This is a genomic window from Roseimaritima sediminicola, from assembly GCF_009618275.1.
Lineage (GTDB): Bacteria > Planctomycetota > Planctomycetia > Pirellulales > Pirellulaceae > Roseimaritima > Roseimaritima sediminicola.
This window is the reverse complement of the sequence record NZ_WIAD01000006.1, coordinates 1-57,671: the sequence shown is the minus strand read 5'-3', so window position 1 is coordinate 57,671 and position 57,671 is coordinate 1. Positions and strand designations below refer to the sequence as shown.

Sequence of the window (57,671 nt, the reverse complement as noted above, 5' to 3'; positions counted from 1 at the left end):
TTCGGCCCAGCAGACTATCGTCGCGGGTGTCGCGGTGCCGCGAGAACAGCAACGGTGCCAGCGAACGCAGGCAGGTGTAATCGGGCAGGTGTCGCCACAACACCGCGCCGGAAAACAAGACCTGCGATTTGAAGATCTTGCCCGCCATCGTGACTTCGTGGACGCCGTGCTGGCGGAAGAACCGCATGTGTCCGCCAAACTTGGCCACGCCCATCCAGCGGACATGGTCGCAAACACGATGCAGCTGTGGATCGGCGTGGTCGCGAATCGCCACACAGGCGACCCGCAGGCCTCGCCGCTGTGCCGCTTCGGCGACCAGCACGGGAAACCGCCCCCAGCCGGCGATCAGGCCGATGGTCTGACCGGCCGCCGTAACCGTCGTGGTACCGCTCATGCTTTGCAATCCCCTCGTGTTCCTAAGCGGCCTGAGCGTCGGCAGCCTCGTCCGGGCCACCCCGTCCGCTTGGCCCGTCCTGTTCGCTTGGCCCGACCCGTTCGGCTGCGGCGGCCTGTTCGGCTGCGGCGGCCTGTTCGGCTGCGGCGGCCTGCTCGGCGGCTTCCAGCCGAGCGGTCAAGGTTTCGACTTGGCGAACCAGCCGCTGCAGGTTCTTACGCATCTCGGGCAAGCGGCGTTGGACGGCCATGATCTGCATTTGATCGCGTTGGCTGGTCGCCGGGCTGCCCAAATAAACTTGATTTCCAGCCAGGTCTTCCATCACGCCGGCTTGAGCCCCGACGATGGCTCCGTCGCCCAGATGAACATGGTCTTTCAGCCCGACCTGACCGGCCATCACGACGTAGTCTCCGGTGGAACAACTGCCGGCGACGCCGACCTGCGAACAGATCAGATTGTGGCGACCGATTTGACAGTTATGCGCGATCATCACCTGGTTGTCGATTTTGGTGCCGGTGCCGATCCGTGTGGACCCGTAGGTTCCCCGGTCGATCGTGACTCCCGCGCCCAGTTCGACGTCGCTTTCGATATGAACGTATCCCAGCTGGGCCGTGCGAACATGGCGGCCGTCCTGCTGGCGGTACCCAAATCCGTAGGCACCGATCACCGAACCGACGTGAATCGTGACCCGGTCTTCCAGCACGCTGTAGGGATACAGCACGACGCCGGGGAACAACTGACAATCCTTTCCGATCCGGCAGTGCGGCATGACCACCACGCCGGGCATCAGGGTGGTCCCGTCGCCGATGACGGCCCCGGAGCCGACGTGCACGCCGGGATGGATCGTGCAGCCCGTGCCGACTTCGGCATCCAGACTGATGTGAGCGGCCGCGCTGACGCCCTGAAAGTCCTGGGAGGTATCGGGGCGGAACTGACGGATGATGGTTACAAACGCCGCATGGATATCGGCAACGACCAATTGGGGGATGTCGGCATGTTCGACGGCGCGGTCGACGACCACCGCCGAGGCGCCGCTGCGAAGCACCTGATCGATTCGCTTGCAATCGTCCAACAGGGTGATGTGGCCGGCGGCGGCCTCCTGCAGCGGGCGGGCGTCACAGCACTGGGTCGCTGCGTCGCCGAGCACCTGGGCATCGACGAGCTTCGCCAACGTTTCCAGGGAAAAGGTATTCGTTCTATTCACCAGAGCCCTCCTTGGCTGGTAGGGGCGAGCGGTGCGTGGGGGGTGAGCAAACGCAAAAACTCAGTCCCGCGTTCCGATTCGCCGCTTGGATCTTCCCGCACAGGTGTACCGCAAGGGGATCGCCGAAAACAAGAGAGAAAAAGCCGCGGATTGAGGGGCAATTGCCGTTACGCAATTGCCCCACGCTCGCTACACTGTCGCCGACAGCCCTTGACAGGGGACTGTCAGGGGCGATACTTGCCCGCTTACGTTTTGCATGTCAAACCAGCCTAGTGCCCCAACGGCTGGACGCGTTCAGTCGCAATTCAACGAAATTAGCCGATGCCCACTATCAACCAACTGGTTCGTAAATCCCGTAAACGCCAGCGAAAAATGACCAAATCGCCGGTGTTGGAGAAATGTCCGCAGAAGCAAGGCGTGTGCTTGCAGGTGCGTACGATGACGCCCAAAAAGCCGAACTCGGCACTGCGAAAAATTACGCGTGTTCGGTTGAGCAACGGCAAAGAAGTCACCGTGTACATCCCCGGCGAAGGCCACAACCTGCAGGAACACTCGATCGTGCTGGTTCGCGGCGGTCGTGTCCGTGACCTTCCGGGTGTGCGTTACCAGGTCGTCCGCGGTTCGCGTGACACGCTGGGCGTGGACAACCGCAAGCAGGCTCGCAGCCGCTACGGTGCCAAGAAGGGCTAAGCAGCCGCTTCGAGAATTCGAACAACACTTCAACACAATACAATTTTCGCGTTAGAGACCGCTCTATGGGACGTATCACTGCCAGCCGTTCGCACTTCAAGCCCGACCCGCGGTTCAATTCCGCGCTGGCTAGCAAGTTCATCAACTGCCTGATGCAGGACGGCAAGAAAACCGTCGCGCAAAACGTGTTCTACGACGCCCTGGAAGAGATCGGACGTCGGCTGCCCGATGCCGAACCGATCGAAGTGTTCGAAGAGGCGATCGAGAACGTCAAACCGTTCGTCGAAGTTCGCAGCAAACGCGTCGGCGGTGCCAGCTACCAGGTCCCGATGCAGGTCAACCGCACGCGTCAGCAAAGCTTGGCCATCCGCTGGGTGCTCGGCGCGATCCGCGACAAAAAGGGCCGCCCGACCCACCTGAAATTAGCCGACGAAGTCCTGGCCGCCTACAAGAAGGAAGGCGTCGCCTACACCAAGCGGGAAAACACCCACCGCATGGCGGACGCCAACAAAGCGTTCTCGCACTTCGCCTGGTAACACGCAATCGACTGGCAACCGCCGGTCGGAAGCGTCCCATCAAAACGACGAAAAAACCCTGGCTGCACAGCCAGGGTTTTTTTGTGGTTTTTCACGGCTGATCAAATGAACCGCGGGGCGCGGGGACGGCGGTTGGGGGTTTCCGGATCCTGCGGTGCGAAAATGCGCGGCTCGCGGCCGTCGATCTATTCAGCCGCCCAAGGCGAACGGCCTCGGTTTGGTCACCCAAAAAACCGGGGCTATCGCCCAAACGGCTCACATAAGCCGCGAAACGCGCGGCTGGGGCTACGCTACCGGGAAGGGGATCGTCGCGGGCATGACCGCTCGCGGGGTGGCGGGCCGCTCCTGAGCCTCTTCGACCAGCCGGCGATCGGCTTCGATCGTGCTGCGGTGCGCGTGCGGACTGTCGCTGGCATAACCGCCGGCGATCAAGATCGTGTCTTCGGGGGCCGCGTGGGCCACGGCCCACTCGATCGCGCGTTGGCGGTCGGCGATCAGACGCGGTTCGGCCGGCCGACGGACTCCGTCCAACATCGCGTGCGAGGTGGCCAAGAAGGCTTCCTTACCGCCGGCTCCGCTGGTGTAGATGGCTCGATCGGCAAAGCGTTCGGCCGCCGCGCCGAGGTTCGCATGCTGCACGTCCTCGGCTCGCTCGTCGGCGGCGACGACGCACCACAGTCGTCCGCCCTGGCGTTCCCGCCGCAACGTCCGCAACGTTTCGCTCAATCGCCCTGGGGTATCGGCTGAATCCAGTACCACCGCGGCGGTGTCGTAACCGGTAATACGATCCATGCGCCCCGGAATCTGCTTGACCGATACGACCGCTTCGATCGCTCGTGGCAGGTCCAGCTCGGCCAGCATCCCCACGGCGACGGCGGCCAATTGGTTGGAGGCCATGGCCGGACCGGTCAACTGGGTTTCCATCGCGGCCGTGGTATCGCCGGCGGTGATCAGCAGGGTCGTCTGACCGGCCACCTGCTCGAACACCTTGGCGCTGATGTCGGCCTGCTTGCGCAGTCCGTAAGTCAATCGCCGCACCCCGGCATCGGTCACCATCCGCACCGCTTGCGGACTGTCGGCCGAAACCACGACCATGCCCTCGGGGTTCAAATGATCCAAGGCCGTTTGCAACTGATGCGGTCCGAATTCGCCGGTGCGTCCGGGGTTACCGGTGATGACCAACAGATCCAACTGCAGCGGTTCCAGGCAGTGGTTGGCCAGCATCCGCTCGTTCAATTCCAGAACGGCCGTTTCGCAGCCGCAGTCGCGGGTATCAGCCAACCACTGCGATTGTCCGATAGGATCGTTGACCGCATGGCCGGGCGTCACTTGCAGGACGCCATCGCAGGTCCCCAGGTCCGTGTTGTAAGCGGTGCGGATTCCAGCGGCTCGCAAGGCCGCGGCGACCAACAACGCGGTCGTCGTCTTTCCGGCTGGTCCGATCACGCCCACGGTGTAGACGTCGCGGGTCGGGCGTCCGGCCAACGCATCGGCCACCAAAGCCGTCGCGGCCAGGGCGTCCGGCACCACGCACTGGGGCAGGGGACAGGGCAATAGTTGCTCGCACAGGATGCCCGCCGCGCCACGAGCCAAAGCTTCGGCGATCGCTTGCTGGGGGTCCGCCGTGGCACAGTCGACGACGATTAAATCACCACGCCGACAAGCGGCGGAATCAACCGCCAAGCGAGAGACTTGGATGTCCTGGGCACCGATGAATCGGGCTTCAGGAAACAATTCTCGAAGACTTGCGGGACGCAGCTCGCTTGCATCGATTCCAACCATGTCCGGCCTCCTTGCCGCAGATGTGGTAGGGCTATCCTGGGAAAAAGACTCGCGTTGCACAGCGTGGATTCGTCCTGAATCCGCTGGCCTGGGTGGCGAGCGAGAACGATTGTCACCGTTCCCAAGATTTGGTCAAGTCGAAAAAGCCGCCGACCGGGAAAGTCCAGAGGGTGCTAGCAAAAGTGTCCCCGCCGGGGTGAACCCTGGACAGCTGCCAGAGAGCGTGCCACGATGCGGTTTATTCGTTGACGAAGCGGGCTTTTGCGAGCCCTGCTAGCATCCTCCTTACCGAGCTTCAAAAGAGTTTTTCGATGGACGATTTTGACGTCGGACATTTGGCCGCGTTCCTGCGATTGACGCCCGACCAAGTGATCAAACTGGCTGAACGCGGCAAATTACCCGGTCGTCGGGTCCAGAACGAATGGCGTTTTTCCGAAGCGGAGATCCATCATTACATGGAACAACGCATCGGCCGCAGCGACGAAGAACAACTGGGCGACGTCGAAGAGATGCTGTGGGAAACCAAAACGGTCCAGGAACCGATCGGCCGGATCGTGGACCTGTGTCCGCTGGAAGCCATCGCGGTGCCCCTGAACGCCCGGACCCGCGGCTCGGTGATCCGTTCGATGGCCGATTTGGCGGCGACCACGGGGTTGCTGTGGGATGCCCCGGCCATGGCCGAAGCGGTCCGGCAACGTGAAGAATTGCATCCCACGGCCCTGGACTGTGGGGTGGCGCTGTTGCACCCGCGGCGGCCGCAAACCTCGATCCTGGCGCAATCCTTGATGGCCGTGGGGGTGTGCCCGGCGCCGATCCCGTTCTCCGATCGCGGCCATTTGACCGACGTCTTCTTCTTGCTGTGCAGCTACGACGACCGGGCGCACCTGAAGATCCTGGCCAGGCTCAGCCGGCTGCTGTCCGGCGGCGAGATGGTAACGAACATCCGCGAGGCCGGTTCGCCGGCCGAAGTCCGCGAGGCACTGGAACGCGCCGAAACCGAACTCGAGGATGCGGAACTCGAGGACGAAGCATGAGCGACCATCGGCCGCGGACGGTGCTGTGGATCGGCAGACCTACCGAGCCCGAGATGCGTGAAGCGTTTGCCTACTGCCAGCGTCACGCGGCCCAGGTGGCCCTGCGCGAGGACCTTCCAGCCGCCTTGGACCATCCGGCCGAGGCGGTCACGCACGTGATCCTCGCCCGCGACCGCCGCCGGTTGGTTCCCCAGACGCTGCTGGACACGTTCGCCCAGCGGTATCCCGATGCGCAGCGGATCTTGATCGAGGGCAGCGGTGCCCAAGGCGAACAGCGGACCGGCCAACCGTGGCCGGATTGGCAGCGCACCGCCTGGCACGCTTGGAATCAGATCCTTCCCGAATCCTTCCAGCCGCTGCCGCAAGCAATCGCGGCGGTGAGTGGTTTGACGCTCGTCGTGGCGGCGACCGAATCCCAGGCGGCCGCGCTGCTGGATGTGCTGGACGGCTGCGGCGCCGCGGCGTTGTGGCAGCCCACCGCTTCGGCCCGGCGTCTGCGACAGGTCGGCCGGGTGCTGTGGGATGATTCGGCCGCGCCGGCCTGTTCCCCGCGGTGTTGGCGCGAGCGGCTGGACGGCTTGGCCACAGCCGAACCGCATCGACACGCTTGGTTGGTGAATTACCCGCGTCTGGAACAGATCGACGCGGCGCATCGGGGCGGCCTGGATGTGGTGCTGAGCAAACCCTATCGTCGCGACGCCATTTTGCGTTTTCTGTGCGACCAGAGCGTCCCGTCCAGCTCAACCTTCCTTTCCGTTTAACCTTGCAAGAGCAGCCTCATGATTCTCGTCATCAGTTCCAGTTTGCACCCCAACAGCCGCAGTCGATTGTTGGCGTTCGCGGCGTGCGAGCGACTGAAAAAGATGGACCGTCCTTTTGAACTGCTGGATCTGGTGGAACGTCCCTTGCCGTTTTGCGATGGCCACTCGGCCTATGGGCAACCGGGCGTTGCCGAGGCGATCGATCAAGTCCAACGCGCCTCGGCCGTGCTGTTGGCGTCGCCGGTCTATAATTTCGACGTCAACGCCGCGGCGAAGAACCTGGTCGAGCTGACCGGACGCGCCTGGAACGATAAGGTTGTGGGCATGTTGTTGGCCGCCGGTGGGCGGGGCAGTTACATGTCGGCGATGGGGCTGGCCAACAGCCTGATGTTGGATTTTCGTTGCCTGGTGGTGCCGCGTTTCGTGTACGCTGTGGGCGACGCTTTCGACGACGGTCAAATCACCGACGAGACGGCGTTGGTTCGCGTGGACCAATTGGTCGAAGAGACGCTTCGCATCAGCGACGCGGTGCGACCGGCCGATACGAACCCCGCCTCCTGAACCCCCGCCTCCTGAACTCGCGCCTTCTTGAAATCCCGACTCGTCCTGCACGGCCGCTTCCTACCGCCCTGCCCAGGACGTCTTCCCCGACGCACCCCCTTGCCGAATCCATGAGCGACGTCGATCCCCAATTGCTGGAGCAGTTTCAATCCTTTCGCGGCGACTTCCGACGTCTGCAGGAGGAGGTCGGCCGGGTGATCGTCGGACAACGTGAAACGGTCGACAGCGTCCTGATCGCCCTCGTCGCCGGCGGCCACGTCCTGCTCGAAGGCGTTCCCGGCCTGGGCAAGACGTTGTTGGTTCGCACTCTGTCTGACGCCTTGGATTCGCGGTTCTCGCGCATCCAGTTCACGCCGGACCTGATGCCGGCGGACCTGTTGGGCACGAACGTCTTGGCCGAAGCGGCCGATGGATCGAAAAAGTTCCAGTTCGAACGCGGGCCGATTTTCGCAAACGTCGTGCTGGCCGATGAGATCAACCGGGCCACGCCCAAGACGCAGTCCGCGCTGCTCGAAGCGATGCAGGAACACAGCGTCACCGTGGGCGGTATCTCGCATGCCTTGGACGGATTGTTTTTCGTGTTGGCCACGCAGAACCCGCTGGAAATGGAGGGCACCTATCCGTTGCCCGAAGCCCAGTTGGACCGTTTTCTGTTTAAGTTGATCGTGCCTTTTCCGACGACCGACGAGATGGAAACGATCATGGATCGCACGACCGAGAGCGATTCGGTAGCGGCCAAGAAGATTTTGCCGCAGGCCCGCGTGTTGGAAATGAATCGGTTGGCTCGCAAGATCCCGATCGCCGATTCGATCCGCCGCTATGCGATCGAGGTCGTGATGGGATCCCACCCCGAGCATGCGTTGGCGACGCCGATGGTCCAGCGTTTTGTCCGCTACGGCAGCAGTCCGCGCGGCGCTCAGGCGGTGATCCTGGCCGCCAAGATCCACGCCGCCCTCGACGGACGTTTCCATGTGGCTCGCGAAGACATCCGCACCGTGGCCCATCAAGCCCTGCGGCACCGGATCATGTTGAACTTCGAAGGCCAGGCCGAAGGCGTTTCCACCGACGCCGTCATCGACGAGTTGCTGGCCAGAGAAGCCTAGCCGCCCCCTTCCTCTCGGCGTCTCAGCCCCACCCCAACACCGATCAGGACCAACAGCACGCTCGTCAGAACCAGCGTCACCACGGCACTCGAAGCATGGGGCAGGACCAGCAGCGGCAGGGCGATCGTCAACATACCGCCGCCGATGAACGGGGCCGACAGCGGGGCGGCCAACGCATACACCTCGCCGGCGCCGCTGCGGAGGTTCGGATCCACGACGCGCAGCAGCACGAAGCCGGTCGCCGTGGTGCCGGTGGACATCCCGTAATTAATTAATCCCAACGGAAACCACAGGCCGCTCGGCAGGATCAGGCGCGACAGTCCCAGCAGACAGAACGACGCCCACACCGCGCCGCCGAGGAACAAACAGGTAAACGGCACCCACAACGCGGCGACGGCCGTCAGGTTCAGCGTCGCCACGGCGGCGACCACCAACACATCCATGGCGGCCGCGACCAACCGAGCGATGGTGTGGGGATCGATGCGACGACCCTGCCCGCTCCACTGCAGAACGGACCGCACGATCGCGCCGCCAAACAAGGTGTAGATGAACAGCGGAAAACTGCCCAGCACCCCGCCCACGCTCATCCGCTCGCGCAGCGCCGACCTACCGACGTCCTGTTCTGCAGTCGCCGCATCGAAGCCGGCGCCGCGCCACTCGTCCAGCTGTAGGCCGCCCAGACGCACCCCTTCCTGCAGCGCCAGGCCGATCCCAAATGCCAACATCAGCCACATGGCTTGCAAGAGCAGCGGATCCAGAACGTTGCCGTCCAGGCGAGCGGTTCCCAGTGGCGGGCCGGTTGCCGGCGGGGAACTGGCATCGGATTCGGTATCGGATTTGGCTGCGGCAAGCGGTCGATCCTCCGGCGTGTACCACCCCATCCAGATTGCCAGGTTGATCCAGACGATGCCCGAAACCAACCCAAACGCCAGCCCGGCAGTGGCCATCAACAGCCCCAGATCCAGCCCGGCATCCAAGTCGATACTGGGATGTTCGAACACGATCCCCATCGCCGCGGCCGTACCATGACCGCCGGCAAAGCCGGTTTCGATCAGCATCCCGGTGGCGCTGGGCAGGTTATACAACGGTTGAATGATCAACCAAGTGATCCACATGCCCACGGTGGTCTGGCCCAGCACGATGATCCACACCATCAAACCTTCGCGGCCCACGCGTTTCAATTCGCCGCGGTCCCGCCCGCCGCCGGCCGTTCGCGGGGGACGTGCCAGCAGCAGGCCGGCGAACACGACCGCGATCAGGACGCCCGGCCAGGCCTGCAGCGTGTCGCTCCAGCGCGTCGTGGTTTCCATCCAGCGAGCCGCCGCGGGCCACAGCCCAGGCCGCGGGGCCGTGCCTCCCAGCCAAGCGGGCAACTGCAACACCACCAAGCCGATCCCGCCGGCCAGCAGCGAAGCGGGTATCCGGACGGCAGCGAACAGCGGCACCGCTGCGCGCAGCAACAGCGCCAGCAGCAACCACACGGCAACCAGCAGGATGGCGGCGATCATGACAGCAAGCAGCCTTCTGAAGAGGGGGAAGGGACAGTTCGTACGCGTGTTTCAAAATGCGTCAAACGCTGCGTCGCAGATCAAATTGCTCTAGCGACCCGAACGCACAGTCGATAATTAGAGATTGGAGACAGTCGGGCCTTGCCCCGTACAACCCGGGCCAGCCCGGCCGTCCAATGGTTTGCATCCCGCCACGCCCCCGCGGCGCGGCTCACCCCAATCAGGGAGGGAAGGCAATGATTCGACGACCGCGGCTGAGCGTCTTGCTCCGCGTCGCCATTATTGCAGGTGTTGGTGTCGGTCTTAACCCGGTCGCAGCGGAGCCCCCGCCCGAGACCCGCGCGACGGCGGCCGGCGTGCCTGCGACCCACACGCCCGAGGGTTTGCTTCAACAGTCCGGACTGGCTCGCTTTCGCCTGATCCTCGGACGCCTGCAGCTGGATCCGGCGCGGCACCGCAAAGGGACCAAGGAAGCCACTCGGTCCCAGCCGTACCCGTTGACCGAAACCCTGACCGTCAGCAGCCAGTCGGGGATCGCGTCGCTGCACTACACCTTCCATAGCGACCGCCAGCACGCCGTCGTCGATGTCGTCGACATCCTGCAGGTGCGGATCGTCTCGGAACGAAAGGATCTGCGCCAGCGGCTGACGCTCGAGCAACCACCGGAAGGCCCGCTGCGGATCCGAGTGGAATCGATGGCGTCGTCGGCAACAATCGATGACCCGCCCTCGCTGCTAACGCCCTCGTTCCTGACGCCCCGGTCTTCGTTCTCGACGGCTCGGTCTTCGTTCTCGACGGCCCCGCCAGCGGCGGCCCCGGCCTCGCTGTCCACGCCCAGTCTGCTTCATCTGCAGAGCAGCCACCCGCGGCTCTTCGCCGGCCATCTCGGCGAACTGCTGCCGTACTTGCTCAGCACACCGACGGTCAGCGAATTGAATCGAGCGGCGCAGCGGCAACTGTTAGCGACCGCCGACCGGGAACCGCTGCCGACGCTCGGCGAAGTCGAAGCGTGTGTCGAGCGGTTGGCCGCCCCGCAGCGACGGATCCGTGTGGCGGCCGAGCGAGAGCTGCTCGCTTGGGGCCTACCCGTGCTCCGGCACCTGGACCGCCTGGACGAGACGCTGTGGGATTCCGAACAGCGCAGCCGCATCCGCCGCGTTCGCTGGACGCTGCAGCCGCGCCGAGCCGATACGCCGCAGAGTCTTGTGCATTGGCTGGCCACCGACCCCGAGTACTGGAACCTGGTCGCCGCCGACTGGTCGCACGAGAAGCGTCACCGCGGCGACATCGTTCTGCGGCGGGTGTGCGGCACCGGACTGGACGTCGACGTGCTGGCCGCGGCCGAACCGATCCGCGTGGCCGAAGCCGCCGCGACGCGTTCGCGGTAACCGTCCCGCTCCAGCGCCAGCAGCCACTGCTTGGTGTCCAGACCGCCGGGAGCGCTATAGCCGCGCAGCCCCGACCGGCTGACCACGCGGTGGCAGGGGATGATCACGGGCACGCGGTTGCGGGCCATCGCGCTGCCGACGGCCCGCATCGCTTTGGCTCGTCCCGCCGCCGCAGCCAATTCACCGTAGGTGACGGTCTGGCCGCAGGGTATGGCTCGGCAGGCGGCGTAGACCGAAGCCAGAAAAGGTGTCCAGCCGGCGGGATCGATCACGATGGCATCCAGCGGACCGCTATCGCCATCGGTGAAGTAGGACTGCAAGGCCTCGTCCAGCCGCTTGGCTTCGTCGGTCCCGGGGCGGTCTGCCGCCCCTTGGGCTTCCTCCCGTGGCTGCCAGTTCAATTGCCAAAGGCCGTCGGGCGTCCAGACCGAGTACAGCGGACCGAGCGGGCTGGTGTGAACGCTTTGGTCAACAATCGGAGGCTGGACGCTTGGCATGTGGATCGATCGGGGGCTAGAACAAACGGGACCGGGCGACCGCACCCCCTGATGGAGCCGTACAATCCATCCGGCTGGTTGGCCGCCCAAGCGCCTCCGACTTATACTGAATCCGGGGACGCCACGGCATGCGGACCACCACCTACAGGGTATCCATCCGGAGATTGTGAATGGAAGGCTACGGCGCCTTTAGCGACGATTTTTATTTGAACATGAACCTGGGCACCGAGATGGATCTGCCCCAGAATCGCGAGACGGTTCTGCATCACTTCGAACAGCTCAAGCGGCGGTTTGCGAACATGCAGAACTTTTATTCTCGCGAAGCGAACGAGTTCGTGTTGGAAGAGGAGAAGGAGCACGGGGCGTACCGGTGGACTTCGATCGAGCAGCGTCGGGTGAACAGCGGGGCGGTCAACCCAGCCAACTTCGACGCCGCTCTGGAGCTGCACCGCAGCGTCCTGGAACTGGTTCCCTACACGCTGTCGATCAGCCCGCTGGACTGCGAATCGCTCAGCGTGATGATGGGCTTTGACTTTAATTTTCGCGGCGACCAAAACGCCGTGATGACCGAAGCTCTGGGAGTGATTCCCGGTTTCGAGAAGATGCTGGAAATTCCCAACAGCCGCGTGCTGTGCAACGAACCGTCGTTGCAGTTCGCGCTGGACGACGATTGCCGAACACAGTGCCGCATCGGTTTCGAGACTCGCACGACGGCCTACCACGTGCGGACGCAGGAGTTCCCCGACGACCAGTTGAGCGTCTACCTGACGGTGCGGCGATTCGATTCTTTGTCGTCGGACGAGAACTACGCCGCCGAGTTCGAACGTCTGGCGGGCTTGTGTCGCGAGATCGCCGACGGGTACCTGGTCACCAATATCCTCCGTCCCCTGCAGCAAGCCATCGCGCTGAAATAAACGAGCCGGAGAAGGTTTTTAAATTTGAGATCTGAGATTTGAGATCTGAGATTTGCTGACTCTAACGGATTCTATGTATGGCTCAGAGCGGTACAAGGCAATGTTTTCTCCCCTCTCCCCCGCTGCGCCGCGAGCGTCAGCGAGTGAAGCAGTGGTGGGAGAGGGGTCGGGGGTGAGGGGGCTCGGGTGCAACGCAATGACTGTTTGCGTACGCCTTTCCGAGTCCCGCACCGCATCGAGGTACGGCCATGGTGCTGCTGCGCTGCATTCCCCCTCACCCCCAACCCCTCTCCCCCGAAGCCTGACTCGCTTAGGCTCGCCAGGCTTCGGGGGAGAGGGGAGAAAGCGATTCTTCTCATACATAGATTCCGTTAGAGTCAGGAGATTTGAGATTTGAGATTCGCTGACTCTTTTGGCGGAGCTGGACTCGAGCGAATCGTCGTGCTGGGACCACTAAGCACGTCGCAACATTTCATTCGGCTTTACCCTCCCGCTGCGCGGGAGGGTGTTGTCGCGGGGTTTCACCGAAAAATTCATGCCGACGTGCTTAATCAGCACTGATCGAACACTAATCTCAGCGGGTTTCAGCAGAGAATTCTGATTCGTGTTCGATTAGCGGAGATTAGTGGTTAAACATTCTGTTCGGCGTTTGCTGCTCTACCCCGGCGGCCACTGCATCGCACGGCCGCCCAGCAGATGGAAATGCAGGTGATCGACGGCTTGGCCGCCCTCCTTGCCGCAATTGGTGACCAATCGATAACCGCTGTCCAGCCCCAGGTCCGCAGCCACTTTGGCGGCCGTCAGCAACAGATGGCCAGCCAACGCCTGGTGCTCCTCTTCCAGCTCCGACAGCGAGCGGATCGGCTCCTTGGGTATAATCAGCACGTGCGTGGGCGCCTGGGGATCGATGTCGCGGAACGCTAGACACTGGTCGTCCTCGTAAACGATCTCGGCGGGCACCTCACGGCGGATGATCTTACTGAAAATGGTTTCGGACATCGGCTGCAATCGTGGTTGATGGAAAGGAAGCGGAATGAGCAATCTCCAGCGCCGTGGCTGCGGCTTCTCGGCCAGCAGCGCCACCGGCCTCCGGCGCTACGGCTGGTGGCTGCGGATCGCGATCGGTTGCACCGTGATTTTAACGGCTGGCGTCGCTTCGAGTCAGGCACCGCCATCAACGCCTCAGGCATCGCCGCCATCGGAGGCCTTTACGGCGTACCGCGTGGAGATCGTCGATGCGGAAAACGGTTGGCCGGTGCCACTGGTGGAATTAAAAACCACTTCGAGCGTTCGCTTTGTCAGCGACAACGCGGGCGTGATCGCCGTGGACGATCCCTCGCTGCTGAACCAGCCCGTGTGGTTTTCTGTTTCCAGTCACGGCTACGAGGTACCGGCCGACGGGTTTGGGTTTCGCGGCGTGCGTTTGACTCCTCGAGCCGGCGAGTCGCATACCCTAGAAGTTCAGCGGACGAGCATCGCCAAACGCGTGGGCCGACTGACCGGCAGCGGCCTATTTGCTGAGAGCCAGAAACTGGGTGAGCAGACCGAGTGGCGCGATGCCCCGCTGGTTGGCTGTGACAGCGTCCAAAACGCGGTGTTTCGGAACCGGCTGTTCTGGCTGTGGGGCGATACGACGTTGGCCCGGTACCCGCTGGGCGTGTTCGACATGACCGCGGCGACGACCACACTCGAACCGTTTGCTACCGACGAACCGCCGCTGCGTCCGCGTTTCGACCACTTCCTCGACGCCGCAGGTCGCCCGCGCGGTGTGGCCGACATGCCGGGCGACGGCCCCACGTGGTTGACCGGCGTCGTCGCGTTGTCCACCCGCGACGGCGACGAAAAGCTGGTAGCCTGCTACCGCAAGATCGCTGGACACCTGGAGGTTTACGAAGCCGGACAGTGCGTTTGGAACGAGTCCGAGCAGCGTTTCGAACACCTGCAAACACTGTGGCGGCGAGAGGACGACGAGCCGCTGCCTGCGGCGCTACGAGAAGGCCATCCGGTACGGTGGACCGATCCCGAAGGCCAGCGGTGGATTCTCGTCGGCAACCCGCTGCCGCACGCCCGCGTCCCGGATCAATTCCAAGCCTGGAAAGAGCTCGACCAGTGGCAGGCGTTGAAACCGCAGGCATCCCTGCCAGCGGCCGGAGAAGATCGCCGCATCGTCCCCCACTCGGGATCCATTGCCTGGAACGCGTACCGGAAACGTTGGGTCACCGTCTTCATGGAAAAATTCGGCAGCCCGTCGGCCTTCGGCACGCTGTGGTACGCCGAAGCCGACCAGCCCACCGGACCTTGGGGGCCGGCCGTGGAAATCCTTTCGCACGACAACTACACCTTCTACAACCCGCGAATCCACAGCGAACTGGCTCGGCAAGACAGTCCCATTTTGCTGTTCGAGGGAACGTACACGGCCGAGTTCACCGATCACGCGATTCCCACACCGCGTTACAACTACAACCAGATCCTGTATCGCCTAGACCTGGACGACCCGGCGCTGGCCGCAGCGGTGGATGCTCTAGAGTCGCGGTAAATCCTGCGCAAAAAATAAACCAACTTTTTTCTTGCCCCCCCCCTTTCTCTTCCGGTACACTCCGTTGGTTTTGGTCATGTAATCGACCCACCAATTTCACAGTAACATTGCCGACCGATAATGCATATTGCTCGGAGCAATGATTCGAAAGGGAGGATCATCGTGGCATCCAGGAATCTTGTCGTTTCGGCCACCATTCTGGCATTTCTACTTCCTCCCTTCATCTTTCTTAGGGGGTCTGTCACTTGGGCCGAAGACGTCGTGAACGCAGGAGAAGTCGTTCTAGTCGAACGCCGGCCGATGGAGTTTTTCGGTCGCCTGCACATTCCTCCCCAAACCGATGGAGCGAGCAAGAACGTCGCGTTCCGATTAATCAATTCCGAAAACAACCGCGAATTAAAACTTGGAAAACCAAACGCCACTTGTGGTTGCGTTCGGGTTGAAGTCTCAGCCGTTGAGATTCCTCCCGGCAGGTCCGTAGACGCATTGCTTTCCGTAAATATCCAAGCCCAGGGGGCCCAGCCAGTTTGGAGGCAAAAGTTATTCTTCGAAGGCGAAGGGCCCAGCCAGGCTTACGTTGAGATTGAAGTGGTTTCGGAAATGGCGGGATTTCTTGCGTTTCAGGAGCCAGATTTCTTGGTGGAAATTGCTGGTGAGTCAGCCCGCAGCTCCAATCGCAACACATCAAATATTACCAAGACGCTAGCTTTTACCGCGACCCGCCCAATTGCCACCGAAAAACTGACTTTAAGAGTGGAACCTTCACACATCGGGATCAAGACTCTGCTGCGACGAACATCCGATACTGGCGGCGAGGCAATGCTTCGCCTGACCCCCAACGAGTTCGGAGACGAACCACTGAATGTATCCTGCACGCTGGAGGACGAATCAAGCGGAAAATCGACCATCATCCGAGGCGTCATAGCACGTCGACCTGCAATCAGCGTATTTCCGTCCACGATTCGTTTCATCCGAGAAAAAAACGGAAAGCTGGCAGGCAATGCTGTGGTCACGAAGTTCGAAGACAACAAAAAAGAAAGCACACCAAACACATCTCCGGCTTTTATTCAGGCCCAAATTTCTGGCCTGCCATTAAAAGTCGACGTGACGCAAGCGGGCGGCACGCTTGCTCGAGTTAAACTGGAAATCCCAGAGGATCACGAAAAGAGTTTCGATGATGAAAACAAAAAATCGATAAAATGGGACATCGTCTGGGGAGACGAGCGTGGGGCCCCGCGATCAAGAATACTGATCAGCGATAGCGACCTAAACTGGATCGGTGAGCAGTGATTCCGAGACCCGTCAACGTTGGAACGTGCAGATGTTGTCTTTAACTACATGGAGATCGAGTAATGCGAAGACTTTCGTTAGGTGTCATGGCTTTTACTGTGATCACGTTCGTCCTGTCCTGCGACGTCAAGGCTCAGCAATGCTGGGACATCGAGCAAGAGGCGACTCCATACAGCGTCAATCTCGGCGACAGCAACGGGGGCCCATACGAGGGAACAACGCGAGCACCCCCTGAGTCGTCCGTCTATTGCCTAATCCAGCGTGATTGCGACAGCGGCTGTGCCGTCTATCCTGGAGTGAATCGATGCCAAAATGGTGCGTCGGACATCTTTCTTGACCCAGACTCAAGGGATGCAGCGAAACGATACGACGAGGTTGGCACTGGGGTCTGCTACTATTCTTTCTGAATAGTGAATTGGGGGCCACCGGACCGACTAACTACCGTCCAAAGTCTCATTCCACAGCAGTCGATGCTGTCCAACCATCGTGGGGCGTACGTATGTTTCGACGCTTGATTTGCGGTACGACAAACCGGTTTCCAAATCACGTAATCGCTGCCACTTCAGCCCTACTCATTGGTCATTTTTTTCCGACTGTCGGCGGACGGTTGTGGGCACAAGACCTTAGCGTTGCTGCGGCGGAAGAAGACAGTGGATCACGCTCAAATCTAGGCGCTTCATTGCTACAGGCTCTATTAGCGAATAACCAAGCCATCCGGAGCTACGATGTCACTGTTAACTTCGAAGCCTACACGCTAAGCCCCACGCAAGAAGCAAGAGATTATGTTTCGCACTTCAGAATTTTAACGGCCGTCGATCCGCAAGCTCGGCTTGGAGTGTGGGCCCATCGACTGGAGAGATGGAGTAACAATCAAGAACTTGCGGAGTCCAGCAAACGTATTGCGTCCCTACTGGTGACGCCTGAGGGTGACATGCACGTTAAAGATGTCCGTGGAATACGACAACTAAAGGACATTCCTTGGGAAAGGCTGTCGAGAACGTTCAGATGGCCATCCTTTCGGACGATTGGCCTAGAAAGCTTTCCCGATCCCATTGGAAACGATGGATTCTGGAAAACCGTCGCGGCCAGTAGACGTGGCCTGTCGGCGACTCCTCTAGCTAACGGAGACTTTGCTGTCAGTTTAAAGGTCGAAAACAGTGGTTCCGATACGGTCGCTTACCAATGGATTTTTGATGCTAGCACAATGCTTCCCCGGAGCCGAATGGTGTCGGTGATCGTAACCAGCACTGGAGAAAGGTTGACCAAAGAGCGGACATTGTTCGAGTGGAAAGAGTTTTCGGGCGTGTTTGTGCCACACAGCATTCACAAAACGATTGTAAAGAGAATGGCTGACGAGAAGACGGGCAACATCGTGCCTTTCGAACTATATGAAGACGTGGAATTTTCCTGGAAGCATTTGGACAATCCGATGGGGGAAGTATTTACCCTTACTGAACTTGCAAGCTTGGATCTTGCGGGATTTCTGTCCGCGGAGAGAACGAAAGAGAAGGAGAAGGGTAGCGTGGGAGCTCCTTAACCGCGAATGTCGCCGGGGCTCTGTCTGACACCCTCGTTGGGTTGAGATGAACAGGTGAGCTAGCCGAATAGGCCCGTGATCGCGTGTCCTTTGACGATTTCTCGCGGCTGATTCAGGTGGTTGTAGACCATGGTTTCGGGACTGATCCCAAAGGCGTGATAGATGGTCGCCAGCAGATCGCCCGGGTGCACCGGATCCTCCAGCGGTGCACTGGCCGTCTTGTCGCTCTTGCCATACACCAGACCGCGCCGGATCCCCGCCCCGGCCATCACGCCGGTGTAACAGTAGGGCCAGTGATCGCGTCCGTCGTCCGAATTATTATTGCCGCTGGTGCTGACGCCGCGTTGGGGACTGCGTCCGAACTCGCCCACGGCCACGACCAGGGTTTCGTCCAGCATGCCGCGATCGTCCAGGTCTTCGATCAACGCGGACAAACCGTCGTCGAGCATCGGTGCCGACTGGTTCTTCATCCGTTTGCTCAGATCGACGTGGTGATCCCAGGAGTGATTGTCGCTGTTGGCTACCTTGGGCCAGATGACCTCCACCACGCGTGTGCCGGCTTCGACCAGTCGCCGTGCCAGCAGACAGCTCTGCCCGAACGTGTTGCGACCGTAGGAATCGCGCACCGCGTCGGGTTCGGCCGCCAGATCGAAGGCCTCGCGAGCACGTCCCGAGACGATCAACGACAACGCGCGATCGTAGTACTCGTCCAGCTCGAACGATTCGACCGCCTGGTTGATCTCCGGCATCTGCTGGTTCAGCAGGTCGCGCAGTCTCGCTCGTCGCTGCAGACGAACGCTGAACACCTCGGGGCGCAGCTTCAAATCATCCACCTTGATCCGTGACATTTTCTCCATGTCCATGTCGTCGCCGCTGGGATACAGCGTGTAGGGATCAAAGGCTTTGCCCAAGAATCCGGCCGTGCCACCTTTGCCCACGACATTGGATTCCTGCAAGGGACGCGGCAACATGACAAACGGCAGCATCGGTTCGTCGACCGGGCGCAAGCGGATCAGATTGCTGCCAAAGTTGGGAAAGTCCTTGGGGCTGGGCGGTTCTAGCTGGCCCGAGGGACTGACCTTGTCGGTCGTGTACCCGGTCATCATCTGGTAGATCGCCGCGGTATGGTTGAACAAACCGTTGGGCGTGTAGGCCATCGAGCGGATCATCGTGAAGCGGTCGTTGATCTGAGCCAAACGCGGCAGGTTCTCGGTGAATTTCACGCCCGGCAGTTTGGTACTGATCGGCGAGAACACGCTTTTCACATTGTCCGGCAGATTCTCCTTGGGGTCCCACAGGTCCAAGTGACTCGGTCCGCCCTGCAAGTACACCAGAATGATGCTGCGAGCCCGGTTCCATCCCGGACCGCCGCCGGCCGAACCGGCTTCGGACGCTTGGGCCTGCAGACGAAACAGCGATCCCAGCGACAAGCCCAGCATTCCACAGCTGCCCACCCGCAGGATGTCTCGTCGCGACGCTCGCAGGTGAGCGTCGCACAGGTCGCGTGCCAGGGCGGCACCTTTGATGGACAACATGACAATTTCGCTCCGTAACAGGCAGAGAGGGGCGTGGCGTTGCTATCGAGTCTGGGGATGGCTCAGCGGTTGAACAAAAAGGCGGGGCTGTTGATCAACGCCCAGGTTAGATCTTCTACGGCGGTCAATCGCAAGTTTTTCCGTTGTCGTTGGCTGTGCTGGAGATCGGTCCGCAGTTGGACCAGTTGCGGGTCGTCCACCGTTTCCACCTTCAACGCTTCGATGCGGCGTTTGAGCGCCGTGACGCGGGCGTCTTCGGGCACCGGACGCTTGGCTTCGGCCAGCGCCGCCCGCTTGGCCGGCAGATCGGCGTCGACTTTCTCGAAGTACGCCTTCAGCGTCTGTTGTTGGGCTTCGCTGCGCTGCGGCTGGGCCGTGCGTGTGATCGCGGCAAGCGGCTCGGGCAGCGTCAACGGCGAAACCTTTTCGCTGGGAGCGGGGTCGGTTGTGGCACTGAGTCGAAAACGCGCCAAGCGATGATCGGCGGCATTGTGGAACTGATAAATCTTGAACGTCAGCACCGTGCCGCTTTCATGGCCGAGCGGTTTTTCTGGCCGCAACGTCGCCCAGTGGACCACGCCTCCGGCCGGCGAAACGGCCCACCCGCCTTGGTCTTTCTGCTTGCCATCGACCATCGCCGCCGGGGAAAAGCCGTTCTGAGAAAAATCGGCCGCGGTGGCGACAAACTTGATGGGCTGGGCCTGTTGGGGATCGCTCAGCGGAGCGGCCGTGGCTTCGAATTCGGTCACCACAAAGTTACCGTTGGGTGGCAAGCCGGGGCCGCCACCGGGCAAATCGGGCATCGGCAGGGCCTCCAAGCGGAAACCGGTGATGCCCTTTAACCGGGTTCGCACCGTGACCGTGTAGATGCCTTTGTCCTTGTTGCCTTCGGCGATCACCGAGCGATCCTGTTGCACCCGCAGAACCGCCTTGTTGGAGGCCGCCAGGGCGGAAGGCTCGAGCAGGCGCCATTCGGTTTCGGTGGTGTTCTTGGCCAAGAACGTTTGCATCCGTGCGGGCAATTGCTGCTGCGACTGGGTCAAAGCCGCTTCGGCCGCCGCGATCCGCTCCTGCCGCTGGGCTTCCAGCCGATCGCGCTGCGGCCGCAGCTCCGCCACCAGTTGCTCGAGTGACTGCTGGGTCTGAGCCAGTTTGTCCTGACGTTGCTGCTCGCGCCGCACCCGTTCCTCGGCCCACCAACGTTCCATTTCTTCCAGTCGCCGAACCAGCATCTCGTGGTCGCTATTAATTTCTTCGCACAACCCGGCAAACGCCTCGTACTCGGCCGGTCGTGGCCGGCGGCCCAGGATCCGCAGATACAGTTCCTCGACCAGGGTCTCATCCTCGGGCATCGATTCGACCAGCTCCGACAGTTCGTTGTCTTTGTCGGCGATCGCGGTGGCCACCGTCGGGCCGCTGACCAAAGCCATCACGGGCCCCAACTGCAGATCCGTCGAACGTTCGCACTCGCAGGCACTCTCGCGGACCGGCCGGCCCAGATTGGCCAGGAAGCCGTCGGGCAACTCAACGCCCACATCCGACAGTGCCGCGGCGCGGGTCCCCGGTGGAACGCCGGGAATACGCGAGGGAGCCCCGGTGACGGTGTGGACCGCATCGAACAGAACCTCCGCCGGCAAACGACGCGGCGTGGCATGGGCATAGTTCTGCGTGTCGCCCTCGTTCCAGCGATGGGTGGCCACCGACAGTTGATAGGTGCGACTGGTACAGATCTCACGCATCAGGCGTTGGACGTTGAAATCGCTTTGCAAAAATCGCTCGGTCAGATAATCCAGCAATTCCGGATTGGTGGGCGGATTGCCGGCCCGGATGTCGTCGATCGGTTCGATCAATCCGACACCCGTCAGATAGCCCCAGACGCGGTTGGCATAGCTGCGGGCGAAGTACGGATTGTCGCGCGAAGTCAGCCAGGCGGCCAACCGCTGCCGCAACGTCGCATCGTCGCTGCATGCGTACTCGGCGGCGTACGGGAATTTGGGTTCGGCTGGTTCGCTGGTGCGGGCGTGCAGCACCTGGCCTTCGGCCTGATCGAACACCTCTTCGTACAACGGTTTCGCGCCCTCGACCGCCGTGCCCCCGATCTTGCGATCCTTGCTGGCGGGATCCCGTTTTAAACGTACCTGCGAAAAGAAGGCTGCGGTCTGGTAGTACTGGTCCTGGGTCCAACGTTCGAACGGATGGTCGTGACATTTGTTGCAGTTAAAGCGGATCCCCAGGAACAAGTGCGTGGTGTTCTCCACGGTCGCTTCAGGGTCGCGCAGAATCTTGTAATAGGACGCCGCCGGATTGGCGGCGTTGGATCCCGAAGCCGTCAAAATCTCGGAAACGAACTGGTCGTAGGGGCGGTTCTCGGCCACCGCATCGCGAATCCACCGGCGAAATTTCTGCGATCCTTCGACGCCCAGAAACTTGCGATTCACCTGCAACAGATCGGCCCACTTGTTCGTCCAGTGTTGGATGAAAGCGGGACTGCCGATCAGCGCATCGACCAGGGCCTCACGTTTAATTCGTACCGGCCGCCCGTCGCCGAGGAACTCGCGCACCCGTTGGCTCGACGGCGGCAATCCGGTCAGATCCAGCGTCACGCGACGGATGAATGCTTCGTCGCTGCACAGTTCGCTGGGCAGGACCTTCATGCGCTGCCACTTCGCGGCGACCAGGTCGTCGATCTTGCCCCAGGACGGTGGCGGTTGCCACTGGAACCCTTCGCGCTTGCCCATCACGGTCAGCGTGGTCGCCGCATAGGCGCCCTCGTAGCGAGCCAGAACGGGGGCCTCGCCGCGGCGGAGCGTCGTCAGGCGGGCCTCTGAATCGACCGTGGCGATCTCGGTATTGCCGCTTTCCAGGAACGCTTGACGGGTGACATCCCGCCGGGTGCCATCGTCGTAGTAGGCCACCACCCGCATCTGTTGGCGGTCGCCGATGCGTTCCACCACGGGTTTCTGAGGCTGGACTTCAATGCGTTGCACCCGAGTTGCCTCGAGGTCCAGCTTGGCACCGCTGGCGATCCAACGCCTCAGGATCGCATGATTGGGATCGCCCTGCCGCATCAGGACGCCGCCTTGGTGCGGCACCACGCCCAGGGGTTTGAGCAACATCAGGCTGGCATCGGGCGCAACCGAATTCAGCCGGCGACCGGCCAAGTCGTCCGACAATGCGCGGACGTCGAACACCGGGTCGTAGCCGCGCAGCGACAGCTTAAAGCCGTTCTTTCCTTTCGCCGCCCCGTGACAGGTGCCCTGATTGCAGCCCAGTCGCGACAGCACCGGATTGACGTCGCGGATGAAGTCCACTTCGGGGTCGACCTCCAGATCGGCCGTCGTGACCGGAACCTCGGCGTGGTGCGAACCGAGCCTCACCGCGATCGAACCGGTTCCGCTGGCCGCCGGTCGCAGCAAACCGGCGGCGTCGCAGGTTACGAACTCGGGCGCGTGCACGTCGCAGTTTCGCGTCACGTCCACCTGCCGGCCATCGGCCAGCGTGGCCAGGACAACCAGCTGGGTGTAAGCAAAGGGGCCGGCCAGATGGACCTTTTCCGGATGCACCGTCAAGGAACGCACGTTCTGGGGCGAGGGCGCGGGCGACGCTGCGGTGTTCGATTCCGGCGCCGGTGATTGGGCCTGTTGCCGTGCCCACCGGGCGGGATCGAAAGCGGCGAGCCGGCCCCCGGCGCCGGGCGTGATCGGCGCCGCTTGCCAGGTATCGGTGATGGCCGTTGGCTGGCCCGTCAGGATCCGCACGACGCCGTCCGAACCGGCGACCCCCAAGCGGTTCTCGGCGTCGAAGGCGATGGCGAATACCGAAGCGTCGTCGATGGTCAACTGGCCCAAGGCTTCGTACTGGTCGCTGGTGTAGTCCCAGATCCGCACTTCGCTGTGGCCATCGATCGTCGCCGCGGCGGCCAACCGCGTCCCATCCGGACTGACGTCGACACTGAAGATCCGGCCCTTCATTGCGGGCAGAGCATGGATCAGGTTGGCGTCGTCGCCGATCTTGCGAGCGGTCTGCCGAAACACCCGATACAGTTTGGCAACGCCGTCGGCACCGCCCACCAACACCTCGTCGCGGTCGGGGTGACGATCGATCGAATTGACCCCGCCGGCCAGAGCCCCCGGGGTGATCGACGTCACGTTGTCGATAAACCGTTCGGTCGCCACTTCCGTCAGTTTGACCGTCATGTCGCGACCCACCGAAATCAGATGCGACCCATCGTGCGAAAAGACCGTGTCTCGCACCCAGTCGTCGTGGGCGCTTTGGTACAACACCTGGCGGCCGCTGGCGACATCGATCGCCCGCACGGTCGTGTCCGCGCAGGCCAGGGCCACTCTCTGGCCATCGGGCGACCAGCTCACTCCGGTCAACACGTCGTAGGTCAGAAACGTCGACAGCTCCAGCGAACGCTTTTCCACGTCCCAGATCTGCAGCTCGCCCTGTTGCGAGGGAGCCCCACCGGCGACGGCCAAGCGGGTTCCGTCGGGCGAGAACGCCACCGAATCAATCCGCTCGCTCAACCCCACCAACCGAGCCGCCCGCTGGCCGGTCTGTGCGTTTAACAACAACACTTCGTGAAAGCCGCCCACCGCACACCACTTGCCGTCGGGCGAAAAGTCCAGGGCCGTGATCACGGGCGGCCGAGGGTACACCGGCGGATCTTGCATCGTGAAACGTGGCCCCGCGTTGAGTGCATCGCCGGCAGCGCCGCCGGCGATCCAGCGCCGCACCAAGTCGACTTCGTGATCCGACAGCGGCGGCCGCTGGCCGCGCGGCATCTCCGCGTGCCCATCAACGGGCGTAATTAATTCCAACAGATAACTCTGCTCGGGATGGCCGGGCACAATCGCCGGCTGGCCCGATTCGCCACCGGCCAACAAACTGGCGAAATCGGTCATCAGGTACTCGCCCTGCTGCTTGGCACCTTGGTGGCAACCGTAACAGTGGGTGCGGAAGATCGGCTGGATGTGCTGTGTGAACTCCGGTACCGCCGCCTCGGCGGCCGCCGACGGCGGGGCGGGTTCGTCTTGGGCCTGTCCCACCGCCGCAAACATCGCCGCTGCGCCCAACACCAGGCTGCCCAGGGCCCAGCTCAACGGCCCTCTACCGTATGCCCCGCCACCGGATGATCTGTAACCCTCGGTCCTCTGATCCTGGGTATCGCACTGATCCCGGGTATCGCATTGGGAAATCGAAACCGGCATTCGGGAAACCTCGTATAGAAAACGTCCGGCGGCGAGCCACGGTTCTCGCAGGCGCAGCCGCCCGACCAATCGGTCTGGACAGCGTGATCGGTGCGAGGGAACGCGACCCCAAAGAGGGCAGGAAGGCGGGTGGTGAGAGCACAGCCCCGCACAACGGACCGTATCCTCACCTTAGGGCGAGTCTAGTGGTGCCCGCCGGCAGGGTCAACGTAATTCACCATTGCGGCGCCGGGTTTTCGCGGTTGCTGGCGACGGCCGGTGATTGCGTATCGGTTGTCGCCCCCCGGAGCCTCCTGGCGACCGCTGTGGTAAACTGGACAGGCTCGCCCCGCGGCTAGCCTTCCTTTTCCTTCCGTTCGTTTCAACGTGGTTCGGCTGCGGAAACGCAGAGTGTGTGATTGCCTATGGATGCCTCTGAGGATCTTCAGCACTGGTTCGGGCATGACGTGTCGCCCGGCGAGTGCGTCAACACCGAGATGGTCGTGACCGAGAGCTACAGCAGTCGCGACGTGGTGATTCCCATCCGCGTATGCCGAGGCGAGAAGCCGGGGCCGACGGTGTTCGTTTCGGCCGCGATCCACGGCGACGAACTGAACGGCACCGGAGCGATCCGCAACATGCTGCGCGATCCCGACTGGAAACTGGCCGCCGGTACGCTGTTGATGATTCCCGTGGTCAACGTGCTGGGCTTTGAACGCCATTCTCGCTACCTGCCCGACCGCCGCGACCTGAACCGATGCTTTCCCGGTTCCACCGACGGCAGCATGGCGTCGCGGCTGGCCAAAGTGATTTTTCAGTCTTTGGTCAAACGTTGCGACTACGGCGTGGACCTGCACACCGCGGCGGTGCGGCGGACCAATTTCCCGAACGTCCGCGCGGACCTGAGCCATCCGGAATGCCTGCGGCTGGCCGAAGCCTTCGGGGCGGGGATCATCTTGAACAGCAAGGGTCCCAAGGGCTCGCTGCGACGCGAAGCCACCAAGGCCGGTTGCCCGACGATCATCATCGAGGGCGGCGAGGTCTGGAAGGTGGAAAGCTCCGTCGCCGACTGCATGACCCGCGGCGTCCACAATGTCCTGAAAGAACTGGGAATGAAGCCCGGAGAGTTGGACGTGCCCGACACCCAGGCCACGATCCGCGAAACCAAATGGGTTCGCGCCGAACGCGGCGGCTTTATCGCGATGCACGTCTCTCCGGGCGACAGCGTGGTCAAGGGACAAGCTCTGGCGACCAACAGCAACCTCTTGGCCGAGGACCAGAACCGCTTGGAAGCGCCCTTTTCCGGGATCGTCATCGGCATGACCACCCTGCCGGCCGTCCAGCCCGGCGAGCCGGTGGTGCACCTGGGCCGGCTGGCCAGCGCCAAACTGGTTCGCCGGCATGAAAAGCAGGTGGCCTGTGACCAGATCCAACGCACCGCTCACGAGCACCTGGCGACCAATATCCAGGTCACCGAAGCCAGCGAGGAGTAGGCCCTTACTTGCCCAACGAATCGGCCAGCTCGGGGGCGTCGTAGATCACGCGGATCGCTTCGGCAATTCCCACCGCGGCGACCGACACGGCTCGAGCTTGGACGTCGCTGTAGAGGTAGTCGCTGGTCAAGCTCTGGATGTTGCCGTCGAAGATCAGACCCACCAGTTCGCCGTCGCGGTTGACCACGGGGCTGCCGCTGTTGCCGCCGATGATGTCGGCAGTACAGACGAAGTTCAACTGGGTATCGCCATCGATCTCATCCTGGGCTTCCAGCCAGCTGGCCGGCAGGTCAAAGTCCTCCTGTCCGGCGTGTTGCTCGGCGTGCTCGAACGCGCCGCTCATCACCGTCCAGGGACGAACCCGCTGGCCGTCTTCCTCGTATCCGCTGACCGTACCGAAGGCCAACCGCAGGGTAAACGTGGCATCGGGATAGGTATCGGTGCCCTCGATGGCCGCAACGGCCTGGGTGATCTGGGCATAAGCCTGCCGTTCCTGTTCCTCCAGTTGTTCGCGACGCTCGCGGAGCTTGCGGTACTCCGGTTCGAGCAACAGCGCCAAACCGATCAAGGGATCTTCGCTGTTCAAGACCGCAGCGCGGCCACCATCGACCAATTTTTGCCGCGCGGCGACGTCGGCCAGTTGGGTCCCGGCGATTAATTCTCCGGACCGTTGGCGTGGTCCCTTACCGGCCAGCACCTGATCGACCAACAGATCGTCTCCGCCGCGTCGCTCGACAAAGCGGCCGAGCTCATCCGCCAGTTTGGCCCGTTCCAAATCCTCATAGATGGGCGCTTCGCTGAGCAGGTCTTGCAGCAGCGACTCGCGGCCGGCTTCGCCGTACTCACGCAGCCGTTGGTCGTTGGGTTTGGTGTCTTCGGCCGTCATCAACACCAACGTTTCGGCGATCTCGTATAGACGTGACTGGAACCCGGTCATCTGTCCCAGCAGTTCGGCTTTCTGACGCTGGATTTCAGAGATCTGCTGCCAGGCGTCGGCATACTGCTTCAGCGACTCGTCGCCGCGGACGGCTGCCAGCAAGCGATCTTCGCGACCGCGTTTGGCGGCGATCGTAGCCGGATCCTGCAGCCCGGCCAGCATCCCCGTATAGGCTTTGCGAGCGTTCTGGATTCCGAACAGCTCGTCGCGGGCGCGGCGTTTCTGTTCGGTGCCTTCCAAACCGTACTGCTGCAGCATGATCTCTTTGCGACGCAGGTAATCCAGCACGTAGGGCAGGCGATCATCGCGGAGGTACTTCAGGGCGTCGACCGTGAAGATGCGCTGGGTGCGTCCCGGGTTACCGGCGACAAACACCAGATCCTCTTTGTCGACCGGCGTCTCGCTCCAGCGCAAAAAGTGATCCAGCTGGGCGGGTTTGCCGTCTTCGTAAACACGCATCAGCGTGGCGTCCATGCAGTAGCGTGGGTACTCAAAGTTGTCCGCATCACCGCCAAAGAAAGCGGCCTTGGTTTCCGGCGCCCAGACCAACCGCACATCGGTGTATTTCTTGTAACGATACAGGTGGTAGGTCGCCCCACCGTACAGGGTCACCACGTCGCTGCGCAGGCCCGTCGCGTCCAGCGATTCTTTCTCGATCGTGCTGATCACCGCGCGCCGCGCCTTGGCCGCTTCCTCGGTCGCCATCTCCTCGGTCACGGCCGCCTGCACCCGCTCGGTCACGTCTTCGATCGCGACCAATTGATTCAGTTCCAGATCCGGAGCGGCCAACTCGTCTTCGTAGCGGCGCGCCAGAAAGCCTTCTTCAAGGATGTTCCGCTCGGGCGTACTTAATTTGTAAAGCGTGTCGCTGGCCACGTGATGGTTGGTCAACACCAGACCGTCACTGGAGACAAAAGATCCCGAACCACCGGAATTGAAACGCACGGCCGACAACCGCAGATGTTCGGCCCACGCGTCGGTGGGTTCAAAGTCGTGCTGGGTCTTGAGGTGTTTCAAGGGCAGGTCGTTGAACAGCCACATCCCCTCGTCACCACGAACCAACCCCGGCGTCGAAACCACAGCCAGTAGAACCACCAACCACCAAGTTTGACAGTGCATCATTCGTTAAACCCTATCCGTCGGAACCATAAATAACCGTCAGGCTTTAAGCATAGGCGTTTGACCAGGGGCTGGGGAGAGCAGGGGGGGGCGGCGGGAATCGGTCCCTCGATGCCCAGGGCAGCCCGGCATTGTGGCGGGTTTCGATGGATCCTAGCCGGCAGGGGTGGCTGCGCACTAAGGATGCGGCCCCCCCGATCCATCCGCTCACATTTGCAGCAGACCCCGCCCCTAGCTCGACGTTCACGCCGGATAAGGGACTGAACTTTCACTTAGCACGATTGGTTCACCATTTGCGTTCCAGGGTCGGCTCGTACAGACCGAATGTCCCATCCTTCCTGGAGACGAACTGAGATGAGTGTAGGATTTTTGATTGACATGGACGGGGTGATCTACCGTGGCGGCGAACTGATTGCCGGTGCGGACCGCTTCATCAACGCGCTGCTGCGCGAGCACATACCGTTCATCTTTTTGACCAACAACAGCCAACGAGCGCGGCGTGACGTTGCCACCAAACTGCAGCGTTTGGGGATCGATGTGAATGAGCGTCACATCTTTACCTGTGCGATGGCGACGGCCCGATTTTTGGCGGACCGCAAACCACGCGGCACAGCGTACGTGATCGGCGAAGGCGGATTGTTGCAAGCTCTGCATCAGAACGGCTACTCGATCGTCGACCACGACCCGGATTTCGTGGTCGTCGGCGAAGGGCGTACGGTCACGCTCGACGCACTCGAACAAGCGGTCAGTCTGATCCTGGGTGGAGCGAAATTAATTGCGACGAACCTGGATCCCAATTGCCCCACGCGAAACGGTACGCGGCCCGGATGCGGAGCCACCGTCGCGTACCTGGAAACGGTCACCGGCATCCAGGCTTTCAGCGTCGGCAAACCCAGCCCGATCATGATGCGTGCGGCGCGGAAGGAACTGGGGCTGCTGACATCGGAAACCGTGATGGTGGGCGACACGATGCAGACCGACATCCTAGGCGGCGTTCAAATGGGCTACCGCACGGTGTTGACCCTGACCGGCACGACGCGCAGAGAAGACCTGGATCACTACGCCTACGTCCCCGACACGATCGTCGAGTCGGTGGCCGAGATGGAAGATCCGCTGGCGTTTCTACGCACCCGCTTGCCCAAAGGCAAAGTCGAAGACGACACCGTCCGACTACCCGCCATGGCATAGCAGCCCAGTGGCATAGGCTTCCAGCCTGTGAGCATTCGATTATTAGCTCGTACTTGTACTCGTACTTGTACTTGTACTCGTACTCGTACTCGTGCTCGTGCTCGTGCTCGTGCTCGTAATCGTACTCGTAATCGTGCTCGTAATCGTGCTCGAAACCCGCCCCCCGCCGCTAAGCTCGCTCAAGCCACAAGCGTCTCGAGTACGAGTACCGCTGCGCTGAGTACGAGTACCGTTGCTGTGCAACTGAGTACGAGTAGATAGTGGCATAGGCTTCCAGCCTGTGAGCTCATCCCGCCACGGGCCAGGGACCCATGCTACTTTTACTATCTACCGAAAGGCAGTTCTCACATGCGGTCTGTTCAGCACGACGAGTGCCCAGATTCCGAACGGAATGCCTAGCAAACAGCAGGGGCCGATGCAGGGGATCACACTGAGGATCGCTGCTCGCTTGGATGCGTCATAATCCCACAACCGCTTCATCCCCAACGCTCCACGGATGATCACGACGTCGACAAGTATCAACAGTACCCCCCAGGCGCTACGGATCGCCAACTGGACGTACTCCGAGACCGGGCCCTGGTTCATCGCTTCTAAACGCGCGACCATCCCGGTCACCAGCATCGCGACATCACCGATCAGTCCCAAAATGCCAACGCCTAAACCGATCGATGCGACTACCAGTAAAGCAATTGCCGGCGGCGTTACCTCGCGGCGGGCCTGAGCCGCCGGGTCCTGCTCAAGCGGCTGGGAGGTGGGTTGATAAGGATTCGACATCGGCACGGTTCCATGATGTTATGAGGGTAAGTTTTTTTACTCGTACTCGTACTCGTGCTCGTACTCGAAACCCACCGCGTCCCAGCGTCCCTCTAGCCACGAGCGTCCCCGAGTACGAGTACCGCTGCGCTGAGTACGAGTAGACAGTGGCATAGGCTTCCAGCCTGTGAGCAGTGGCATAGGCTTCCAGCCTGTGAACAGTGGCATAGGCTTCCAGCCTGTGGACAGTGGCATAGGCTTCCAGCCTGTGAACTAAAAAACCCCCCGGGGCCCAAGCGACTTACTGCCGCACGACGCGGAAACCAATATAGCTGTACGCGTCCTTGGCTTCGGCGAAGGCGCGGACACTGCTGCGAGATTGGATCGGCGAAACGTACCAGGAACCGCCTCGCAAGGACCGCCAGTCGCCGTGGCGATGCTGGGGCGTATCGTCGGGACCGGCATAGTCGACGATCGGCTCGGGGTCCTGCCGGCTGCCCCGCTCTCGCGCCTCTTCGGCCATCTGCTTGTACACGTTCGGCGAGTACTTGTCGCGGCACCACTCCCACACATTGCCGTGCATGTCGAACAGTCGCCAAGGGTTGGCAGCAAACGAAGCCACCGGAGCGGTAAAGACGAACCCATCGCCCCGCTCGGGCTCGAGGGCCACGGTCCGCTGCCGCAGCACGTCTTCGGGATGCACGGCGTACAGCGCCGCGTCGGCCACGTTGGCGTGGCGATACAATCCGTCGGGATCGTCGCCGTGGCTGTAGTGCGTCGTGGTGCCCGCGCGGCAGGCGTACTCCCACTGCGCTTCGGTCGGCAACCGGTACGTCGCTCCCTCCCGGTCGCTCAACCACCGGCAAAACGCTTCCGCGTCGTTAAACGACACACACGTCACCGGGTGATCCTCGGTTTGCTCGAAGCCAGGATTCAACCAGTGGTGTCGCGGTTGCAGCGAGAACCGCTCGAGGCCTTCATACTGCGGCGTGAAGACCATCGCCTCGCCGGCTCGCTGAGCATCGGTCACGTAACCGGTCGCTTCGACGAACTGGCGAAACTGCCCCACCGTGACCTCGGTCGCCGAAATTTCGAATCCTTCGGATAAGCGCACCGGGAACGCCGGTGATTCCAAATAGCCGTGGATTTCGCGTTGGTTCACACTGTTGGGATGCGAAGCCGAAACACGGTCACGTTCTGCCAAGCCCATCGTGAACTGGCCGGCGGGAATCGACACCAGTCGCATCCCCAGGGAATTCTGCCGCGACGCTTGCGCGGACGCGGTTTGACACCATAGCAGCGTCCCCAAGACCGCGGTGGACATGACGTAAAGGGAGGAACGCATCTAGGTCACCAGTTCCGTCAGCATACCTTTGCTGTCCTGGAAGGATCCTGCCACGGGAACGCCAACGCGGTCCAGCATCGTCTGCCACAGCGAGGACAGCGGTCGCTCGCTGGACAATTTCAAATGTCCGTGGTGCCGCACGCCCAAGGCCTTACCGCCGGAAAGCATCGTGGGCAAGTTATCGCGACTGTGTTCGAACCCCATGCCGCTGGAGAATCCCAACACGGTTCGGTCCAACAACGTCTGGTCGCCCTCGCGAACCTCCGACAACCGCTTGAGGAAGTACGCCCAGTGCGACATATAGATGGTGTCGACCTTGGCCAGCTCGTCCAGGGCCTGCGGGTCGTTGCCATGATGCGACAGGGCGTGGTAGCCGTTGGAAACGCCGAATTCGGGATACACGCCGCCGGCCAACTCCTTGCGAACCACGTAACTGACGACGCGAGTCGAATCGGTTTGAAAGGCCAGGACGATCAAGTCATACATCAATTTTGCGTAGTCGTCGTACAGGTAGTCGCCACTGCCTTCGGGACCTTTCATCGTCTGGTCGAACGGTCCGTGCACGCCGGCCATGGCGGGCTGCGGCTTGGGTCGCTTGCCCCAGGCGATCCGCCGCTGCAGTTGTTTTTCCAGTTCCCGCACGCTGGTGAAGTACTGATCCAGTTGCTGGCGGTCGGCTTGCCCCAGCCGAGGCTGGATCTGGCGAGCTTGATCGCGGACCGCATCGAGCACCGAACGCCGCTTGCGAACCTGCTGGTCCTCGGCGGCCAACTGCTGCGCGCTGGCCGGCCGGAACAAACGGTCGAAGATGGTTTTGGGATCGTTCTCGGCGGCCAGCGGTACCCCTTGTTCGTTCCAGGAGATCGTCGCCAGAGCCTGTGAACCGTAATTGGTTCCGCGGTCGACCGACAACTGCAGCGAATCGAAACGGGTCTCGCTGCCCAGCGTCGCAGCGGCGATCTGGTCGGGGCTGATCTGTTGCTTCTCTCCCTGCGCGATCGAGGTCGCAAACGGGTAGGCCCCACCGTGACCGCCCCCGGCGGCCAGGTACGTTCCCGACAACACGGTGAAGTTGCCGCGATGGGGCTCGAGCGGTTTGAGAATCCGGCTGGCGGTGAAGTCTTCGCCTTCGTCGACCGGCGTGAACTCCCGCATATTCATTCCGGTACCGAAATAAAACATGCCCATCCGAGCTGGCGGAGCGTCGTCTTTTGGCGCGGCCCCAGCCGGCGTCATGCTTTCCAGCCACGGCAGCGCCATCGCCGCTCCGGCCCCACGCAGCACCGCCCGTCGCGGCAGACGAAAGGGTTTTACGTACGTCATCGGTTCCTACTTCTGCTGAAAGGGTTTGCTCGTGACGATCCCACGAATCAACGTCTGCAGCCGGTAGTCCTCGGCGACCAACTGGTCGACCAACGCATCGACGGTGCTGCGGTCTCGGGCGTCGATGCCGCGTCCCAAGGCATAGGTTAACATCTTCTCGCTCAGCCCTCGCGCAACACGCTCCGGCCGCTGCAGCAGCAAGCTTTTAAATTCGGCGAACGAGTCGAACGCTTGCCCGTTGGGCAACACGCCCGAAGGATCGATCGGCGGCGTGCGATCGCCACGAAAGTCTTCGCCGTCCTGGCGCGTCCGCCATTGGCCGATGACGTTAAAATTCTCCAAGGCCAGACCGTAACAATCGATCCGCAGGTGACAGGCCGCACAGGAAGCGATCTGTTGGTGTTGGATCAAGCGCTGCCGAACCGTCAATCGCTCGCCTTGGATGTTCGGTTCCACTTCCCCCACACCCGGTGGCGGCGGGTCCGGCGGGTCGTTGAACAACACGTCGCGAACATAGGCACCGCGGTGTACCGGTTTGGTACGCACGCCGTCAGAACCCATCAGGGCCACTCCGGCCATCCCCAACAGCCCACCGCGAGGCGAATCGTCGGGCAGCACGACTCGCCGAAACGCATCACCGGACACATCGCTCAAACCGTAGAAATCGGCGAGCGTCTCATTGACCATCGTCCAATCGGAATCGACGAACGAGAGCAGCGATTCGTTGGACTGCAGGACTTCGCGAAAGAACGCCAGTGGTTCCCTCACCATCGCTTCACCGAGGGCAGGGCTGTAATCACGATAGGTCCGCTGGTCGGGCGCAAAGGCCAGGAACGCGTCTGTCTTCAACCACTGGGCGGCAAAACTGTCGATCAAGGCCGCCGCTTTTTCGTCGGCGAGCATCCGGTCGACTTCGGCGAGCAACACCTCGGGCTGGTGCAGCCGGCCGGCCGCAGCCAGGTCAAACAACCGCTCGTCAGGCATCGACGACCACAGGAAATAGCTCAGCCGCGTGGCCAGCTCCCAGTCGTTCAGCCGCCGTGGGACGCCCGGTTGATCGTCGCTGATCGCATCGTCGCCACCGTGCTCGTCGTCACGGTGCGCGTCGTTACGGTGCGCGTCGTTACGGTGCGCGTCGCCGCCGCCATCGTCGCCAGCCGGTTCGATCAAAAACAGGAAGTGCGGGGAGCACAGCGTTACGGTCAAACCGGCGCGGATCGCATCATGGAACGACCGACCTGCGGCCAGCTCCGCTTCGACGACGGCCATCACCGACTGCAGATCTTCGTCGGTGATGGGACGGCGATAGGCACGGGGCAGGAACCGCCGAAAAATCTCCGTGGCATAGTCGAGGTCTTCGGTAGCCCCCTCGCCGCGAAACAGCAGCTGCTGGTGGCTGCGCGGCGGCCATTGTTCGTACAGCGGTCCCTCGCACTCGATCCAGTCGACGTACAGCTTGGCCAGTCGGCCGGTATCGGCCGTTTCGGGGTTGGGCCGCGAGAAGGTCAGCGATTCCAGTTGTTGCCGAGATTGCAAGCGCAGCGCGGTCGCAAAATCGTTCTCCGCCGAAGCCTCTTGTTGCTCGCGGCGAAACTGCACACCCACGGAACTGGTCAAGCGAAAACGGGCCGGATTCAAGATCTCCACATGGTATTCACCACACTTGGGATCCCGCGGCACGACCGCTTCGTAGACCGTCGGCTGGTCGGTCACTTCGGTTTCCAGCAGCAGTTGTTGATCGTCTTGAGGATGGTCCTGCCGGAACCGCATTCGCACCGGATGCCCCTCGGCCCCGGGCGTGCCCCACGCGCGAACGCGAATGCGATACAGGCCGCTGGTCGGTATCTCGTCGCGCGTATCGCCGTACTTCATCACGCCGAAGGACCGCGTCGCGTCGGCCATCAATACGATCTCGTTCTCACGACACTCGATCGCCGGATTCGCGCACAAGTAATCGATCGCACGATTGTTGGCCGTCTCTTCAAGCTCATAGCGCATGCGCCGCGTAGGATACTGCGGCGGTCCGTCGACGATCGCGCGCTGGGCGACCTGCGAAGCGACTTGAAAGTACTGTTCCAGCAAGCTGGGGTCGAGCATCAGGGCGGTCGCCACCTTGTCGAATCCTTCGGCCGTGCCATCGGGCGGCAACTGGTCCAGCGGACTTTCGCCCGGCAGGAACTGCAGGTGCAGCAGGTCGCGCAAAGTATTGGCGACCTCGAATCGATTCAGCCGCCGCATGATCACTCCGCGGCCCGCTCCGCTGCGTCGCTTTTCGGCGAAACGCAGTTCATCGGCGATCCAGCTGGTCACACGACGTAACCGTTCCGCCTCCGGCCGAGGCTCCCCTTCGGGAGGCATCTGGCCCAAATTGATCTGGTCCATCACCTCGACCCACGCGCCGGCCGATTGGGGGCTGAGGAAATCGGGTTCCAGGGTATCGAGCCGCAGACCCGCCCCCGCCTCCTCAGCGCCGTGGCAAGCGGTGCAGTGCTGCCGCAGAAAAGGCACGACCGCGTCGGAGTACGTCGCCCGGTCCTGCAGTTCGGCAGCCCGGGCATGGTTCGCCAGGCCGCCCAAAGCTGATAAGAGGACAACGCCCAACAAGAGCCGAGCAGGCGTAGGCAACCGCTTGCGAGCGAGAAAGCCAAACGAATTCATGGGCAGGCGGTGATCAAGGTGGGAGCAAACCGGCGAAAGCCGGTGGCGGGCACTGCCTCCCATGATAACCATCCCGCTCTCGTCGCGCAGGAATAAAAGTGGCATAGGCTGGGGCCTATGCCACTGCTCACAGGTTGGAAGCCTATGCCACTGTTCACAGGCTGGGGCCTATGCCACTGTTCACAGGCTGGAAGCCTATGCCACTGTTCACAAGCTGGAAGCCTATGCCACTGCTCACAAGCTGGAAGCCTATGCCACTGCTCACAGGCTGGAAGCCTATGCCACTGCTCACAGGCTGGAAGCCTATGCCACTGCTCACAGGCTGGAAGCCTATGCCACTGTTCACAGGCTGGAAGCCTATGCCACTGGTTAGATTCCCAGATCGCCGAACAGGGGCGTGCTGAGGTAGCGTTCGCCCAGGCTGCACATGATCGTGACGATGCGCTTGCCTTTAAACTCCGGGCGTTTGGCCAGCTCGATCGCCGCCCAAATGTTGGCTCCGCTGCTGATTCCGGCCATGATGCCTTCCTGCTTGGCCAACAGCCGGCCGTACTCAAAGGCGTCTTCGTCATCGACCTGGATCACATCATCGACCAAGGACGTGTCGAGATTCTTGGGCACAAAGCCTGCTCCGATTCCCTGGATGCGGTGCTTGCCGGGCGAGCCGCCACTGATCACCGGCGAGTGCTTGGGTTCGACGGCGATGGCTTTGAAATCGGGGTTCAACCGCTTCAGGTAACGGGCCACTCCGGTGATCGTGCCTCCGGTGCCCACGCCGGCGACGATGGCATCGATCCGTTGGCCGCTGTCTTCCCAGATTTCGGGGCCGGTGGTGGTTTCGTGGATGTCGGGATTGGCCGGGTTCTCGAACTGCTGGGGCATGAAGGCGTTGTCGGTTTTTTCCACCATCTCGCCGGCGGCGCTGATCGCGCCGTTCATGCCTTCGGCCGCGGGGGTGAGCACCAGGTTGGCGCCCATCGCCCGCAGCAGTGCCCGTCGCTCGACCGACATCGATTCGGGCATCGTCAGCGTCAACTTGTATCCTTTGGCCGCGCAGACGAACGCCAGGGCGATCCCCGTATTGCCGCTGGTCGGTTCGATCACGTGCGTCTCGGCATTGATTTTGCCGTCTCGCTCGCCGGCTTCGATCATGGCCACGCCGATCCGATCCTTGACGCTATTCAGCGGCTGGAAGAACTCGCACTTGGCAAAGATCTCGGCCCCTTCGGGCGCCAGACGATTGATCTGAATCATCGGCGTATCGCCGATGGCACGTGCAGCGTTCGGATAGGTTTTCCCGCGTGACATAGTTACATCCTTGGTAGAAACAATGAAGCAGTAAGCGAGCTGGGGCGGCGCTCCTTCCTAGGCGACTTCCCAGGTGTCGCCGGAATTGAACAACTGTTGCAAGTCGCCCGTCCCCTTGGCGTCCCGAGCGGCGGCAACCTGGTCGTTGATCTGGTCGTCGTAGGTCGCAATGCCTTGGACATCGCGGAACACGCCGATCGGCTCGGGAAACTCGGGGTGTCGCATCCGGCTGAGCATGAAGTGCTGGGTCGGATCGAGCGTTTTTTCGTCGTGGATCAGCAGGTCGTCGGCGGGCACGTCAGCCGTGCGAACGATCTCCAGACGATTGCCCACCATGCGGATGCCCTTGTCGCGATCCTTGCCGAAGATCAGCGGTTTGCCGTGCTCCAGCTCGATCGTGTTCTCAGGCCGCTGGGTACGGTCTTGGGCATAGCTCATCGCCCCGTCGTTGAATACGTTGCAGTTCTGATACACCTCGACCAACGACGTGCCCTTGTGCTCGGCCGCCCGCTTCAGCGTGGCTTCCAGGTGTTTGACATGGGCATCGATGCTGCGGGCAACGAACGTCGCCTCGGCCGCCAGCGCCACACTCAGGGGGTTCAGCGGATGGTCGATCGAACCCATCGGCGTGCTCTTGGTGACCTGGCCTTCGCCACTGGTCGGGCTGTACTGGCCCTTGGTCAGACCGTAGATGCGGTTGTTGAACAGGACGATGTTGACATCCACGTTGCGGCGCAAGGCGTGAATGAAGTGGTTGCCGCCGATCGACAGGGCGTCGCCGTCGCCGGTGATCACCCAGACCATCAGATCCGGCCGCGTGGCTTTCAGCCCCGTGGCGAACGTCGGCGCCCGGCCGTGGATGCTGTGCATCCCGTAGGTGTTCATGTAGTACGGAAAGCGGCTGCTGCAGCCGATGCCGCTGATAAAGACGATCTTCTCGCGCGGCACGCCCAGCGTGGGCAGCACCTTTTTCATTTGGGCGAGGATCGAGTAATCGCCGCAGCCCGGGCACCAACGCACATCCTGATCGCTGGCAAAGTCGGCCGCTTTCAAAACCGGTAAATTCATTTCAAATACTTGAGAAAGTTGCGTGATTGGCTGAGTGTGAAAAACGATCGGCCAGCGGTTTAACCGACGCGGATCTTCAGTTTCTGGTCCACCACGGTGCAGTCCTTTCCGATGCAGGCCTGGTCGCGAATCGCTTCGACCAATTCCGTCACCGTGAACGGTTTGCCCTGGACTTTGTTGATGCCGATGCAGTCGACCAGATATTGGTGCCGCAACAGCATCCGCAGTTGTCCGGTGTTCAGCTCGGGTACCAACACGGTTTTGAAGCTCTTCAGCAGATCCCCGAGATTGCGGGGCAGGGGATTCAGGTAGCGAACGTGGGCGTGGCTGACGGTCAATCCGGCCCGCTGGCAACGGCTGACCGCCGTGTGGCAAGCGCCGTAGGTTCCACCCCAGCTGACCACCAACACCTCGCCTTCGGTTTCACCAAACACTTCCTGTTCGGGAATCCGCTCGGCCACCAGAGCAACCTTTTGGGCTCGGGTGTCGGTCATGTGTTGGTGGTTGGCCGGGTCGTAGCTGACGTTGCCGGTGCCGTCTTCCTTTTCCAAACCGCCGATGCGATGCATCAAACCGTCGGTGCCGGGAATGGCCCAGGGCCGAGCGAGGTTCTCATCCCGCATGTAGGGCAGGAAGGGTTCGTCCGCATCGCCGGGCGCGTCGGGGTGATGGACCACGATCGGATCCATCGACGCGACATCGGGAATCTTCCAGGGTTCGCTGCCGTTGGCGATGTAACCGTCGGACAGGACCATCACGGGGGTCATGCATTCGACGGCCAAGCGCCAGGCTTCCTGCACCACATCGAAGCAATCGCCGGGGCTTTGCGGAGCCAGAATCGGCAGGGGCGATTCGCCATTGCGGCCAAACATCGCTTGCAACAGGTCGCTCTGCTCGGTCTTGGTCGGCAGACCGGTGCTGGGGCCGCCGCGTTGGACGTTGATGACGACCATCGGCAGCTCGACCATCATCCCGAGGCCCATCGCTTCGGCCTTGAGGGCGATTCCGGGACCGCTGCTGGCCGTGACGGCCATCGTGCCGCCAAAGGCGGCTCCGATCGTGGCTCCGACGGCGGCGATTTCGTCCTCGGCCTGGAACGTCCGCACGCCAAAGTTTTTGTATTTGGTCAATTCGTGCAGGATGTCGCTGGCCGGCGTGATCGGATACGTCCCATAGAACAGCTCCTTGCCGCTGCGGTGGGCGGCGGCCAACAGGCCCCAAGCCAGGGCCTGGTTGCCCATCACGTTCTTGTAGGTTCCCGGTTCCAGCTCGGCCGCCTCGACGCGGTAGCTGACGCCGAACGCTTCGGTCGTTTCGCCAAAGGCCCAACCGGCGCGCAGGGCCGACTCGTTGGCCTGCGCCACGTCGGGTTTCTTGCCGAACTTGTCCTGGATAAACCGCAGCGTCGGTTCCAGCGAGCGGCCGAACAACCAGTACACCAATCCCATCGCGAAGAAGTTCTTGCAGCGATCGGCGATCTTGACGCTCAGGCCCAGTTCGCTGACCGCCTCGCGGGTCAGCTTGGTCATCGAGACCTTGACGATCCGGTAACTGGACTCGAGGACTTCGTCCTCCAGCGGGTTCTTGTCGATCTTGGCGAGCTTGAACTCTTTCTCGTTAAACCCGTCCTCGTTGACGACCAGGATCCCGCCCTTGCGAAGGTCGGCCAGGTTCGTCACCAACGCCGCCGGGTTCATGACGACCAAGCAGTCCAGCGTGTCGCCGGGCGTGAAGATCTCCTCGGCGGCGAATTGGACCTGGAATCCGCTGACCCCGGCACGCGTACCGCGGGGAGCCCGGATTTCGGCCGGGAAATCCGGAAAGGTGGCCACGTCGTTGCCGGCCAACGCACTGGTATTGGTCAGCTGGGTACCGAGCAGCTGCATACCGTCACCGCTGTCGCCGGCCAGGCGAACGGTGATTCCGGAGACGTGTTCGACGGGTGAATTTGATGATTCTGGTGAGGTTTCCACGGCAAAATGTCCGCAAAGGGATGCAGCTAATGGATTCGGCGAGCCCGTTCAGCCGCCTCGACAAGCGGGTTTTGCAAGCCCGCGCGAAGGGTATCGGCCGACCGGAAAAGGAGGGTCTGTAGGGATTCTATCGAATCGGAGATCCGGGACGGGTTAGTAAAAGTGTAGGAATCTACAAGACATCGGACAGACATTACGATTGGTAAAACTGTCGCAGCCCCTTCATTCTTCCACAGTCGCCCCGTTTCGTCAGCCTCAAATTGCCGCTTCACCCTGTTTTTTCCGGGCTGTTCGGCCATGGCCGAGCGTGTCCGGAGGCCGGCGGCCCGGGGTTGAATCAGAACCGTGCAATCGAGCCCGACACTTCGCCGATTCAGTCGGCCAGGCGGCGGAGCTCTTCCAGACGCTGTTCGGCTTTCATGACCAGGGGCTGGACGCCGTCGTTCTCGGCATACAGCGCGAGGATGCTGTTCCAGATCTCCTTGGCCTCGAACAACTGCCCCTGCCGCAGCAGGCGATCGGCTTCCTCGAGATGCTTGCGAATGATCTGCTCGGCTTGGCCGCTGCGAATCCCGGCCGCTTCGATCTCGGCGACTTGGCGCCGAGCCAGATTGACGAACGTGGTGTGCTCCTCGTCGCCCTCAAACAGCGTGATGATGCTGCGGTACTTGTCGATCGCCGTGGAAGGGTCCCCGAACTGCTCGTAGCGTTTCGCTTCGGCAAACAGTCGCTCGGATTCGTTCCGCAGCTTGATGCCGCGGCGAACTTTGACCGACAGCGCATGCTCGGCCTCGGCCATTTCCACCTGTTCGATCTGTTCCCGAGCCCACTGAGCGTGGCGGCCGTCGGGAAAACGTCGCAGGATCGGATAGAGCGCCTGATTTTTGGCCTGCACCATTTTGATGCGGCCGCCTTCGGCCAGCAGTTCTTCGGCGCGAGCTCGCAGATCATCCTCGCTGGGCGGCCACAGCACCCAGGCGATCAGCCCCATCAGACTCAGGACCATCAACCCCAAGAACCAGGCGCGCTCCCAAATCGGTGCCCGGGGTTCGGGTTCGGGCTCGAGGTCCTGCTCGGCCTTGCCCAGCAGCTCCCGGGCTTCCTGGCTGTCGGCCTGCACCTTCAAGGGGCTGAAACCCGCCGATACATGCTCGGCCACACTGGTGCCTTCGGCCGCCCGCCGGCGGACCTCGCGCAGCGCCAGCGTCACCGCTTCGGCGCCGTGAGGCCGGTCCAGCGGATCCTTTTCCAGCAATTGTTGGACGACCGCACTGAGGAACGTCGGACAATCCAACACCTCGGTGGCCACGACCGGAGGCACCTGCCGCGCGACATTCTCGACCATCTCTTCGGGGGTGCTGCCGGTGATCGGATGCCGGCCGGTCAGGGCAAAAAAGATGACGCCTCCCAGCGAGTACAGGTCGCTTTTGACGCTGGCCGCCTGCGGCGACTGGACGACCTCCGGCGCCCGGTAGGCGTAGTCTTCGATCGTCGGGGGCCGCTGCGAACGAAACAGCGACGTGGCCCGTTGGCTGCGAAAGTCGACGATCACCGGCGAGAGGCCCGCCATGCGAACCTTGTCCGGTTCGAGGGCGCCGTGGATCACGCCCTGACCATGGGCGGCGGCCAAGGCTTCGGCCAGCGGTTCGGCCAGATCCAAAACCGCCTGCCAGGGCAAAGCCCCCCGGGCGTCGACCTGCTCGGCCAAACTCTCGCCCTCGATCAGTTCGTAAGCCAAGTAGGCGTCGTTGTCCTCAAAGCCGCCACCGTAGCAGCGGGCGATGGCCGTGTGGCGCAGCCGTTTGAGCGTTTCCCACTCCTCGACGAACTCGCGTTTGCCCTGCGGCGTGCCGCCGAAGGGCACGGAAAAAATCTTGACCGCCAATCGCTTTCGCTGCTCGACGTGCACCGCTCGCCAGTAGCCCAGGGCTGCCGCGCCGCCAGAGACCGATCCCAGCGGGGATTCCAGAGCCAAGGGGCCTAATCGAGAGCGGGGCATGGCAGGGGATCAAAACCAAAAGACGCGAGGCGAAACGGAGTACCGACCTTCCTATTGTGATCCGAAACGCACGATTCCGCGACCTGCCGCGATCAATCCAGTTTCAATTCCAAATCCGTCTCGTCCTGATCGATCGTCACTTTGTACGTCGACGCCCCCGGAGCGTACTTGGTGATCACGGCCTTGTACTCGGGCGCATCGGACGTTGCACCTCCGTTCAGAGCCGCCGGGTCCATCGCCCACACCGTATGCTCCCCGGGCGGAACGCCCGGCGTGCTGCCGACGGCCAACTCGAAACGCCCCTCCTCGTCGGTCATCGCCATGGCTTCGGGATGCACGTCGGTGTTGGCCGGATGGAACGTGATAAAGACTTTGGGAACCGGTTGGCCGTTATGCGTGACGACGCCTGCGACGTCGTAGTATCCGGTATCCGGCGTACAACCGGTCAGTAAAACAGGAATCAACAGCAAGGCCGCAGCGAGGGGCGCGGTGGATGACTTCATCGGAAACATCAGCGGAAACCTAAGGGAAAGCAGAAGAAACAGAGGCAGAAGAAACAAACGCAGAAGAAACGCCAGGACGTGGCCGCGGCTTCTCTGGCGACGCAGCGGAGATGAGGGAACATCCTCGCTGCGCCGCCAGTGCTGGCCTCGACCTGGCGAACGTGAGACGCGGGAACTGGCTCGCGCACAACTAGTTCTGGATGGTTTCGTCACCATCGCGGCTGTGGACCGCTCGCCAGTTGTTCACGGAAATCGTTTCGCTCAAGAAACCGACGCTGCCGTCACAGTAGGCCACCATGATGCCGCCCGGATGCATGCCGCGAGCCAAGCGGCCGGTGACGCGCCAGGCGTCGACCACGATCGACTTGGGCAGATTCGGCGTGAAACTGCTGCCACCCTGATGCGAGATCGATAGGCCCTGCGAGCTGTGATTCATCCAGAAGGCCGAGTTGGTGGGCCGGCCGTGTCCCTGAATGAAGTTCGACTGCTCGACAAACAGCAGCGTATTGGTGGTGCCGTCGGTGATCGCGGCAAATGGATAGTAACGGTTCTTGTGAAAGATGCCGTCGGTTTCGTTGGCCCGCTCGGGACAGCACGAAGACATGCGTTTGCCGCCGCTGTTGCCGGCGTAATCCTTGAACGCCCCTTCGGTGCCGATCAATGGCACGCTGGGACAGCGGAACGTGTCCGGGGCCGACAAACAGGGCTGTTCGTTCACGACGCCGTGCTTGGTCTCGGGACCAAACGTACTGAACCACAAGTCCCCACGCTCGGGCGTGTAGGGCAACTGCAGCAGGTCCATTTGGTCGTACAGGTTTTGCTGTTCAATGTACGGCAGGATCGCGGCGGTCCAGCCCCACATCCCGTTGTACCAGCGGTGATTGGCCTCGGAATTGGATTGACCGTGGTCGGCATTGGTACCGTGGCCGTTCCAGGCGGTGTTGCCGGCGGGAAAGGTTTGATACGTGTCGTGGTAGTTGTGGCAGGCCAGTGCCAAGTTCTTCATGTTGTTGCTGCACGACATCCGCCGCGCGGCCTCGCGAGCTGCTTGCACGGCCGGCAGCAACAACCCCACCAACACCCCGATGATCGCGATCACGACCAACAATTCCACCAGCGTAAAGCCGCGACGTGGACGAAGACGATGCATTTTCATCTCGAGAATACCCCTAGCAAGAATGAACAAACGTTACCGGTCGCCGCTTTGGATGAACGGGTGAGCCCCACGCGCATGTCAATCGAAGCCAATCTGAAACAACCCCGGGAGCCTACGATCCCCCTAGAGGCGGCAATTGCGATTATGGGGCTGCCTGCGCGGCAAGTGCAACAGTTACGTGAACATTTCTTCCTGCCCTGGGGAAACTGAGCCACCGCTTGAACGGCACCAAAGTGAAGATAGCCACCCGTAACAAAGCGAGCGGGGTGGGGGGGGCAAAGCGAGCGGGGCGAGGCGAAAGCGAGCGCGGGGTGAGGCCAAACTCAGAGGCTCGGTCTTCAGCGGAGACGGCCAGGCGGCTTTCTCTTTTCGGCTGGGACTGCCGGAGTCTATCTCGGCGGGCTGACTTGCAACTGCCGGTACTCGGCGCGGGCCAGGCCGCGCAGGTCGTCATCGAGCAGCGGAAAGGCCACGCGATAGGCCGCCGCCGCGGCGCGGAGCTCGCCCCGCTGGCGCAATCGCCGGGCTTGCCGGACCCAGGCCTTGCCTTCCTCGATCCGAGGATCGGCTGCCGCAGTCGGCGATGGGGACGGCGATGGCGGCCGGGCGTTGCTCTCCGGGGCGGTGCTCTCCGCGGCGGTGCTCTCAGCGATCGGGCTCTGCGGCCACAGCGGGCTCTGTGGCGACCATGCACTGCCGGCGCGGCCGCGGCGTCCGGCGCCGGCCGACCGTTGCTCGGCTGGCTGCTCCGAGGCCCGCGAGCGCCGCAAAAACTGCTCGGGCGTGCCGCCCAGCAACTCGCGGTCGATCGCGCCGTGGTCGATGATCTGGGCACGCACCGACAGGCCGCCGGCGGACAGCGACCGTCCGGCCGCGCTAGCGGGGCCGAAGCCGCGCCGCGTTTGCCCGGCGGCCGCCCGCAGATTCCCGCCCAGGTAGGTCGAGCCACCATCGGGCACCATGACGCTGCCCCGGTAACGAAACTGTTGCTGCGACGGCAACTGAACGACCTGGGCGAAGACCGGACCGGCGGCCGTCGCCAACACGAGAGCGCAAAACACGCGGTACACGGTGGTTCTCCCGCCCGGCACGGGGCATTGAAGAAATCGACAAACCGTTCAGATATAGAACATCGCTTCGCTGGGTTCCCCACAGCGGTTGGCCAAATCGCTCAGCCGCGTACTGGCCAACGCCTCGCGATACGCGTCGCCGGCTCGCTGCCATGCCGAACGCAACTCGCGGGCTTCGGGCGTATCGTCCTCGCCGCCGGCACAACCGCCTTCGCCCCAACCGATCTGCTGGGCGATATCCAACAACGTCAAACGCTCGGGCTGGATCAACAACGTGTACCCGCCCTGAGCCCCGCGCGTACTGGTCACCCAGCCGGCCGCTTTTAATTGTTGCAGAATCTGGACCAAAAAGGGCTGCGGAATCCCGTGCCGCTGCGTGATTTCTCGCAGCGCCACCGGCCGCTTCTCGGCGGTCTGCGCCGCCAAATCCAGCATCGCCAAGCAGGCATAATGCACGCGGGCAGGAATTTGCATCACCGCGTCCCCCTTGTTAAGAACTGTGCAGTCCGCACTCGGTCTTCTGAAATCCGCTCCAACGCCCGGCCCGTTCGTCTTCGCCGATCTGAACCGCTCGGGTGCACGGGTGACATCCCACACTGGGATAACCTTTGTCGTGCAATTCGTTGTAGGGAATGTTCTCCTTGCTGATCAAACCCCAGACATCCTTCTTGGTCCAATTGGCCAGCGGACTGACCTTGACCAACTGGAACTTGCGGTCCCAGCCCACGATCGGTGCCTTGGCCCGGTCGGGACTCTGATCGCGGCGGATCGCACTGGCCCAGGCGTGCCAGCCGCAAGCCGCTTGATGCAAAACGCGGATCTTGCGGTCGTAGCAGCAGCGGTTCGGGTCGGTTTTGTAAAGCGGTCCGCCGTGCAATTGTTCGTACTGCTCGACCGTCAACTCCGGGTATTTGTACTCGACCTCGATCCCGTAACGCTCTTTGACCTTCTCGCGCAGAGCCAGCGTCTCGTCGAACTGATAGCCGGTTTCCAAATTAAAGATCGGGGTTTCCGGAGCGATCTCGGCCAACATGTGAATGATCGTCATGCCCTCGGGACCAAACGCCGTGGCCATGGTGAATTTGGGGGCAAAGCGATCGATGGCCCAGCGCAGGATCTCCTGGGGCGTGGCCGATTCCAGTCGCTGGCTCTCGCGAGCCAGTTCCTCGAGCAACGCGTCGGTGGGCTCCAGTGGCGGGTCAGCCGCCAAGGCCCCGCGATCGGCCGCCGTCGCCGGATCGTCCGAGACGACCTGCAGCGTCGGCAAAGCCACCGACGGGGCGGCCCGTTGATCCGAACTTGGGCCTGAGCTTGGGGTTTGACTGCCCGAGGCCGGCTCGTCGGCCCCCGCTGCCGAGGAACCTTGCGTTTCGGACGCCTGCGAAACGGACGTCGATCGGTTGACTGCTCTGTTTACCACCATGGCAACACGAATCCCTGAACCTCTGTGCGCTAAATTAGTTGGTCGGGCTCGGCCGCAGCAGGGCCCGGACGACCAAAGACTACATACCTGATCTAGATAGTCAAGTATCGGTCTGGTCCGCCCGCCCGTTTAGGCAATCGCTGTTAAACTTTAGATTGATCCCGCAATTGCCAGCTGTGCCAGCTGTACCTCCCCGCCGCCCCCACACCTCTCTTATGTCGACGATCCTGCGAACGGCCCCAAGCGTTTTCACCGGCGTCCCAAACGTTTCCACCCGGGTTCTGGGCGTCCCGGCCCGGGTTCCAAGCGTTTTCGGCGGGGTGTTGTTCGGCGCGCTGGCGGTTGTGCTGGCCGCCGCTGCGCCGCCCGTCGCCGCAGACCCACCGAGCGCGGGTTCAGCCGACGTCACCGCCGCCGAGGCGTCCGCCGGTTCTTCGGACGAGGCCGCCGGCGCCGCGGCCCCGGTGCGGTTTGCCCGCGATATCCGCCCGCTGTTCAATACGCACTGCATCGCCTGCCACGGCGGTGTCAAGGAAGCCGGCGGCGTGTCGTTGATTCTCCGCCGGTCGGTGCTGGGCGAAGCCGATTCGGGGGAGCCCATCGTGATTCCGGGCGATCCGGAGTGGTCGGCGATCATGCGGCGCGTCACCTCGGACGACCCCTACGAGCGGATGCCGCCTCCGGAACACGGCCGCGCGTTATCGGAGGACGAAATCCAGACGCTGCGGCACTGGATCGAACAGGGCGCCGCGTGGGAGGAACATTGGGCCTACGAAGCGCCGCAGCGCGCCGATGCGGTCTTGGCGGCGATGGACGAGGTGCCGAAGTGGAGCCACGGCGTGATCGACACCCTGGTTCAGCGGCGCTGGGAAACCGAGGCGGCACCCCGTCCGCCGGCCCCGCGCCAGCGGTGGCTGCGACGCGTGACGCTGGACCTGACCGGCATGCCGCCGACGCTCGAGCAGTACGAAGCCTACGCGGCGGACCGAACGCCGTTTGCCGATGCTCGCGTGGTCGACCGTCTGTTGGCCTCGCCGCGGTTGGCCGAACGCTGGGCGACGGTGTGGCTGGACCTGGCACGCTATGCCGACACCAAGGGTTACGAAAAGGATCCGCATCGCGACATCTGGCCCTACCGCGACTGGGTCATCCGAGCGATTGACCAGGACATGCCCTTCGATGCGTTCACGATCAAACAGTTGGCCGGCGACCTGTTGCCCGGGGCCACCACCGACGATCTTGTCGCCACCGCTTTTCACCGCAACACGCAGACCAATACCGAAGGCGGCACCGACGACGAAGTGTTTCGTTTGGCCGCCGTGATGGATCGTCTGCAGACGACGTTCGAAGTCTGGCAGGCGACCACGATCGGCTGCGTCCAGTGCCACAGCCATCCCTACGACCCGATCGAACACGAGGAGTACTACCGGCTGTTGGCGTTCTTCAACACCAGTCAGGATGTCGACCTGGACGATGATCGGCCGACGCTGAGAATCCCTACGGCGACGGGCCGGGACAGCGATCCGCGGCGAGCGGAACTGGCCGGGCATGTGCGGCGTTTGCGGACGGCTCGGGAGGCGCGACGCGCGCGTGCCGCCGCACGGCTTGAAGACCGCGCGGGCGAAGCGGTCCTCCGCCCGATCGCAGCCAGCTCGACCGGTTTGACCCAGCTGGAGATTCACGGCGAGCCGCGCGAAGTTCACGCCCTGGGGACGCTGACCAGCGGATCGCGTTACACGCTGGATTACGCGGTCCCCGAATCCTTGGAATCGCTCGGCGCTCTGCGGCTGGATGTTTTACCCGAGGATGTCGCCGCCGCCCGGCGCAATCCCGAGACCGGGTTCGTGGTCTCGCACCTGGAAGCGACTTGGCTGGGCGGCACGTCCGAATCGCCCGAGCCGCTGGCCGGCGTGCCGCTGGTGATGGTCCTGGGCGACGATCCGTTATCGTTGGATTCGCCGCAAGCGTCTCTATCACCGGACGCCGACGGTTGGTCGGCCAAGCCCAAAATTGACCGGCCACGAACCGCCGTCTTTCTTCCCGAACACCCGATCCCGCGGCCCGCCGAGGCGATCGGATTGCGTTTGCAGATCAACCACCGGCAAACGCTGACCGGATCGATCCCGCTGGTGGTCCGGCGGCTGCGCGTCAGCACAACCGCTTCGCCGGCGTGGACCGAGTGGCTCCAGGACGCCGAAACCCAGCGGCTGGAACAGGAAATCGCCTCGGCCGCCGCCGCGGTCCACGCCGCAAGCGGGCCCGCGGTCCCGGTGATGCAGGAGCAGAGTCCGGCGATGGCGCGCGAAACCTTTGTGTTCACTCGCGGCAATTGGCTGGAGAAGGGCGAAGCGGTGCGGCCCGACGTGCCGGGTGTGCTGCCACCGCTGGAGATCGCCGGGCCGCAACCGGCCCAGGCCACACCCGAAAACGCGTCGCCGCCGGACCGCCTGGACCTGGCTCGCTGGATCGCTTCGCCCGACAATCCTCTGACTGCACGCGTGATGGTCAACCGCGTGTGGTTTCAGTTGTTCGGCACGGGCCTGGTCACGACGCTGGAAGATTTCGGCAGCCCCGGCCAACCGCCCACGCATCCGGAACTGCTGGACGATCTGGCGGTGCGTTTCGCCGGGCCGATGCAGTGGAGCACCAAGCGGCTGATCCGCGAAATCGTGCTCTCGGCCGTGTACCGTCAATCGGCGCAGGCCAGCGCAGCGGAGCATCGCCGCGATCCGCACAACCTCCTGCTGAAGCGAGGTCCCCGCAACCGATTGACCGCCGAGATGATCCGCGACCAGGCGCTCGAGTGGTCGGGCCTGCTCAGCGAGCGACGATACGGCCCCAGCGTCATGCCGCCGCAACCCGATGGCGTCTGGCTGTCGCCCTACAACGGTGCGAAGTGGGAAACGGCCAGCGGCGAGAATCGCTTCCGCCGCGCCCTCTATACTTACTGGAAACGCACCAGTGCCTATCCTTCGCTGTTGACGTTTGATGCCACCAGCCGCGAACGCTGTACGCTTCGTCGCATCCCCACCAACACTCCGCTGCAAGCCTTGGTTACGATGAACGACCCGGCCTACGTCGAATTGGCTCGAGGCCTGGCCGAGCGGATGCGGCGCGAGGGCGGCGAGGAGCTGGACGAGCAGATCCGCTGGGCGGTTCGGCTGTGCACCGGCCAGCCGCCGAGCAGCGAGTTTGCGGCGGCGCTGCAGCAATTAGCCGGTCAAGCCCGCGAGGCCTACGGCCAGGATCCGGCGGCCCAGGGCATCGCCAAGACGGCCAGCGACTACGCAAGATTTATCGTCGCCCACACCCTGATGAACCTGGATCAGACGCTGGTGCGGTAGGAGGGGAGAATTGCAAATTGCAAATTGCAAACTGCAAATGTCCTGGCTCTAACGGAATCTATGTATGAAGAGATTTATGGATGAAGAGATCTATGGATGAAGAGATCTATGGATGAAGAGAATCGTTTTCTCCCCTCTCCCCCGCGGCGCCGCGAGCGTCAGCGAGTGAAGCAGTGGTGGGAGAGGGGCCGGGGGTGAGGGGGCTCGGGCGCAACGGAATGACTCATAACGTACGATCCCCAGGGCCGTGCACCGCATCGAGATACGGCCATGGTGCTGCTGCTCTGCATTCCCCCTCACCCCCGAAGCCTGGCTCGCTTAGGCTCGCCAAGCTTCGGGGGAGAGGGGAGAAATCTTTTCTTATCGTACATAGAATCCGTTAGAGCTAGCCAATCTCAAATCGAGCACGAGCACGAGCACGAGCACGAACCAAACTCACCACTCACCACTCACCACTCACCAACCAACAACCAACAACCAACAACCAACAACCAACAACCAACAACCAACAACCAACAACCAACAACCAACAACCAACAACCAACAACCAACAACCAACAACCAACAACCAACAACCAACCCATGAACCTTTCCCAGCAATTGCGTCACGATGGTTTGCAGCTGAGCACGCGTCGGCATTTTCTGCGGAGCTGCCCGACGGGGCTGGGTGCCCTGTGGCTGGCCGCCCAGGGCGAAACGGCTGGCGGCGCGGAAGCGGCGGGCGGCGAGCGGTTTGCGCACGACCCCACACGTCCGCTCTCGCCGCTCGCTCCGCCGCGGCCGGCCCGTGCCAAGCGGGTGATCTTCCTGCACATGGCCGGGGCGCCCAGCCAACTGGAATTGTTCGATTACAAACCCGAACTCGCTCGCTTTGACGGCAAGGACTGCCCGGCCAGTTTTATGGAAGGCAAACGATTCGCGTTCATCCGTGGCGTGCCGAAGCTGCTCGGGCCGCAGTTCGCCTTCGCCCAACACGGCCAGTCCGGGGCGTGGGTCAGCGACCGGCTGCCAGAGTTTGCCAAGGTCGTCGATTCGGTCGCCTTCGTGCACTCGATGCAGACCGACCAATTCAATCACGCCCCGGCTCAATTGCTGCTGCACACCGGCAATGCGAACCTCGGCTACCCGTCGATCGGATCGTGGCTGACCTATGGCTTGGGCAGCGAAAACGAGAACTTACCCGGCTATGTCGTGTTGGTCTCCGGCGGCCGCGTGCCCAGCGCCGGCAAATCGGTCTGGGGCAGCGGCTTTCTGCCGGGCGTCTACCAGGGCATTCAGTGCCGCGGCAAAGGCGATCCGGTGCTGTTTCTGAGCGATCCCGAAGGTGTGGGGCGCGACGTCCGCAGCGCCATGGTCGATACGATCAGCAAGATTAATCGCCAGACCTACGAACAGATGGGCGATCCCGAAACGGTCACGCGAATCGCTCAGTACGAGATGGCTTTTCGGATGCAGATGGCGGCGACCGAGGCCACGGATCTGAGCCAGGAAACGGCCGAGGTCCAGCGGGCGTACGGCGCGGAGCCGGGCAAGGAAAGCTTCGCAAACAATTGCTTACTGGCTCGGCGGTTGGTCGAGCGGGGCGTTCGCTACGTCCAGCTGTTCGACTGGGGCTGGGACGCTCACGGAGCCGCCGCCTCCGAAGCGATCAACGCTGGGTTCAAACAGAAGTGCCAACAGATCGACCGTCCGATCACCGCGCTGCTGAAGGACCTGAAGCGCAGCGGCCTGCTCGAGGACACGCTGGTCGTCTGGGGCGGCGAGTTCGGCCGCACCCCGATGCGTGAGAACCGGGGCGGCAAAGAGATGACGTTCGTGGGCCGCGATCACCATGGTGACGCGTTCACGATGTGGTTGGCCGGCGGCGGCGTTCGGCCCGGCGTCCATCATGGCGCGACCGACGAACTCGGTTTCTCCGCGGTCGAACACCCCGTGCAGGTCCGCGACCTGCACGCCACGCTGCTGCACCTGATGGGCTTCGACCACACCAAGCTGAGCTTCCCGCTGCAGGGCTTGGAACAACGCCTGACCGGCGTCAACGAAGCGCACGTCGTCGAACCGCTCGTCGGCTAGGGTCGGCTAGGCGCGCCCGGCGCGACTGCTTTAGAAACGGCTGTTGCCGGGGCGTGAGACGACCGGGCCGCGTTTGCGGAAGATCGGCTTGCTCTGCTGCGGCGAGTAGGACCGGTCGACCACTTCGTCCTCGACGATGGTGCCTTCGAGCGGGGTGGGATGGCCGTCGACGATTCCACCCGGATACGTCTCGTAGACCTGGCCGCCGTAGCCGCCTTCGTGGATGATCCGGCCGCCGTGGCCGCCGCCGTGGATCACCGGACCGCCGTGGCTGCCGCAGCCGCAGTCGCCGCCGGGGTGCGTGTCACAGCCCACGTCGCAGGCGCCACAGCCGCCGCCGTCGCAGCATCCGCCGTCGTAACGGTAGCCCCACAGACTGGGGATCAAGCCGATGACCGGACGGCACGAGCCACAGGACTGGCCGTTGTAATTGCCGCATGCGTCACACGGATCGCACGTCGCCGGTTCGTTGATCCAGGGATCGATGTAGCATTCGCCACAGCCGCTTGCGCAGCCGCCGTGGCCCAGCGAACCGTGCCCCACCACGCCGTGGCCCACCGGGCCACAAGCCATCGGACCGCAAGCCAGAGGACCGCAACAACCGGTGGCCAGAACCACGATCAGGACGCACAGTCCCGCGGGAGCCTGTCTGCACAGTGACACAAGTTTTACTGAACGCATGGATCGACTTCCTGTCTTTTTGCAGTGGAAGGAGTGCTTTCGGGGGGAGGGCGATCGGCCACGGAGCGGACCGCCGGAAAGGACCGGATCTGCGAGACCGGTTGCCTAGCACTGGATAATCGGCCGCTCAGCCGGCAAACTTCAGCCAATCCACAAAACCCGCAAACTCACCGCAAACCCAAGTTGAATAGGCTGCCAGTGGCACAGGCTTCCGATGCCTGTGAAAACCAGTGGCATAGGCTTCCAGCCTGTGAATACCAGTGGCATAGGCTTCCAGCCTGTGAATACCAGTGGCATAGGCTTCCAGCCTGTGAAAACCAGTGGCATAGGCTTCCAGCCTGTGAAAACCAGTGGCATAGGCTTCCAGCCTGTGAAAACCAGTGGCATAGGCTTCCAGCCTGTGAAAACCAGTGGCATAGGCTTCCAGCCTGTGAATACCAGTGGCATCGGCTGGGGGCTGCCCAAAGACTATATTTGCCTCGCCCTGACCCTTTCTCCGTTTCCCTTTTCGTCGTTCACCATGGCCCGCTCGCCTCACCATCGCGAAGACTTGCTCGCCGAAGCGACGGCGATGCCCGAGCGGGGCGAATTTTGGTTGGACGAAGGCCCCAGCGACGGCGAACTTGACGTCCACGTGATCGGTTTTCGCCGCAGCGGGGCGGCCAGCCTTTACTTCGGCGAACAGCCCGTCTTGCACTTCGACCCCGAGGGCCGACTGCGGCGGCTGTTTCACGACGACCAGCAAATCCTGGCCGCCGGTGGCAAACTGGAGCTTCGTCGCCGCGGCGACGATGGAGCGAGGATGTCCGGCCAACGAATCCCGCTGGATCAAGCTTCTTCGGACGCTTTGCTAGCAGCCCTCAACGACCGCCTCCAGGGCTGCCTCGACGCGATCGCCGAGGGCCGCGTTCGCTGGGGCCGCGTCACCGTAGAAACCGACGCCTTTGTGGCCCGCGTCCTCCGCTGGAGGCAATCGGTCGGCTCGACACTGCGAGTTGGCGATTTGTAGGCCGGTGCTCTGGTGGGGGCGGCCAGAAAACCTTTTGACGGATCGGCGTCTATGAAAGATAATGCGACCGGATCGGCGAATCGCGAATCTTTTTTCTTATTCCCCGCGAGCTCGGCCCTCCGCCTGCTTATCGACTGCAATTATTTCCGCTCTACGGTGCCTGCGAGACCCTTGATGGCCAACCATTCCGTTTCGACCAAGACCGACGAGGAGCTGATGGTCGAGTACCAACGCGGTGGCGACCGCGCGGTGTTCGAGCTCCTGATGCGGCGCTATGAGATCGAGATCTACAGCTATTTGCGGCGTTATCTCGGAAACGCCGAATTGGCCGAGGACGCCTTTCAAAGCGTTTTCCTGCAGGTCCATCTCAAGTGCGAACAATTCGACTCCAGCCGACGATTCCGTCCCTGGCTGTACGCGATCGCCACCAATCAAGCCATCGACCTACAGCGCCGCAATCGCCGCCACAACATGGCCAGCTTGGATCGCACGGCGGTCCGGGGCGAGGACGAAGGGCACTGGAGCGACAAGCTGATCGGCGAGGCGCCCGACCCGTTTCTCGAAGCCACCCTGCAAGAGAACGCCCAGTGGGTGCACCAAACGGTCGGCAAACTGTCCGAACCCATGCGGCAGGTGATCGAACTGGTCTATTACCAGGGCATGAAATACCGCGAAGCCGCCGATGTGCTGGGCGTGCCGGTGGGCACGGTCAAAAGCCGTCTGCACGCCTGCGTCCAGCGTCTGGGCCAGGAATGGGAAGACACCCACTCGACCGCCTCGGGCAACCCGTTCGCCTGAGTCGCTCGATGCGATTTGCTTGGTGACGGCCCGGAAAGCCTGGAACCCTCGCCGGCCCTGAAACCGTTGAACGACCGCCCTGAAACCGTTGAACGACCGCCCTGAAACGGTTGAACGATGGCCTTGAAACGATTGAACCGGGCGGCAGTGGGCTGCGTATGGATGGATTAGACGCAATCGTTTACTTCTCTCCTCGATCCCGTTTCGTTTTATGCAACCTGACCTCATCGGCTATTTGCTCGGTGCGCTCGAACCGCACGAGAAGGAGCAGGTCGAGGCGGCGCTGCGAGACAGCGCCGCGCTGCGTGCCGAGCTGGAACACTTGAAAAAGGTGCTCGAGCCGCTGGAGGAAACTCCGCCGGCTGCGTTCCAGCCGCCGCCGGATCTGGTCAGCCGGACGCTGGACCGGATCGACCGGACCGACGCGGCCGCCGCTTCCGAGCCCGCTGCCGGTTCGGAACCTGTTGCCGGTTCGGAACCTGTCACCCCGGCGATGCAGCCGGCCTATGCCGTGGCCCGCTCGGGCCGTTTTCGCTGGAGCGACGTGTTGGCCAGCGTGGTGGCGGCCACGGTCCTGATCGGTATCGGGCTGCCAGGCCTGCTCCGCAGCCGCTACGAGGCCCGCCGCGCCGCCTGCCAGGACAACCTGCGAAACGTCGGGATCGCCGTGACCAGCTATGCCCTTCGCGACCCCCAGCGACGCCTTCCACCGCTAGCGGCCGAGGGCCCGGAAGCCTTCGCGGGCATCTATTCGGTGCGGCTCGACGAGGCAGGCCTGCTGGATTCGGTCCCCAGCCTGTGGTGTCCGTCGCTGGACCCGCCCGCCGACGGCTATCCCGAAATCCCCACGCTGGCCCAGTTGCACAGCGCCTCGCCGGACCGATTGGTCGCCTTGCAGCAACACAGCGGCGGCAGTTACGGCTACAACCTGGGCGTCATGGACGGCCGCCAGTATCGCTCGCCTCGTTACGAAGGCCGTTCGACGTTTGCCATCCTCGCCGACGCGCCCTCCGCCTCGCTGGTGCATCCGGCCGCCGCCTCGGAAAGGCTGACGGCCAGCCACGATGGCCGCGGGGTGAACCTCTTGTTCGAGGATGGACACGTGCGATTCCTGCCGGTCGGCGCGACGCTGCAGACCCGCGACCATCCCTTCCTGAACCACTTCGGCCAGGTCGAAGCCGGCGTGAACGCCGACGATGCGACGCTGGCGCCCAGTTGGCAGTCGCCCTTCCAAGACGCCCGTCAACGCTGATCGCCAGTGGCATAGGCTTCCAGCCTGTGAACGCAGCACGACTCTCCGGGTCGTGCCCCCGGCCGGGACAGCCGAGCTAGCCCTCTGTGGCTGGGGTTTCTTTTTTCTGGTTCTTCACAGGCTGGAAGCCTATGCCACAATATCTTCACAGGCTGGAAGCCTATGCCACTGGTTTTCACAGGCTGGAAGCCTATGCCACTGGTTTTCACAGGCTGGAAGCCTATGCCACAATAATGGTCTCGCCATTTTCGCTTTCCGTGTCGACAAAAACCGAAACCCAACATGACTGACTCCCTCGGGCCACAACTGGACGTGGCCAAGGTCGCTGCGGCGATTGCCAAGGAACTGGATTGCCCGCCGCAGCGTGTCCGCTCGGCCATCGATCTGTTGGTCGACGGCAACACGATCCCCTTCATCGCCCGCTACCGCAAAGAAGCCACCGGCGGCCTGGACGAGATCGCGCTGCGAGCGATCGAGGCGGCGCTCGAGAAAGCTCAAACGCTGGCAGGCCGCAAAGCCACCGTGCTGAAGACGATCGCCGCCCAGGGTGCTCTGGACGATCGGCTGCGAGCGGAAATCGAGAATTGCACGGACCTGCAGGCACTGGAACTGCTGTACCTGCCCTTCAAACCCAAGCGTCGCACCCGAGCGACGATCGCCCGCGAGCGCGGCCTGCAGCCCCTGGCCGATCTGCTGCTGGCCCAGAAACCGCTGGACGGTTCCGCCGAACAACTGCTGGGCCGCTTTGTGGCTGCCGACAAAGACGTGCCCGACCGCGATGCGGCTCTCGCCGGAGCCCTGGACATCGTCGCCGAACAGTGGTCCGAACAAGCTCCGACGCGCACCTGGTTGGTCAAACAGGGCTTTCGCCAGGGACAGATCGCTTCGACCGTCAAACGCGGCAAGAAGGACCAGGCGGAAAAGTTCGAACAGTACATCGACCGCCGCGAAAACGCTCGACGCATTCCCTCGCATCGCTTGCTGGCCATGCTGCGGGGCGAAGCCGAAGGCGTGCTGAAGGTTTCGCTGGAATTGCCCGACGAACAACTGCTCGGTGAACTCAAGCCGCAATTGGTTCCCAGCCGCGACTGCGCTTTTCGCAGAGAGCTGCTGGACACCGTCGACGACTGCTACAACCGACTGCTCGTCCCGGCGACCCAGTCGGCGGTTCTGCAACAATTAAAAGAGCAGGCCGACGAGGAGGCCATCGCCGTGTTCGGCAAGAACCTGCGCGAGTTGTTGATGGCTCCGCCGGCGGGCCCGCGGGTGACGATGGGCATCGACCCGGGCTTTCGCACCGGATGCAAAGTCGCCGTGGTCGATGGCACGGGACGCTTTGTCGACAACGCCACGATCTATCCCACCCCGCCCAAAAGCGACACGGCCGCAGCCGCTCGGACGCTGCTGAAGTTGATCGACAAGCATGGCGTGGAATTAATCGCGATCGGCAACGGTACGGCTTCGCGAGAAACCGATGCCTTTGTTGCCGGGCTGCTCCGCGACAACAAACTTTCGCTCACCAAGGCCATGGTCAGCGAAGCCGGTGCGTCGGTTTACTCCGCCAGCGAACTGGCCGCTAAAGAGTTCCCCGACCTGGACGTTACCGTACGCGGAGCAATCAGTATCGCTCGTCGCCTGCAGGACCCGCTGGCCGAATTGGTCAAGACCGATCCCAAATCGATCGGCGTCGGCCAGTACCAGCACGACGTGAACCAGCGTGCCCTGCGCAAGTGCCTGGAGCAAACGGTCGAATCCTGCGTCAACAGCGTGGGCGTCGACCTGAACACGGCCAGCGCGCCGTTGCTGTCACAGGTGGCCGGCATCGGCCCCAAAATCGCCGAAAACATCGTTGCCTATCGCGACAGCAACGGCCGATTCGAAAACCGCCGGCAATTGACCAAGGTGGCCAAGTTGGGCAAGAAAGCGTTCGAACAGGCGGCGGGGTTCCTGCGGATCCGCGGCGGCGACGAACCGCTGGACAATTCGGCCGTGCACCCCGAGAGCTATAGCATTGTCGCCCGCATGGCTCGGCAACTCGATACCGACACCCGAGCCCTGGTCGGCAACGCGACGCTGAGCCAGAAACTGAACGCCGAGTCCTTTGTCGAAGGACGTTTCGGGCTGCCCACGATTCGAGACATCCTGTCGGAGCTGGCCAAACCCGGCCGCGACCCCCGGAGCGAGTTTCGCGCCGTCCGCTTTGACGACGCGGTCAACGAGATCGGCGACCTCCGCAGCGGCATGGTCCTGGAAGGCGTCATCACCAACGTCACCCACTTCGGAGCCTTCATCGATCTCGGGGTCCACCAGGACGGTCTGATCCACATCTCCCAGCTGGCCGATCGCTTTGTCAGCGACCCCAGCGAAATCGTATCGGTGGGCGACATCGTCCGGGTCAAGGTGATGGAAGTGGACACGGCCCGCAAACGCATCTCGGTGACGCGCAAGTTCTAGCAAACACGGCGACCGTGGCCAACGTTCGCGGCGCAGGACGTGTTTGGCCATTGGATCGCCGGGCTATTGGAACGCCGGGCCATGGAACGTCGGTGGCGGCGTTCAACACCTCAGCCGCACACGCGAGCGTCGGGCCTTGGCCGGTTGGTCGTTGGTTCGCCACCGCGGGTGACGTCGGCATGACGACTAAGCACGTCGCAACATTTAATTCGGCTTTACCCTCCCGCTGCGCGGGAGGGTGTTGTCGCGGGGTTTCACCGAAAGATTTATGCCGACGTGCTT

44 protein-coding genes (1 of these 44 running past the window's edge) are annotated in these 57,671 nt (G+C 62.5%); 20 read left to right on the top strand and 24 right to left on the bottom strand.

What is annotated here, in order from left to right; all coding sequences use genetic code 11:
• Both GE027_RS05300 and lpxD read right to left on the bottom strand, forming a co-directional pair.
• Positions 1 to 394: the start of an LpxI family protein gene (locus GE027_RS05300; protein ID WP_153556145.1), read on the bottom strand. 503 nt of this gene lie to the left of the window's left edge; 394 of the gene's 897 nt are visible here — the first part of the coding sequence; it begins with the start codon at positions 392 to 394; its stop codon lies beyond the left edge, outside the window.
• A gap of 22 nt (positions 395 to 416) precedes the next feature.
• The gene (lpxD, locus tag GE027_RS05295; RefSeq protein WP_153556144.1) at positions 417 to 1,598 is read right to left on the bottom strand and encodes a UDP-3-O-(3-hydroxymyristoyl)glucosamine N-acyltransferase; all 1,182 of its coding nucleotides are present in this window, start codon (positions 1,596 to 1,598) and stop codon (positions 417 to 419) included.
• A gap of 321 nt (positions 1,599 to 1,919) precedes the next feature.
• On the opposite strand from lpxD, the gene rpsL reads away from it, so the two are divergent.
• Both rpsL and rpsG read left to right on the top strand, forming a co-directional pair.
• On the top strand, positions 1,920 to 2,288 hold the full coding sequence (gene rpsL / locus GE027_RS05290; RefSeq protein WP_153556143.1) for a 30S ribosomal protein S12: 369 nt from the start codon (positions 1,920 to 1,922) through the stop codon (positions 2,286 to 2,288).
• A 65-nt stretch (positions 2,289 to 2,353) separates the two neighbouring features.
• Positions 2,354 to 2,824: a 30S ribosomal protein S7 gene (rpsG, locus tag GE027_RS05285; protein WP_153556142.1), complete on the top strand. Its 471-nt coding sequence runs from the start codon at positions 2,354 to 2,356 to the stop codon at positions 2,822 to 2,824.
• Between the two features lie 285 nt (positions 2,825 to 3,109).
• Here rpsG and GE027_RS05280 read toward each other — a convergent pair whose 3' ends face one another.
• Positions 3,110 to 4,606, bottom strand: coding sequence for a Mur ligase family protein (locus GE027_RS05280; protein ID WP_153556141.1), 1,497 nt, complete (start codon positions 4,604 to 4,606; stop codon positions 3,110 to 3,112).
• Positions 4,607 to 4,917: 311 nt separating this feature from the next.
• Between GE027_RS05280 and GE027_RS05275 the strand changes: the two genes are divergently transcribed.
• The 4 genes from GE027_RS05275 (at position 4,918) to GE027_RS05260 (ending at position 8,065) form a co-directional block, all read left to right on the top strand.
• On the top strand, positions 4,918 to 5,640 hold the full coding sequence (locus GE027_RS05275; protein ID WP_153556140.1) for a PTS sugar transporter subunit IIA: 723 nt from the start codon (positions 4,918 to 4,920) through the stop codon (positions 5,638 to 5,640).
• The gene (locus GE027_RS05270; protein ID WP_153556139.1) at positions 5,637 to 6,401 is read left to right on the top strand and encodes a hypothetical protein; all 765 of its coding nucleotides are present in this window, start codon (positions 5,637 to 5,639) and stop codon (positions 6,399 to 6,401) included. Before GE027_RS05275 ends, GE027_RS05270 begins: the two co-directional genes overlap by 4 nt.
• 18 nt (positions 6,402 to 6,419) lie before the next feature.
• Positions 6,420 to 6,962 (top strand): NADPH-dependent FMN reductase, encoded by a 543-nt coding sequence (locus GE027_RS05265; protein WP_153556138.1) that lies wholly within the window; start codon positions 6,420 to 6,422, stop codon positions 6,960 to 6,962.
• Between the two features lie 110 nt (positions 6,963 to 7,072).
• A complete protein-coding gene (locus GE027_RS05260; protein ID WP_153556137.1) occupies positions 7,073 to 8,065 on the top strand; it encodes an AAA family ATPase in 993 nt (330 codons plus the stop codon).
• On the opposite strand, the gene GE027_RS05255 is transcribed toward GE027_RS05260, so the two are convergent.
• Positions 8,062 to 9,573 (bottom strand): sodium/glutamate symporter family protein, encoded by a 1,512-nt coding sequence (locus GE027_RS05255; RefSeq protein ID WP_153556136.1) that lies wholly within the window; start codon positions 9,571 to 9,573, stop codon positions 8,062 to 8,064. The genes GE027_RS05260 and GE027_RS05255 overlap by 4 nt on opposite strands.
• A 236-nt stretch (positions 9,574 to 9,809) precedes the next feature.
• Between GE027_RS05255 and GE027_RS05250 the strand changes: the two genes are divergently transcribed.
• Entirely contained in the window at positions 9,810 to 10,961 is a 1,152-nt protein-coding gene (locus tag GE027_RS05250) for a hypothetical protein (protein ID WP_153556135.1), read from the top strand.
• Here the strand turns inward: GE027_RS05250 and GE027_RS05245 are convergent.
• Positions 10,847 to 11,458, bottom strand: a complete 612-nt coding sequence (locus GE027_RS05245; RefSeq protein WP_153556134.1) for a methylated-DNA--[protein]-cysteine S-methyltransferase — start codon at positions 11,456 to 11,458, stop codon at positions 10,847 to 10,849. The genes GE027_RS05250 and GE027_RS05245 overlap by 115 nt on opposite strands.
• 170 nt (positions 11,459 to 11,628) lie before the next feature.
• Between GE027_RS05245 and GE027_RS05240 the strand changes: the two genes are divergently transcribed.
• Positions 11,629 to 12,372, top strand: a complete 744-nt coding sequence (locus GE027_RS05240; protein WP_153556133.1) for a hypothetical protein — start codon at positions 11,629 to 11,631, stop codon at positions 12,370 to 12,372.
• Positions 12,373 to 13,029: 657 nt separating this feature from the next.
• On the opposite strand, the gene GE027_RS05235 is transcribed toward GE027_RS05240, so the two are convergent.
• Positions 13,030 to 13,371, bottom strand: a complete 342-nt coding sequence (locus GE027_RS05235) for a histidine triad nucleotide-binding protein (protein ID WP_153556132.1) — start codon at positions 13,369 to 13,371, stop codon at positions 13,030 to 13,032.
• Between the two features lie 34 nt (positions 13,372 to 13,405).
• On the opposite strand from GE027_RS05235, the gene GE027_RS05230 reads away from it, so the two are divergent.
• From GE027_RS05230 to GE027_RS05220, 3 genes are all read left to right on the top strand, one after another.
• Positions 13,406 to 14,908, top strand: coding sequence for a hypothetical protein (locus GE027_RS05230; RefSeq protein WP_202617333.1), 1,503 nt, complete (start codon positions 13,406 to 13,408; stop codon positions 14,906 to 14,908).
• Between the two features lie 162 nt (positions 14,909 to 15,070).
• The gene (locus GE027_RS05225) at positions 15,071 to 16,198 is read left to right on the top strand and encodes a hypothetical protein (RefSeq protein WP_153556131.1); all 1,128 of its coding nucleotides are present in this window, start codon (positions 15,071 to 15,073) and stop codon (positions 16,196 to 16,198) included.
• Positions 16,199 to 16,697: 499 nt separating this feature from the next.
• A complete protein-coding gene (locus tag GE027_RS05220) occupies positions 16,698 to 17,735 on the top strand; it encodes a hypothetical protein (protein ID WP_153556130.1) in 1,038 nt (345 codons plus the stop codon).
• 59 nt (positions 17,736 to 17,794) lie between these two features.
• On the opposite strand, the gene GE027_RS05215 is transcribed toward GE027_RS05220, so the two are convergent.
• The gene (locus GE027_RS05215; RefSeq protein WP_153556129.1) at positions 17,795 to 19,270 is read right to left on the bottom strand and encodes a DUF1501 domain-containing protein; all 1,476 of its coding nucleotides are present in this window, start codon (positions 19,268 to 19,270) and stop codon (positions 17,795 to 17,797) included.
• Between the two features lie 62 nt (positions 19,271 to 19,332).
• Entirely contained in the window at positions 19,333 to 24,375 is a 5,043-nt protein-coding gene (locus GE027_RS05210) for a DUF1549 domain-containing protein (protein ID WP_162006586.1), read from the bottom strand.
• Between the two features lie 512 nt (positions 24,376 to 24,887).
• Here GE027_RS05210 and GE027_RS05205 point away from each other — a divergent pair.
• Positions 24,888 to 25,955 carry a succinylglutamate desuccinylase/aspartoacylase family protein gene (locus GE027_RS05205; protein ID WP_153556127.1) on the top strand — a complete coding sequence of 356 codons (1,068 nt, stop codon included), beginning with the start codon at positions 24,888 to 24,890 and terminating at the stop codon, positions 25,953 to 25,955.
• 4 nt (positions 25,956 to 25,959) lie between these two features.
• Here the strand turns inward: GE027_RS05205 and GE027_RS05200 are convergent, their stop codons facing one another.
• A complete protein-coding gene (locus GE027_RS05200) occupies positions 25,960 to 28,014 on the bottom strand; it encodes a S46 family peptidase (RefSeq protein ID WP_153556126.1) in 2,055 nt (684 codons plus the stop codon).
• Positions 28,015 to 28,365: 351 nt separating this feature from the next.
• Here GE027_RS05200 and GE027_RS05195 point away from each other — a divergent pair, with 351 nt between their 5' ends.
• Positions 28,366 to 29,199 (top strand): HAD-IIA family hydrolase, encoded by an 834-nt coding sequence (locus GE027_RS05195; RefSeq protein WP_153556125.1) that lies wholly within the window; start codon positions 28,366 to 28,368, stop codon positions 29,197 to 29,199.
• A 327-nt stretch (positions 29,200 to 29,526) separates the two neighbouring features.
• Here GE027_RS05195 and GE027_RS05190 read toward each other — a convergent pair whose 3' ends face one another.
• The 10 genes from GE027_RS05190 to GE027_RS05145 all read right to left on the bottom strand — a co-directional run bounded on the left by GE027_RS05190 (position 29,527) and on the right by GE027_RS05145 (position 43,279).
• Positions 29,527 to 29,973 (bottom strand): hypothetical protein, encoded by a 447-nt coding sequence (locus GE027_RS05190; RefSeq protein ID WP_153556124.1) that lies wholly within the window; start codon positions 29,971 to 29,973, stop codon positions 29,527 to 29,529.
• A 280-nt stretch (positions 29,974 to 30,253) separates the two neighbouring features.
• Positions 30,254 to 31,297, bottom strand: coding sequence for a formylglycine-generating enzyme family protein (locus GE027_RS05185; protein WP_237607298.1), 1,044 nt, complete (start codon positions 31,295 to 31,297; stop codon positions 30,254 to 30,256).
• Complete coding sequence (locus tag GE027_RS05180; RefSeq protein ID WP_153556123.1) at positions 31,298 to 32,620, bottom strand: DUF1552 domain-containing protein; 1,323 nt, start codon at positions 32,618 to 32,620, stop codon at positions 31,298 to 31,300.
• A gap of 6 nt (positions 32,621 to 32,626) precedes the next feature.
• Positions 32,627 to 35,278 carry a DUF1592 domain-containing protein gene (locus GE027_RS05175; protein ID WP_162006585.1) on the bottom strand — a complete coding sequence of 884 codons (2,652 nt, stop codon included), beginning with the start codon at positions 35,276 to 35,278 and terminating at the stop codon, positions 32,627 to 32,629.
• A gap of 369 nt (positions 35,279 to 35,647) precedes the next feature.
• Positions 35,648 to 36,586, bottom strand: a complete 939-nt coding sequence (cysK, locus tag GE027_RS05170; RefSeq protein ID WP_153556121.1) for a cysteine synthase A — start codon at positions 36,584 to 36,586, stop codon at positions 35,648 to 35,650.
• 57 nt (positions 36,587 to 36,643) lie between these two features.
• Positions 36,644 to 37,654 (bottom strand): 2-oxoacid:ferredoxin oxidoreductase subunit beta, encoded by a 1,011-nt coding sequence (locus GE027_RS05165; RefSeq protein ID WP_153556120.1) that lies wholly within the window; start codon positions 37,652 to 37,654, stop codon positions 36,644 to 36,646.
• Positions 37,655 to 37,713: 59 nt separating this feature from the next.
• Positions 37,714 to 39,627 (bottom strand): 2-oxoacid:acceptor oxidoreductase subunit alpha, encoded by a 1,914-nt coding sequence (locus GE027_RS05160; RefSeq protein ID WP_153556119.1) that lies wholly within the window; start codon positions 39,625 to 39,627, stop codon positions 37,714 to 37,716.
• A 373-nt stretch (positions 39,628 to 40,000) separates the two neighbouring features.
• On the bottom strand, positions 40,001 to 41,602 hold the full coding sequence (locus tag GE027_RS05155; RefSeq protein ID WP_237607297.1) for a serine/threonine protein kinase: 1,602 nt from the start codon (positions 41,600 to 41,602) through the stop codon (positions 40,001 to 40,003).
• Positions 41,603 to 41,718: 116 nt separating this feature from the next.
• A complete protein-coding gene (locus GE027_RS05150) occupies positions 41,719 to 42,129 on the bottom strand; it encodes a carboxypeptidase-like regulatory domain-containing protein (protein ID WP_153556117.1) in 411 nt (136 codons plus the stop codon).
• A gap of 190 nt (positions 42,130 to 42,319) precedes the next feature.
• On the bottom strand, positions 42,320 to 43,279 hold the full coding sequence (locus tag GE027_RS05145) for a DUF1559 domain-containing protein (protein WP_162006584.1): 960 nt from the start codon (positions 43,277 to 43,279) through the stop codon (positions 42,320 to 42,322).
• Between GE027_RS05145 and GE027_RS05140 the strand changes: the two genes are divergently transcribed.
• Positions 43,274 to 43,495, top strand: a complete 222-nt coding sequence (locus GE027_RS05140; RefSeq protein ID WP_153556116.1) for a hypothetical protein — start codon at positions 43,274 to 43,276, stop codon at positions 43,493 to 43,495. The two genes, GE027_RS05145 and GE027_RS05140, sit on opposite strands and share 6 nt — an antisense overlap.
• 179 nt (positions 43,496 to 43,674) lie before the next feature.
• Here GE027_RS05140 and GE027_RS05135 read toward each other — a convergent pair whose 3' ends face one another.
• Genes GE027_RS05135 through GE027_RS05125 form a run of 3 tightly spaced genes read right to left on the bottom strand, consistent with a single transcriptional unit; the run spans position 43,675 to position 45,778 of the window.
• Positions 43,675 to 44,346 carry a hypothetical protein gene (locus GE027_RS05135; protein WP_153556115.1) on the bottom strand — a complete coding sequence of 224 codons (672 nt, stop codon included), beginning with the start codon at positions 44,344 to 44,346 and terminating at the stop codon, positions 43,675 to 43,677.
• A 57-nt stretch (positions 44,347 to 44,403) separates the two neighbouring features.
• Entirely contained in the window at positions 44,404 to 44,829 is a 426-nt protein-coding gene (locus GE027_RS05130; RefSeq protein WP_153556114.1) for an RrF2 family transcriptional regulator, read from the bottom strand.
• Positions 44,830 to 44,845: 16 nt separating this feature from the next.
• Positions 44,846 to 45,778 carry a phosphoadenylyl-sulfate reductase gene (locus GE027_RS05125; RefSeq protein ID WP_153556113.1) on the bottom strand — a complete coding sequence of 311 codons (933 nt, stop codon included), beginning with the start codon at positions 45,776 to 45,778 and terminating at the stop codon, positions 44,846 to 44,848.
• A gap of 215 nt (positions 45,779 to 45,993) precedes the next feature.
• Here GE027_RS05125 and GE027_RS05120 point away from each other — a divergent pair, with 215 nt between their 5' ends.
• Positions 45,994 to 49,122 carry a PSD1 and planctomycete cytochrome C domain-containing protein gene (locus GE027_RS05120; RefSeq protein ID WP_153556112.1) on the top strand — a complete coding sequence of 1,043 codons (3,129 nt, stop codon included), beginning with the start codon at positions 45,994 to 45,996 and terminating at the stop codon, positions 49,120 to 49,122.
• 582 nt (positions 49,123 to 49,704) lie between these two features.
• On the top strand, positions 49,705 to 51,195 hold the full coding sequence (locus GE027_RS05115) for a DUF1501 domain-containing protein (RefSeq protein ID WP_153556111.1): 1,491 nt from the start codon (positions 49,705 to 49,707) through the stop codon (positions 51,193 to 51,195).
• Positions 51,196 to 51,225: 30 nt separating this feature from the next.
• Here the strand turns inward: GE027_RS05115 and GE027_RS05110 are convergent, their stop codons facing one another.
• Both GE027_RS05110 and GE027_RS05105 read right to left on the bottom strand, forming a co-directional pair.
• A complete protein-coding gene (locus GE027_RS05110; protein WP_237607295.1) occupies positions 51,226 to 51,858 on the bottom strand; it encodes a hypothetical protein in 633 nt (210 codons plus the stop codon).
• Between the two features lie 145 nt (positions 51,859 to 52,003).
• Complete coding sequence (locus tag GE027_RS05105) at positions 52,004 to 52,417, bottom strand: hypothetical protein (protein WP_153556110.1); 414 nt, start codon at positions 52,415 to 52,417, stop codon at positions 52,004 to 52,006.
• Here GE027_RS05105 and GE027_RS05100 point away from each other — a divergent pair.
• From GE027_RS05100 to GE027_RS05085, 4 genes are all read left to right on the top strand, one after another.
• On the top strand, positions 52,397 to 52,885 hold the full coding sequence (locus GE027_RS05100) for a hypothetical protein (protein ID WP_153556109.1): 489 nt from the start codon (positions 52,397 to 52,399) through the stop codon (positions 52,883 to 52,885). The two genes, GE027_RS05105 and GE027_RS05100, sit on opposite strands and share 21 nt — an antisense overlap.
• 174 nt (positions 52,886 to 53,059) lie before the next feature.
• The gene (locus GE027_RS05095; protein WP_153556108.1) at positions 53,060 to 53,683 is read left to right on the top strand and encodes an RNA polymerase sigma factor; all 624 of its coding nucleotides are present in this window, start codon (positions 53,060 to 53,062) and stop codon (positions 53,681 to 53,683) included.
• A 211-nt stretch (positions 53,684 to 53,894) separates the two neighbouring features.
• On the top strand, positions 53,895 to 54,935 hold the full coding sequence (locus GE027_RS05090) for an anti-sigma factor (RefSeq protein WP_153556107.1): 1,041 nt from the start codon (positions 53,895 to 53,897) through the stop codon (positions 54,933 to 54,935).
• Positions 54,936 to 55,217: 282 nt separating this feature from the next.
• On the top strand, positions 55,218 to 57,389 hold the full coding sequence (locus tag GE027_RS05085) for a Tex family protein (RefSeq protein ID WP_153556106.1): 2,172 nt from the start codon (positions 55,218 to 55,220) through the stop codon (positions 57,387 to 57,389).
• Positions 57,390 to 57,671: the final 282 nt, after the last annotated feature.

Bases quoted from the DNA above. Each gene is read 5' to 3' on its own strand.
- GE027_RS05125 (WP_153556113.1), bottom strand. From the start codon at position 45,778: ATGGTGGTAAACAGAGCAGTCAACCGATCGACGTCCGTTTCGCAGGCG.
- GE027_RS05115 (WP_153556111.1), top strand. From the start codon at position 49,705: ATGAACCTTTCCCAGCAATTGCGTCACGATGGTTTGCAGCTGAGCACG.
- GE027_RS05245 (WP_153556134.1), bottom strand. From the start codon at position 11,458: ATGCCAAGCGTCCAGCCTCCGATTGTTGACCAAAGCGTTCACACCAGC.
- GE027_RS05230 (WP_202617333.1), top strand. From the start codon at position 13,406: ATGAGCAATCTCCAGCGCCGTGGCTGCGGCTTCTCGGCCAGCAGCGCC.
- GE027_RS05120 (WP_153556112.1), top strand. From the start codon at position 45,994: ATGTCGACGATCCTGCGAACGGCCCCAAGCGTTTTCACCGGCGTCCCA.
- GE027_RS05200 (WP_153556126.1), bottom strand. From the start codon at position 28,014: ATGATGCACTGTCAAACTTGGTGGTTGGTGGTTCTACTGGCTGTGGTT.
- GE027_RS05280 (WP_153556141.1), bottom strand. From the start codon at position 4,606: ATGGTTGGAATCGATGCAAGCGAGCTGCGTCCCGCAAGTCTTCGAGAA.
- GE027_RS05085 (WP_153556106.1), top strand. From the start codon at position 55,218: ATGACTGACTCCCTCGGGCCACAACTGGACGTGGCCAAGGTCGCTGCG.
- GE027_RS05175 (WP_162006585.1), bottom strand. From the start codon at position 35,278: ATGAATTCGTTTGGCTTTCTCGCTCGCAAGCGGTTGCCTACGCCTGCT.
- GE027_RS05165 (WP_153556120.1), bottom strand. From the start codon at position 37,654: ATGAATTTACCGGTTTTGAAAGCGGCCGACTTTGCCAGCGATCAGGAT.
- GE027_RS05220 (WP_153556130.1), top strand. From the start codon at position 16,698: ATGTTTCGACGCTTGATTTGCGGTACGACAAACCGGTTTCCAAATCAC.
- GE027_RS05195 (WP_153556125.1), top strand. From the start codon at position 28,366: ATGAGTGTAGGATTTTTGATTGACATGGACGGGGTGATCTACCGTGGC.
- GE027_RS05240 (WP_153556133.1), top strand. From the start codon at position 11,629: ATGGAAGGCTACGGCGCCTTTAGCGACGATTTTTATTTGAACATGAAC.
- GE027_RS05150 (WP_153556117.1), bottom strand. From the start codon at position 42,129: ATGAAGTCATCCACCGCGCCCCTCGCTGCGGCCTTGCTGTTGATTCCT.
- GE027_RS05255 (WP_153556136.1), bottom strand. From the start codon at position 9,573: ATGATCGCCGCCATCCTGCTGGTTGCCGTGTGGTTGCTGCTGGCGCTG.
- GE027_RS05260 (WP_153556137.1), top strand. From the start codon at position 7,073: ATGAGCGACGTCGATCCCCAATTGCTGGAGCAGTTTCAATCCTTTCGC.
- GE027_RS05180 (WP_153556123.1), bottom strand. From the start codon at position 32,620: ATGACGTACGTAAAACCCTTTCGTCTGCCGCGACGGGCGGTGCTGCGT.
- GE027_RS05270 (WP_153556139.1), top strand. From the start codon at position 5,637: ATGAGCGACCATCGGCCGCGGACGGTGCTGTGGATCGGCAGACCTACC.
- GE027_RS05235 (WP_153556132.1), bottom strand. From the start codon at position 13,371: ATGTCCGAAACCATTTTCAGTAAGATCATCCGCCGTGAGGTGCCCGCC.
- GE027_RS05275 (WP_153556140.1), top strand. From the start codon at position 4,918: ATGGACGATTTTGACGTCGGACATTTGGCCGCGTTCCTGCGATTGACG.
- GE027_RS05090 (WP_153556107.1), top strand. From the start codon at position 53,895: ATGCAACCTGACCTCATCGGCTATTTGCTCGGTGCGCTCGAACCGCAC.
- GE027_RS05140 (WP_153556116.1), top strand. From the start codon at position 43,274: ATGCATTTTCATCTCGAGAATACCCCTAGCAAGAATGAACAAACGTTA.
- GE027_RS05130 (WP_153556114.1), bottom strand. From the start codon at position 44,829: ATGCAAATTCCTGCCCGCGTGCATTATGCCTGCTTGGCGATGCTGGAT.
- GE027_RS05100 (WP_153556109.1), top strand. From the start codon at position 52,397: ATGGCCCGCTCGCCTCACCATCGCGAAGACTTGCTCGCCGAAGCGACG.
- GE027_RS05190 (WP_153556124.1), bottom strand. From the start codon at position 29,973: ATGTCGAATCCTTATCAACCCACCTCCCAGCCGCTTGAGCAGGACCCG.
- GE027_RS05095 (WP_153556108.1), top strand. From the start codon at position 53,060: ATGGCCAACCATTCCGTTTCGACCAAGACCGACGAGGAGCTGATGGTC.
- rpsG (WP_153556142.1), top strand. From the start codon at position 2,354: ATGGGACGTATCACTGCCAGCCGTTCGCACTTCAAGCCCGACCCGCGG.
- GE027_RS05145 (WP_162006584.1), bottom strand. From the start codon at position 43,279: ATGCATCGTCTTCGTCCACGTCGCGGCTTTACGCTGGTGGAATTGTTG.
- GE027_RS05185 (WP_237607298.1), bottom strand. From the start codon at position 31,297: ATGCGTTCCTCCCTTTACGTCATGTCCACCGCGGTCTTGGGGACGCTG.
- GE027_RS05215 (WP_153556129.1), bottom strand. From the start codon at position 19,270: ATGTTGTCCATCAAAGGTGCCGCCCTGGCACGCGACCTGTGCGACGCT.
- cysK (WP_153556121.1), bottom strand. From the start codon at position 36,586: ATGTCACGCGGGAAAACCTATCCGAACGCTGCACGTGCCATCGGCGAT.
- GE027_RS05105 (WP_153556110.1), bottom strand. From the start codon at position 52,417: ATGGTGAGGCGAGCGGGCCATGGTGAACGACGAAAAGGGAAACGGAGA.
- GE027_RS05250 (WP_153556135.1), top strand. From the start codon at position 9,810: ATGATTCGACGACCGCGGCTGAGCGTCTTGCTCCGCGTCGCCATTATT.
- GE027_RS05265 (WP_153556138.1), top strand. From the start codon at position 6,420: ATGATTCTCGTCATCAGTTCCAGTTTGCACCCCAACAGCCGCAGTCGA.
- GE027_RS05205 (WP_153556127.1), top strand. From the start codon at position 24,888: ATGGATGCCTCTGAGGATCTTCAGCACTGGTTCGGGCATGACGTGTCG.
- rpsL (WP_153556143.1), top strand. From the start codon at position 1,920: ATGCCCACTATCAACCAACTGGTTCGTAAATCCCGTAAACGCCAGCGA.